Below are 48,225 nucleotides of genomic sequence, written 5' to 3' on the forward strand. Positions count from 1 at the left end.
GACAAGCCCGACGAGTTCTTCTTCATGGAGATGAATACCCGTCTGCAGGTGGAACATCCGGTGACCGAGCTGGTCACCGGCGTGGATCTGGTGGAGTGCCAGGTCCGCATCGCGGCCGGGCAGAAGCTGGCGGTCGGCCAGGACGACATCAAGCTCACCGGGCACGCCATCGAGGCCCGGGTGTACGCCGAGGACCCGGGTCGCGGCTTCCTGCCGACCGGCGGCACCGTGCTGGCGCTGTCCGAGCCGGAAGGCAAAGGCGTGCGGGTCGATTCGGGCCTGCGCGCCGGAACCGTGGTCGGCGCCGATTACGACCCGATGTTGTCCAAGGTCATCGCGCACGCCGCGGACCGCGATGCCGCCATTGCGAAACTCGATGCGGCGCTGCGGGATACCCAGATACTCGGCGTCCGCGCCAATATCGACTTCCTGCGCTTCCTGCTCGCCGATCCGGAGGTGCGCGCCGGACACCTCGATACCGGTCTGCTGGACCGCCGCGCCGTCGACTTCCTCCCCGCGCCGGTCACCGATGCGCAGTTCGTCGCGGCGGCAACCGATCTCTGGCTGCGCCAGTGGCCGAGCACCCCGAACGATCCGTGGGCGACACCGAGCGGCTGGCGGGTCGGTCAGCACGCGGCCACCGTATTCCGGCTGATCGGCGGCGACCGCACCGTGCACGTCTCCCTGTCCGGCAGCCCTGAACAGGGCTCGGTCTGGCTGGACGACGGTGAAAAGGCTTCGCTCGCAGCCGAATCAGACGACGATGGCATCACCATCACCCTGTCCGGCCTCCGCAGCCGTTACCGCGTCGCCACCGCCGACGGTCACCTGTGGGTCGCCGACGCCACCGGCGTCGCCCAGCTCCGCGAGGTCGCCGACACCGATATTCGCGGCGGCGGCGAACATGTGGGTGATGCCGAAATCACCAGCCCCATGCCGGGTTCCGTCATCGCGGTGCCCGCACTCTCCGGCGCCGAGGTCGCCGCCGGTACCCCGATCGTGATCGTGGAGGCCATGAAAATGGAGCACACGCTCACCGCCCCCATCGCGGGTCGTGTCGAATTACTCGTCGAACCCGGTGCGCAGGTCAAGCTGGAGCAGCTGCTGGCCCGCATCGTTACCGCTGATTCCCAGGAGAGCAACGCGTCATGACCGATTTCCTGTCCACCGGCACCCTGCCGGACGAGTACCGCGAACTGGCGCTCACCGTCCGCGATTTCGCCAATCAGGTGGTGGCGCCCGTCGCCGCCAAGCACGATGCCGAGCACAGCTTCCCGTATGAAGTGGTCGCGGGCATGGCGGATATGGGCCTGTTCGGCCTGCCGTTCCCGGAGGAGTTCGGCGGCATGGGCGGCGATTACTTCGCGCTGTGCCTGGCTCTCGAGGAACTCGGCAAGATCGACCAGAGCGTGGCCATCACCCTGGAGGCCGGAGTCTCGCTGGGCGCCATGCCGATCTACCGCTTCGGCAATGACAAGCAGCAGCAGGAGTGGCTGCCGCTGCTCGCCAGCGGTCGCGCCCTGGGCGCCTTCGGCCTCACCGAATCGGGCGCGGGCAGCGATGCGGGCGGCACCCGCACCACCGCCGTGCAGGACGGCGACAGCTGGATCATCAATGGCAGCAAGCAGTTCATCACCAACTCAGGCACCGATATCACCCGCCTGGTCACCGTCACCGCCGTCACCGGGCAGGCCGACGGCAAGAAGGAGATCTCGACCATCATCGTGCCCGCCGGCACCCCCGGTTTCGTGGCCGAGCCCGCGTACAACAAGGTCGGCTGGAATGCCTCGGACACCCATCCGCTGAGCTTCACCGATGTGCGGGTGCCGACCGAGAATCTGCTCGGCGAGCGTGGCCGCGGCTACGCCAACTTCCTGCGCATTCTCGACGAGGGCCGCATTGCCATTGCCGCCCTCTCGGTCGGCGCGGCGCAGGGCTGCGTGGACGAGAGCGTCCGGTACGCCAAGGACCGCGAGGCCTTCGGCCGTCCCATCGGCAGCAATCAGGCCATTGCCTTCAAGATCGCTCGCATGGAGGCGCGCGCCTATATGGCCCGCACCGCCTACTACGACGCGGCCGCGCTCATGCTGTCCGGCAAGCCGTTCAAGAAGCAGGCCTCGATCGCCAAACTCGTCGCCAGCGAGGCCGCCATGGACAATGCTCGTGATGCCACCCAGATTTTCGGCGGTTATGGCTTCATGAACGAATATGCTGTGGCGCGGCACTATCGTGACAGCAAGATCCTGGAGATCGGCGAGGGCACCACGGAGGTGCAGTTGATGCTTATCGGGCGGGAATTGGGCCTGTGACCACTGAGCCTTTGAATGCCGGGGCCGCTACCGGGGAGGTCCGGCGGGTCGTCCAGCGCGGCCTCTGGTTCGAGGAGTTCGAGACCGGGGTGGTGTACGAGCACCGGCCCGGCCGCACCATTACCGAAGCCGACAATGTGCTGTTCACGACGCTCACCATGAATACCCAGGCCATGCACCTGGATGCGGCGTTCGCGCAGACGCAGGCGCCGTTCCATCAGCGGCTGGTGAATTCCATGTTCACGCTCTCGACGCTGGTCGGCCTGTCGGTCGCACAGTTGACGCAGGGCACCATCGTGGGCAATCTCGGCTTCTCCGAAATCGCCTTTCCCAAACCGGTTTTTCAGGGTGACACGCTGTATGCGGAGACTGTGATCACCGAGCTCCGGGAATCCAAGAGCCGCTCGGGGGAGGGCATCGTGACGTTCGCGCACACCGGCCGCAATCAGCACGGGGAGGTGGTGGCGACCGCTGTCCGCAAGACCCTGGTGCGCAAGCGGCCCATCGACGGTTCGGCGAATGCAATCGACGGTTCGGCGAATGCAATCGACGGTTCGGCGAATGCAATCGACGGTTCGGCGAATCCGATCGACGGTTCGGCGAATCCGATCGACGGTTCGGCGAATCCGATCGACGGCTCGCCGAATCCGATCGACGGCTCGCCGTCGGAGCAAGCATGAGCTGGGATATGCCTGGGCCGGCGTGGCTGTTCTGTCCCGCCGATCGCCCAGAACGCTTCGAAAAGGCAGCTGCCGCCGCCGATGTGGTGATCATCGATCTGGAAGACGGTGTGGCGGAGGCGGATAAGGCCGCCGCCCGCGAAGCGCTCATCGCCAACCCGCAGGACCCGGAACGCACCGTGATCCGGGTGAACGCGGCGGGCACCGTGGAGCACATGCTCGATCTGGACGCCCTGCTGCGCACCGAGTACCGGCGGCTCATGCTGCCGAAATGTGAATCGGCCGAGCAGATTACGCGGCTGGTCGATTACGAGGTGATTGCGCTCATCGAATCACCGCTCGGCGCCATGGCGGTCGGCCGGGCGGTCATGGTGCGCAATGCCATCGGCGTCATGTGGGGCGCGGAGGATCTGGTGGCGGCGCTCGGCGGCAATTCGAGCCGGCACGCCGACGGCGGCTATCGCGATGTGGCGCTGCATGTGCGGTCGCAATCGCTGCTGGCCGCCAAGGCATACGGCAAGTTCGCGCTCGATTCGGTATTCCTGAATATCGCCGATCTCGAAGGCCTGGCGGAAGAATCGCTCGATGCGGTCTCCGTCGGCTTCGATGCCAAGGTGGCGATCCATCCGAGTCAGGTGCCGGTGATCCGGCGGGCCTACGCTCCGGTGGCCAAGGAAGTCGACTGGGCGCAAAGACTTTTGGCGGAGGTGCCGAACCATCGGGGTGTCTTCACCTTCGAGGGCCGAATGGTGGATATGCCGGTCATCCGGCATGCCGAGCGGATCATCGCGCGTGCGCAGGTTGCGGACAGCGCGGGATTCGCGTCGTAGGAGGTAGTGCGGTGGAACCACAGTGGGTGCCGGCCGAGGCGGATATCGCCGAAGCGCGGATCACCGATTTCGCGGAGTTCGTGGCCAAGCGCACGGGGGAGTCCATATCGGACTACCAGTCGCTCTGGCAGTGGTCCGTGGACAATCTGGCGAGCTTCTGGGGAGCGGTCTGGGACTACTTCGAGCTGGGTGAGCGGTCCGGTGAGGTGCTCTACTCGACCGAGATGCCCGGTACGAAATGGTTCCCGGCCGTGCAGCTGAACTATGTGGACCAGATCGCCCGCCAGGCCCGCACCGACCGGCCCGCCATTCTCGGCGTTGACGAGGACGGCAGCATCGACGAGCTCTCCTGGGCCGAACTCATCGGCACCACTGCGGCTTTCGCCGGCGCCCTGCGCGGGCTGGGCGTCGGCCCCGGTGATCGGGTCGCCGGATATCTCCCGAACATTCCGCAGACCGTGATCGCCTTCCTGGCCACCGCCAGTCTCGGCGCCGTCTGGAGTGCCTGCGGTCAGGACTATTCCGCGCAGGCCGCTCTCGATCGCCTCGGTCAGCTGGAGCCGAAGGTGCTGGTCACCGCCGACGGCTACCGTTTCGGCGGCAAGGTGCACGATAAGGCCGCCGATATCGAGTCGCTGCGCGCCGGACTGCCGAGTTTGATTGCCACCGTGCTGGTTTCACGTCTGGGCAACGCGGTTCCGGATGTCATCGCCTGGGACAGCCTGCAAATCGATGAGCACCTCACCAGAATCGACACCGTCCCCGTCGATTTCGACCATCCGCTCTGGGTGCTGTACTCCTCCGGCACCACCGGCAAGCCCAAGGGCATTGTGCACGGGCACGGGGGAGTGCTCCTCGAACACCTGAAATCCGTTGGCCTGCAATCCGATATCGGACCGGACGACACCTTCCTCTGGTACACCAGCCCCAGCTGGATGATGTGGAACTTCCAGGTCGCCGGCCTGCTGACCGGCGCGACCATCGTCACCTACGACGGCAGCCCGTCCGCGCCGACTCCGGATGCGCTGTGGGCCATTGCCGCTCGTGTCGGAGCCACGGTGGTCGGCACCAGCCCCGGCTATGTGCTCGGCTGCGCCAAGGCCGGTGTGGTGCCCCGCCGCGACCATGATCTGTCGGCACTGCGACTGATCGTCATTACCGGCTCGTCGCTGCCGCCGTCCTCCTCACTCTGGTTGCGCGACAATGTAGGTGAGCGCATTCCGGTCGCCTCCATCAGCGGCGGCACGGACGTGGTCTCGGCCTTCATCGGTGGTGTCCGCACGGTCCCCGTCTGGCCCGGCGAGCTCTCCGCCCCCTACCTCGGCGTGGCGCTGGACGCCTGGGACGAGACCGGCCATCCCGTGCGCGGCGAGGTGGGCGAACTGGTCATCACCAAACCCATGCCCTCCATGCCCGTCAGCTTCTGGAACGATCCGGACGGATCTCGTTACCACGACGCCTATTTCGATATGTTCCCCGGCGTTTGGCGGCACGGTGACTGGATCACCATCAACGACCACGGCAGCATCACCGTGCACGGCCGCTCCGATTCCACACTGAACCGGCACGGCATCCGCATGGGCAGCGCCGATATCTACCAGGCGGTGGAAGCCCTCCCCGAAGTCGCCGAGGCCCTGGTACTCGGCATCGAACTTCCGGAGGGCCGCTACTGGATGCCGCTCTTCGTCGTGCCCGCGCCCGGTGTGCAGCTCACCGACGACGTGAAGCAGCGCATCAACAACGCCATCCGCACCGAGGTCTCACCCCGTCACGTCCCCGACGAAATCATCTCCGCCCCAGGTATTCCGCACACCCGAACGGGCAAGAAACTCGAGGTCCCGCTGAAGAAGCTCTTCCAGGGCGCGGACCTGTCCCGAGTAGTGGCACCCACCGCAGTGGACGACCCCTCGCTACTGGACTGGTACGCGCAGCACCGGCCACCGAGCTGACTCAATGGCCACCCGGTAGCCGGCGGCGTCCGGTGCACACCTCGGACGCCAAATCCTCATAGCCGACCGCCAATTCGGCGAGGCTTTCCCATGCGACGGTCAATTCCCGACCGGACGCATGGGCGAGCGCCGCATAAGCATGCGCGGTCAACTGCGCCAGCCGATCGATAACGGCGCCGAGTGTCTCGGTATGCACCCGCGCCGCCCCGTGTGACGGTGGTAGTCGCGAGGTGACCCAACAATCAATAGTGTGCACCAAATCGTTTCGCAGACTATCGAGTTCGGCACAAACCTCCGGCGCCGCAGCCATCCGCCGCCCATGTAGCTCGGTCAACTCATGTGCCGCACTAAGTACCGGATGCCCCGGAAAGCTTGTCCCCCGACAAGCCAGCAAAACCTGCTTCTTACTCGGAAGCGCTTCCCGCATAACATCGCTCCTCACCGCTATTGCGATTTCAGAGCACCCTATTCCCCTCAAATGACGAGAACGTAACCACAACTCCAACATGCGATTTCATCGCCAGTGAACCAGCGACCCCCACTCGCACAAATGTCGCCGCCATTTCGTGGCGATCACTCGTCCAGCGTGGCTCCCTGGGCGTGCAGGGCTGCTCGGACACGGTCGGTGACGAGGTAGGGGCGGCAGTAGAGCAGGGTGGCGCTTACTCGGACCACGCGCCAGCCAAGGGATTCCAGTGCCGCCAGACGGTCGATGTCCTTGGCGCGTTGTGCAGGATCGGTCCAGTGCTGGGCACCGTCGTATTCGACCGCGACTCGCCAGTCGGCCCAACCCGTATCGACGCGTGCTACGAACTGTCCAGTACGGTCGCGCACCACCAACTGTGTAGTGGGGGAGGGCAATCCGTTGTCTATGAGCAGTAGCCGGGTGAGCGACTCGGGCGGTGACTCCGCGCCGCTGTCCACCAGCGGAATGATCTCCGTGAGCCGCCGTACGCCACGCAGTCTCGGATGATGCCGGGCGACGTCGGCAATATCGCGCGGTGGGATGTTTGTTGCCGCACAGAGTGCGTCCAGAATCGGTACCGCTCGGTCTCTCTCGAGTCGCCGGCCGATATCGAATGCCGTGCGCGCTGGAGTTGTCACCCGGAACCCGTCCACCTCACAGCATTCGCTCGGTTCTATGGACGCCTGAATTTGGTGAATCCCAAAGGGTGCTTTGCAATTGCCCTCCCGCGCCAGTTCCGCCGGCGTATCTCCGTCCAGCCAGCGAGTCCCGTGCATTGCCGCGGCGGACAGCCCCACCAGCACGCCGTCGCCCTTCGCCCAATGCGATGCCGCGCGGGCTCTCCCGCCGGCGTCGAGGGCGCATCCCTTTCGCAGATACACATCGGGAAACACCCGCACGAAGTCGTGCCGCAACTCCCACCACGAAACGACCCCCGCCGCCAACGCCCACGACCCAGGAAATGGCCCCTCCTCCAACACCCCCATCCCTCAACTAGTACGCCACGGCGCCCATGGAATCATCCGCCACAGCGCCCCCTGTGGATAACTTCGTCGACCAGGAACTGGTGGCGGGACACACTCGTGTTTTGCCGCCATCAGTTCCTGATGATCTTGGACTAACTGGGTTGGGCGATGACCAGGAGGACGTGGGCGGGTTCGTTGTCGACGAGGTGCCAGCGGTCGCGCATGGTGGAGGGGAAGTTTACGAAGTCTCGGGGGCCCAGGCGGATTTTGCCCGCACCGACTAGTTCGACGTCGAGGTGTCCTGCGACCACGTAGACGCCGGTGACTCCGGTGGACTCGAACCAGCCGCCGATGAATTGGCCTGGCTCCACCAGGTATTCGATGACCTCGAGCGGGCTGTTGGGGCGCATGTGGAGAGCGCGGCCCACCGCCGCGTCGGCGCGGTCGGCCACCGGGAGGCGCAGGCCCTCGTCGGCGCGGACCACGGTGACGCGGTCGGTGGCGGGGGAAGGCAGGAGATCGCCGGGGGTGACGTCGAGGGCGGAGGCCAGGCGATAGGTGGTGATCATCGAGGGTGCGCTGACGCCGCGCTCGATCTGACTGAGGAAGGGCTGGCTGATGCCCGCACGCTTGGCGAGTTCGCGCATCGACAGTCCAGACTTCTCACGCAGGTCGCGGACCACGCCGCCGACCAGCTTCGCCAGGCTCGGCTCGTCCGGTTCGACGGATGCCTCCGGTATCTCGTTCACACAGGCCAGTGTGCCCGATCGCGAGCTGCGGCGGGCGCGCGGGCGTTTACATGTTCGTGACGCGGGTGAACGTTATGGCCACACAAATAGGCCAATCTGACTGCTGTCACTTATCACCCCTGCTTTACTCGGAGCGTGCCCGTTGTCGGTCCTCGAAGGCGATCCGCCTGTCACCACTACCCGTTTGGTCGAACAGCGCGGCATCGACCACATCCCGGAAGTCGAGCGCACCGGTACTGTCCGGCAACTCGGGCTCATGTGGAGTGGAGTCATTCTCAATGTGCAGGTGGTGGTGTACGGCACCCTGCTCGTCGCCATCGGCCTGAATGTGTGGCAGGCGCTGGCGGCGATCGCCATCGGCACCGCCACCTGGGTGCTTGCCGGGTTGGCGAGCCTGCCGGGTCCGGCGGCGGGCACCACCACGTTCGCGATCAGCCGGGCGGCTTTCGGCCGGAACGGCATGCGGCCCATCGCCTTCTGCAATTGGCTACAGCAGATCGGCTACGAGGTACTGGATCTGGTGATCCTGGTGCTCGCGGGATCGGCACTGCTGGACATGGCCGGCGTGCACGTCTCCGACGGTACGAAGGTGGTATTGCTGGTGGCATTCTCGATCGCGCAGAGCCTGCTGCCGAGTCTCGGCCACGCTGCCATCACCCGCGTGCTGAATATGCTGGTGGTGCCGTTCGCGGCCCTGTTCCTGATCATGGCCTGGCTCACCGCCGACAAGCTCGATATCACCGTCGGACACCCTGCCGGGTGGTCGGCCTTCCTCGGCGGAGTCGCCCTGGCGTCCAGCGCGAGCGGACTCGGCTGGACGCCCAATGCCACCGACTTCTCGCGGTATCTGCCGACCGCCACTCCGCGCCGGAAGGTGGTGGCGGCGGTGACCATCGGCGGCGCGGTGCCGCAGGCGCTACTCATGCTGCTGGGCGTCGGGGTGGCGCTGCTCACCGAGCAGGCGTCCGATCCGATCAGCGGGCTGCCGAGCGTGTACCCGGGCTGGTTCCTGGCTCCGTATCTGATTCTGGTTATCGCACAGATGATCTCGCTGAACGCCATCGACCTGTACTCGTCCGGAGTCACCCTGCAAGCCATCGGGCTGCGCATCGGACGCTGGCAGGCGGTGGTGCTGGACGGGGTGATCTGCGCGGCCGTCGGGGCGATCGTGGTGTTCTCCTCGGACTTCAATACCTTCGTCAGCAATTTCCTGCTGTTCATGATCGTGTGGTTCGCGCCGTGGTCGGCCATCTTTGTCGTCGACTATTTCCTGCGCCGCGGCCGCTACGACCTGGAATCGCTCGGGGAATCGGGCGGTCGCTACCTCCGGCGCGGCGGGCTGCATCTGCCGGGCGTACTCGCTCAGGTCGCGGGGATGATCGCGGCGCTGTGCTGCATCAATACCTCCGTATTCGTCGGGCCGATCGCAAACCTGTGCGGCGGTGCGGATTTGAGCATTCCGGCCGGGCTGCTGGTCGGCGGCATCGCGTACTACCTGACTGCTCGCCGCGGTGTCATCGCCGAATCACGGTTCAGTCCAGTCGTTTCCACGCACTGAAGAGGAAGGAAGACCCGTGGAATTCCACGTACCGGTCATCGATATCACGCCCTATGTGAGTGGCGGGGACGCCGCCGCCCGTCGTGCGGTGGCGCGGCAGATCGACGAAGCCGCTCGCACAGTCGGTTTCATGCAGATCACCGGACATGCGGTGCCGCAGCCGGTGATCGACGGATTCGCTGCCGCGCTGGACGATTTCTTCGTGCTCGACCTGGACGCGAAGCAGCAATACCGCACGCCACCGGCCATCAATCGGGGCTATTCGCCGCCCAAGAGCGAGAGCCTGAGCTTGAGCCTCGGCGTGGAATCGGCGACCCGGATGAACGACTTCTTCGAGGCCTTCAATATCGGAGCATCGACCGCCGACTATCCCGAACTGGAGTTGCCGGAAACCGAATACGCGGAAAACCTCTGGCCGCAACAGGTTCCACAGTTTCAGGCACCTGTGCAGGCTTATTTCGCGGAGGCCGCCCGGGTTGCTCGAACCCTCACCATCGCCTTCGCGGACGCGCTCGAACTGCCGGCGGGCTACTTCGGTGACTACACCGACCATTCCCTGGATGTGCTGCGCATGAACAACTACGCGCTGCCGCCGGGCACGATCGACCTCGATGGCGACCTCACCGGGATGGGCGAGCACACCGACTACGGCATCGTCACCGTGCTGTGGGCCGATCAAGCGCCCGGTCTCCAGGTGCTGGGCGCGGACGGCAGCTGGCACGATGTCCAGCCCGCCGATGGTGCGCTACTGGTGAATCTCGGCGATCTGATGGCCCGCTGGACCAATGAGCGCTGGCTCTCCACCCTGCACCGGGTGAAGCCGCCCATTGTGGACGGCGCCATCCAGCGCCGCCGCAGCGCCGCCTACTTCCACGACGGCAATATCGACGCTCTCATCGAAACGCTGCCCTCGTGCATCGGCGACGGCAGCAAGTACGAGCCGGTCACGGTCGCCGATCATATTCGGGCCAAGCTCGCGGGTTCCCGTGCCGGACAACCGAATACCAATGCCACACGCGAGGCCGCCCGTGTCCTCGCGGCGGCCCAGCAGTCCGGAGACCGCGCATGACGATTCCCTTCCGCGAGCTGCCGAAGGTCAGCCTGCACTGCCATCTCACCGGTTCGGTGCTGCCCGAAACCGTGGCCGAGCTGGCTCGCAAGCATGGTGTGCCCATGCCGGGCGGGCGAACGGCGCAGGACCTGTACGACATCGACAGCCATGTCGATCTCGACGAATTCCTCCGGGTCTACGACATGGTCGGCCAGGTTGTCCGCGATGCCGACGACTTCCGGCGCATCACCTACGAGTCTCTGACCGAGCTGGGCTCGAAACACGGTGTGCTGTATCGCGAAATCTTCGTCAGCCCGCCGGCTCACCCCCGCACCGACTATCGAGTTCTGCTCGACGGGGTCCGCGCCGGAATGCGAGAAGCCGAGCAGGACACCGGAATCGGCAGTCGCATCATTGTGGCCATCAATCGTGAGGACACCCCGGCGGCGGCTGTCGAACTGGTGCGCCAGGTCATCGAGCACCGCTGTGATGAGGTGGTCGGCATCGGTCTGGATTACGCCGAAGTCCACGGCCCGCCAGAGCTTTTCCATGAGGCATACCGACTGGCCGGTAAAGCGGGCCTGAATCGCACCGCCCACTCGGAATCCGGGCCGCCCCCGAATATCGAAATCCTGCTCGACGTCCTCGGTAGTACCCGGGTCGACCACGGCTATCACGTGGTCGACAGCCCTCGCATCACCGACCGCTGCCGAGCAGAAGGCATCGTGTTCACCTGCACCCCGGTGAGTTCCGATATCGGCCGTTACTCCGGCAGCGGCAATGGCAAACACGAAAAGATCGCGGCCATGGTCGATGCCGGCCTCCGAGTCACCATCGATTCCGACGACCCGCCGATGTTCGGCACCAACCCCACCAGCGACTTCGAGGTCCTGCACCGCACGCTGGGATACGACGCCAACCAACTGCTCGCCTTCACCCTGAACGCCATCGAGGGTTCGTGGCTCGACGAATCCGCCAAATCCGCCCTCCGCACCCGAGTCCAACCCCATCTGGCTCCCGCCTAGGAATCCGGTCGGGCGATCACCAGGAACTGGTGGCGGCAAAACGCGAGTGTGTTCCGACGTCAGTTCCTGGTCGATGCTGCGCTACGCGCTCGCGAGGGTGCGGAGGGTGGTGCGGAAGGCTGGGTCGTCGGCGGGGGTTGGGGGGAGGTCTAGGGAGATGCCGTGGCAGGTGTTGGGGTACCAGGAGTGGAGGACTGTGGGGAGGTCTTTGTAGGTGGCTTGGGGGACGAGGGTTTTCAGGATGTCGTCGGTGAGGAGGGTGGGGAGGGCTGTCCAGTTGCCGGCTTGTGCGGATTGGGCTAGGCGGTCGGCTATGTCGGGGCGGCCTAGGCGGTCGAGGGTGCCTCGGTAGGCGGGGGTGGAGTAGAGGAAGGCCAGTTCTGTGCGCAGGTTTTCGCGGGCGGTGGCTACGGCGGAGTCGTCTCGGCCGGTGATCGGCTTGGGGACCACGATGATTCGGGGGCCGTCGTCCGTGCGGGCGGACTTGGCGGCACCGGTTCGGAGGGCGGGGAGGACGTGGTTTTTCAGGGAGAGGGGGTGGCAACGCCCAGTTGGAAGCGGCCGCCGGAGAAGCGGGCGAGGTCCTAGGCGGCGTACGCGGTCAGCATCGGGCTGCGAGGGAAGGCCACGACCATGCTGGTTCGGATGGTCAGCGTGGTGGTGTGTTCCGCGGCGAGGGTGCACACGCTGAACGGGTCGCGCACGGTTTCGGAAATGTGCACGGTGTCGAAGCCGAGGTCCTCGATCCGCCGGACCCGGGCCGCCACCTCGGACAGCGGGGTGTCGGCGGGCAGCGATGTCACGAGTTCCATGCGGGCATCCTCGCGGACGGTGTGGTGCGGGCGATCGGCGGCGGCCGGTTCAGGCGGCGGCGGTCGCGGGGTCCAGGCGCAGGACGCCGTCGACCATGCGGTAGACGGTATCCATCTGATGCAGGTGGGAAAGATCGTGGGTGACCAGCAGGGTGGCGGCATGGTGCTCGCGGGCGATCCTGATGATCAGGTCGATGATGGCCGCGCCGCGCTCCTGATCCAGCGAGCTGGTGGGCTCGTCGATGACGAGCAGCGACGGGTTGTTCATCAGGGCGCGAGCGATATTCACCCGCTGGCGCTGACCGCCGGAGAGCTGCGCGGGACGCTTGTTCTCCTGGTCGCCCAGACCGACCGCCGCGAGCAATTCGCGTGCGTGCGAACGGGCTTCGCGCCGCCGGGCGGGGGAGACGAAGAAGGTCTGGCCCAGGTGGATCATGGCTTCCAGCTGCTCGAGCGCCGTCAGCGCGGGAATCAGATTGGACTGCTGGAAGACGATGCCGATGGAATCGCGGCGCACCGTTGTCGCTTCACGCCGGCTCAGGGCCGCCAGATCGACAGTCCCGGAGGCTGTTTCGAGCTCGACGCGACCGGAGTCGGGACGGACCAGGGTGGAGGCGGCGGCCAGCAGCGTGGACTTGCCGGACCCGGAGGGGCCGGTAATGGCGGCGATCTCGCCGCCGCGCACCGACAGGTTCACGTGGTCGAGCGCCGTAATACGCTCGGCGCCATCGGGGAAGGTGAGGGTGAGGTCGGCGACCGTCAAGGAATTGGTCATCGCAAAACTCCTGGGAGACATGGTGATCAGCGCGCCTGGTTGAGGGCATCGAGCGGGTCGGTGGTGGCGAGGAAGCGCAGGGCGAAGGCCGCGCCGAGCACGCCGAGCAGGACCAGGGCGGCGGCCGGGAACAAGGTGGTGCTCACACTGAGGATGAAAGGCACCGCATCGCCGATGAATACGCCCGCAAGCACCGTCGCGCCGACACCGATGCCCACGCCGATCAGCAGCACCACCAGTGCTTGGCTCAATGCATCACGCACCAGCGAACCGGTAGTGGCGCCAAGGGCTTTCAGCGTCGCGATATCCGGTGCGCGCTGCACGGTCCAGACCGTGAAGAACGCGCCGATCACCAATGCCGAAATGGCGAACAGCATGACCGTCATGAGTGTCAGCGAACCGTTCTCGGCCTTGTAGGAACTCATGGCCGACAGCGAATTCTTCGACGAGGTGGTGAGGGTGTGCGCCGCGGCGTTCACGGCGGCCGAATCGCTCACACCGGAAACCGCGAGAATGGTCGCCGCACCCGCACGCGGATTCTGGGCCTGCCAATCCGACAGCGTCATCCACACCACGGGGGTGTGCGCGTACCAGTCGTCATCGGTGACACTCCGCACCGTGAAGTTGCCGGACCCCAGCGCGACGGTATCGCCGGCACCGGCATGCAGGCTCTTGGCGGCGGCTTTGGAGAGCACCACCTGCCCCGGATCGGTTGCCACACGATTGCCGAATGGTGTGCCATCAACGCCGAACATGGCGACCTGAGTGGGGGAGGCCCCGTCCCGGGTGGCCCGGACCCGGCTGATGCCGATCGGGTCGACGGTGCCGCCGGCCTGCTGCCAGGCGGACACCTGCTCCTGGCTCAGGGCCGAGGAGTCGAACGAGGGCGACGAGCCGGTGTCCGCGAAAACCACGGTGCCGGGTTGCAGCGTCTGCAGGGCGGAGATGTTCTGGTGCGCCAGCCCGGCCGTCAGTCCGCTCAGAAAACTGACGAGCAGGGCGACCAGCATGACCACCAGCGTGATGAGGAGGAAGCGGCCGCGGGCGGCCCGCAGATCCCGGAGTGCGACGAACATGCCTCAACTCTGTCGTGGAAAGCCCAGGAAACCATCGCGCTGCGGAACGAATCCCGACCCAGCCAACGGAGGTGCGGCGTTTCCTACTTTCGATGGATGCCGCTCGAGTTGCCGGGCATAAGCTGGTCGGCGTGCATCGATCGCCCCTGACCCCCGTCTTCTCCTCCATGCAGCTGGGTCTGCATGTGATGGTGGTCGCGCTGATGGCGGTGGTCACGGTGCGGGCGATCATGGCGGACGTGCATCCGTGCATCGTGGTGGTGCTGGCGGGTGTCTTCCTCGGCGTCTACTTCGCCGGGGGCCTGTTCCGCCGCCGGCTGTACGCGGCGCGGGTGTGGTTGGTGGTGCTGACCCTGCTGTGGCTGGGGCTGGTGGCCTTCGTCCCCGACGCGGTCTATCTGGTGTTCGGCCTGTTCTTCCTCTATTTGCATCTGCTGCCGCGCAATTGGGGACTGCTGGCCGTCACCGTCACGACCATTGTGTCGGTGGTCGGCTATGCCTCGCACAAGGGCTGGACCATGGGCGCGGTCATCGGGCCGGTGCTGGGCGCACTGGTCGCGGTGGCCATCGGACTCGGGTACGGCGCGCTCTTCCGGGAGGCCGCCGAAAGGCAGCGGCTCATCGACGAATTGCTTGCCACCAGAAACACTCTCGCCGAACAGGAGCGCACCGCCGGCAAGATGGCCGAGCGCGAACGCCTGGCACATGAAATCCACGACACGGTCGCCCAGGGCCTCAGCAGCATTCAGTTGCTACTGCACGCCGTGGAACGCGCCGCCCCGGATCATCCTGCGCTGGAAAAGATTCGGCTGGCCCGCGAGACCGCCGCCGACAGCCTCGTCGAAACCCGCCATCTCATAGCCGAACTCACGCCCGCTGCCCTGGAAGGCCAGTCGCTGGTCGGCGCACTCACCCGAATAACCCAGCGCGCCACCGCCCCCGGCCTCGATGCCCAGGTGCTGGTGGAAGGTGACCCACACCGCCTGCCCATGCCGATGGAGGCCGCCCTGGTGCGCATCGCCCAGGGCGCGGTCTCGAATGTGGTGCGGCACGCCCAGGCTCAGCGCATGCGCGTCACCCTCACCTACGCCGGTGATGCGGTGCACCTGGATGTGGTCGACGACGGTGTGGGCATCGACCCGGCCGTGCTCCAGCAATCCCCTTCCGGCACTTTCGGTCTCAATGCCATGCGCAGCCGTGTGGAGCAGCAGGGCGGCACCATGAGCGTGGAGTCCGAGCCCGGCCATACGGCGGTCACCGTCGCATTCCCGCTGGAGGACCAATGACATTCCCGGGGGAGAAGCGAATGATCCGCATTCTGCTCGCCGACGATCACGCCATCGTCCGCGCGGGCCTGCACGCCCTGCTGGATTCCGGTGTGACCGAAAGTGATTCCGGCCCGGACATCGAGGTGGTCGGCGAGGTCGCCACCGCCGAGGAGGCCGTCGCCTTCTGCTCCACCACCCAGGTCGATCTGGTGCTCATGGACCTGCGCTTCGGCCCGGGCAAGTCCGGTGCGGACGCCACCGCCGCCGTCCGCGAGCTGCCCGATCCGCCGAATGTGCTGGTGGTCACCAACTATGACACCGACGCCGATATTCTCGGCGCCATCGAAGCGGGCGCCTGCGGCTACATCCTCAAGGACACTCCGCCCGCCGAGCTGCTGGCTGCCGTCCGCTCCGCCGCGGACGGCGAAAGTGTGCTGTCCCCGTCGGTGGCCTCGCGCCTCATGACCCGGGTCCGCAAGCCGGACACCACACTCAGTCCCCGCGAGATCGAGGTGCTGCGCCTGGTCGCCGACGGTCACTCCAATCGTGAGATCGGCCGCCGCCTGTTCCTCAGTGAGACCACCGTCAAATCCCACCTCGTGCACATCTACGCCAAGCTCAGCGTGAAGTCCCGCACCTCCGCGGTGGCCCGGGCTCGCGAACGCGGAGCCATCTGACCCGGTTTCGTTGATCTTGTTTCCGGAGTTCAGGTCCTACGGTGGGCTCTATGACCTCACTCTCGGATCCCAGCGTGCGGGAATTCCTGTCCGAAGGCACCCGCACCGGCAAAGTCGCGTTCATCGCCGCCGACGGGAGGCCGCTGGTCACGCCGGTCTGGTTCATCGTCGAGGACGACGCCATCATCTTCAATACCGGTAAGGCCAGCGCCAAAGGCAAGGCAATCGCCCGTGACAGCCGCTTGGCTCTGTGCGTCGATCTGGAAGAGCCGCCCTACACCCACATACAGATACAGGGTGTGGCCACCGTCTCCGAGGACCTGGACGAGCTCGTCCGCACCGCCACGCTCATCGCAGCCCGCTATATGGGCGAAGACCGCGCCGACGAATTCGGCAAGCGCAATGGAGTTCCGGGCGAACTGGTTGTCCGCCTCCATCCCGCCAAGATCCTCGCTGACTTCGACGCCACCGCCTGATACGGCAACGGAATTCGGTCGCCGGCCGATCCGGCCCGCGTGCTCCGGCCGCCGTTCACCTCCCCTGCGGGGGTTCGCGAGCCTGTAAGTGTCAGACTCGCGGCATGACTGTGCACTTCATCGGGGCCGGACCGGGGGCGGCGGATCTGCTGACCGTGCGCGCGGTGGAGCTGCTGAAGCGGTCGCCGGTGTGCCTCTACGCGGGCACCTATCTCGACCCCGAGGTGCTCGCCTACTGCGCCCCCGACACCGAGCTCATCGACACCCAGGGCCTGGATCTGGATGAGATCATCGAGCACTGCGCCCGCGCGCAGGCCGCCGGCAAGGACGTCGCCCGGTTGTGTTCGGGCGATCCGTCCATATATTCAGCCCTGTCCGAGCAGACGCGCAGGCTGGACGCCGCCGGCATCCCCTGGGATGTCACACCCGGTGTTCCGGCCTACGCCGCCGCAGCGGCCCTGCTGGGCACCGAGCTGACGGTTCCGGAACTGGTCCAGTCGGTGGTACTGACGCGCACACAGGCTCGATCGACCGTTATGCCCGAATCCGAGTCGCTGCGGAATTTCGCGCGGACCCGCGCCACGCTGGTCCTGCATTTGGCCGTCACTCGCATTCGAACCCTCGCCGAGGAGCTGGTCGCCGACTACGGCTCGAGCTGTCCGGTGGCGGTCGTCTACCGGGCCAGTCAGCCCGAACAACTGGTCCTGCGAGGCACTCTCGCCGATATCGCGGATCGTGTGGAGGCGGCGGAATTGCGCCAGGCGGCGGTGATTCTGGTGGGACAGGCGCTGGCGGAATCGGTCAATTGCGCCCAGTCGCACCTCTACGATCCGGCTCGGGACAGGACTCATCTCACTAGCTGAAACTCCGAAATGCGGTGATGCCTAAAGGCTATGACCCTTCGTGGTTGTAGAGGCTCAGCTGCCGGTAGATTGGTTCGGTGTTCAGCAGCAGAATCGTCACAGTGGCCAGGCGGTGGCCAGCGGGTGCGGACGCGCCCGTGTAACAAGATCGGCCGCCTGGACGGATAGCCCAGAGAACATCTTTGTCTGATTGTTACGTGAAGTGAGCCCCGAGCATCGGACGCCACGCTGGTCAGTGTGGCGTCCTGTTGGGGTTTTCGGTGGGGAGCGCTGCGTGGTGTTCCGGAAGCGAGGTTTGGGTTGGACCGGCTAGATTTCGGCGGCAACGGCGAAGCTGGCAGCGAAATCGCGCCGGGATCGGGCGAGGCGTTTCCGCTGTCGCCCGCTCAGCTGGGCATTTGGTACGCCCAGCACCTGGACCCGCAAGTGCCGATCAATATCGCGCAGTACGTCGAGCTGCGCGGTGAGATCGACGTGCCGCTGCTAGAACAGGCCATGGTCGACGGTTCCCTCGAGGTGGGTTCCGGCTTCCTGCGCATTATCGAGCGCAATGGCGAACCGCTGCAGATCGTCGATCCGAATCTGGATCGCACCATCTACCAGGTCGATCTGCGCACTGCCGAGGATCCGCACACCGCCGCGCTGCAGTGGATGCGCGATGACTACAGCCGCCCGCTGGACATCCTCGCCGACCGCCTGATTCGTTCCGCCATGCTGCGGGTGGGCGAGGACCACTACTACTGGTACGCCCGCGTCCACCACATCGTGCTCGACGGCCTCGGCGCCATGACCTACATGACTCGCGTCGCGGAGATCTACACCGCGCGGTTCCGTGGCGAAGAGCCCGCCGCGTCGAAGGTGACCGATCTGCGCACGCTGGTGGAGCAGGAGTTCGCCTACCGCGACAGCACCCGCTTCCAGTCCGATAAGGAGTACTGGACCGAGCGAGTCGCGGGCCTGGAAGAGGGGACAAGTCTGTCCGGCCGCAGCGCCCCGCCGGCCGCGATCAACGGTATTGCCAGCGCGTCACTCACCAGCGATCAGAACTCGCTGCTGGAGACCGCGGTAGCGGTGCACGAATCGTCGCCTGCCGCTTTGCTGATCGCCGGTTTCGCCGGTTATCTGGCGCAGTGGACCGGTAGCGAGGACGTCATCCTCTCGCTGCCGGTGACCGCGCGCACCACCGCCGTCATGCGCCGTTCCGGTGGCGCGGTATCGAATATCGTTCCGTTGCGGCTGCGCGTGGGCCACGACACCAGCATCGACGCACTGCTCAAGCAGGTGACCGTCGCGGTGTCCGGTGCCCTGCGGCATCAGCGCTACCGGCACGAGGACATTCGCCGCGACAGCGCGGGTGACGGTGTGGTGACCCGGGAGTTCTTCGGGCCCTGGGTCAATATCATGCTGTTCCACAATGAGGTCACCCTCGGCCCGGTGACGGGTGAGTTCAGTGTGCTGTCCACCGGTTCCATCGAGGACCTGGGCATCAACTTCTATCAGTCGGTGGCCGGCACCCGGAACCACATCGACTTCGAGACCAACCCCAACCTGTACTCCGAAAATGAGACGCAGCGCCATCATTCGCGTTTCCTGGAGTTCTTCGACCGCTTCCTGTCGGCCTCGGCCGAGCAGCCGGTGTGGGGTCTGCCCGTCATCACCGCGGCAGAGCGCACCCGCACGCTGGTCGAGTGGAATTCGGCGGATCACGAGGTCCCCGAGACCACGCTGCCTGCACTGCTGGATGCCCAGATCCCGCTGACGCCGGACAATATCGCCCTCGAATTCGAGGGTGCGACCCTCACCTACGCCGAATTCGGCGCCCGGGTGAACCGCCTCGCACGCTTCCTTATCGCTGATGGTGTCGGCCCGGAATCGCTTGTCGCTCTGGGTATGCGGCGTTCGCTGGACCTGGTTGTCGGTATGCATGCGGTGCTGCGCGCCGGTGGCGCGTACGTGCCGATCGACCCGGATCACCCGGCCGATCGCACCGCCTACATCCTCGAGTCAGCGGCACCGGTCTGTGTTCTGACGACCGAACGCGACGGGCTCGAGCTGCCGCAGTCGGTGCGGCGCTTGCAGATCGACACCTTGGATGTGTCGGGTTACTCCGATCTTCCGGTGACGGATGCGGATCGGATCGCGCCGCTGCGGCCGTTCAATACCGCCTACGTCATCTACACCTCGGGCTCGACCGGCCGCCCCAAGGGCGTCGCGGTCACCCATCACGCCATTGTCAACCAAGAACTCTGGATGCTCGACGAGTACCAGCTCACGGCTGACGATGTCTACCTGCAGAAGACCGCGACCACCTTCGACGTCTCGCTGTGGGGTTACTTCCTGCCGCTGATGGTGGGCGCGAAGATGATCATCGCGACCCCGGACGGGCACCGCGACCCGGTGTACGTCGCGGAAACCATCCAGCGTCACGGCGTCACGGTCACCGACTTCGTGCCGTCCATGCTGACGGTTTTTGTCGCGCATGCCAGTGCCGCTCAGTGTGTTTCGCTCAAGAGCGTGTTCGTCATCGGTGAGGCGCTGCCGCCGGAGACCGGTGCGAGCTTCCGGGCGCTGAGTTCGGCGGGCCTGCACAACCTGTACGGTCCCACCGAAGCCGCGGTCTCGGTGACCTACTGGGAGAACACCGATGCCGACACCATCACGGTGCCGATCGGTGTGCCCGAGTGGAATGTCGATGTCTACGTGCTGGATTCGCGGTTGCGACCGGCCGCCATCGGTGCCGCGGGTGAGCTCTACCTCGGCGGGCGTCAGCTCGCCCGCGGGTACAAGGGCCGCCCGGATCTGACCTCGGATCGCTTTGTCGCGAACCCGCTGTCGGCCGATGGCGAACGCATGTACCGCACCGGTGACCTGGTGCGCTGGAACACGGTATCCGATTCGCCGCACGCGGCGGCCGGCGCCATCGAGTACATCGGCCGCACCGACTTCCAGGTGAAGTTCCGTGGTCAGCGCATCGAGCTCGGCGAGATCGAGACCGACCTGCTCGCGCACCCGGCCGTCAGTCAGGCTGCCGTGCTGGTCATGGACACCGCCACCGGCCAGCAGTTGGTCGCCTACGTGGTGCCCATGCCCGGCCAGAGCATCGACCCGCCCGAGCTCACCCGCTTCGCCGCCGAGAAGCTGCCGACCTACATGGTCCCGGCTTCGATCATGGTGCTGGATGCGTTCCCGCTCAATACTTCCGGCAAGCTGGACCGCAAGGCCCTGCCCGATCCGGTGTTCAGTGTGGACGCCGCCGGCTACCGGGCCCCACGCACCGCCGCCGAGGAAATCGTGGCGGGCATCTTCGCCGATGTACTCGGCCACGAGCGCGTCGGCATCGACGACAACTTCTTCGATCTGGGCGGTAACTCGTTGGTCGCCACCCAGGTGGTGGCCCGCATCTCGGCCGCGTTCAGCACCCGCCTGGGTGTGCGCGCACTGTTCGAGACGCCCACCGTCGCGGGCATTGCCGCCCGCATGGAAACCATTGCGCCGTCGGATATTTCGCGTCCGCCGCTGGTCGCTCAGCAGCGCCCCGAGCGGGTGCCGCTGTCGCTGGCACAGCAGCGCATGTGGTTCCTCAATCAGTTCGATCCCGATGTGCCGACCTACAACCTGCCGTTCGTAGTGCGGTTGCGCGGCCGGGTCGATATCGAGGCGCTGCAGCTGGCGCTGACCGATGTGGTGGCGCGCCAGGAATCGCTGCGCACCATCTTCCCCGAATCCGGGGACGGTGGCCTGCAGCAGGTACTGCCCATCGATCAGGTCGATCTCGGCATCGAGGTCGTCTCCATCGATGAGGCCGAATTGTTCCCGGCCCTGGCCGAATTCGCCTCGCGTGGTTTCGACGTCTCGCGTGAGCTGCCCATTCGGGTGCGGGTGTTCCAGGTCGGCGAGACGATCGAGGACGAGGCCGACGGCGTCGCGCTCAACGATTACGCCGTGGCTTTTGTGGTGCATCACATTGCGGCGGACGGTTTCTCGTTCGGCCCGCTCTCGCGCGATATGACCGCCGCCTATCTGGCGCGGGTATCCGGTCAGGAGCCCGCATGGGCTCCGCTGCCGGTGCAGTACCAGGACTTCAGCATCTGGCAGCGGGAGGTGCTGGGTTCGGAAGCCGATCCCGATTCCATGGCCGCGCGCCAGATCGCTTACTGGCGTGGGGCTCTGGCCGGGCTGCCCGATCAGCTCGACCTGCCCGCCGATCGCCCGCGCCCGCCGGTGCAGAGCTTCCGCGGTAACCGCGTCACCTTCGATATTCCGGTGCAGCTGCATACCCGGCTTTCGGGATTGGCTCGCGCGCAGGGTGTTTCGCTGTTCATGGTGATGCATTCGGCGCTGGCGGTGTTGCTGGCGCGTCTGTCGGGGACCAGCGATATCTCCATCGGCACCCCGGTCGCCGGTCGTGGCGAACAGGCTCTCGATGATCTGATCGGCATGTTCGTCAACACCTTGGTGTTGCGCAGCGAGGTCGAGGGTTCCGAGCGTTTCACCGACTTCCTCTCCCGTATCCGGGAAACCGATCTGGCGGCCTTCGCCAGCACCGATGTGCCGTTCGAGCGGCTTGTCGAGGTCATCAACCCGACCCGTTCCCAAGCGCGCCATCCGCTGTTCCAGGTGATGCTCTCGTTCCAGGAGATGTCGCACGGCTCCATGGAGCTGCCGGGTCTGACCGTCTCCGCCGATGAGCTCGAAGTCGACATCGCCAAGTTCGACCTGCAGTGGACGCTGACCGAACAGCGCGGCATGGCCGGTGAGCCGGCCGGGCTCTCGGTGGTGCTGTCCTATGCCACCGATCTGTTCGACGAGCGCACCGTCGCCGAATTCGGTCACCGCTACCTGCGCATCCTGCAAACCGCAGTCGCCGCACCGGAAACCGTGGTGCGCGATATCGACATTCTCAACGAGGACGAACGCGCCCTCGTCCTGGGTGACTGGAGCCGCAACGAGCATTCGCTGTCCTCCGCGCAAACTGTGCTGGACTTGTTCGAGGAGCAGGTCCGCCTGCGTCCGCACGGCACCGCTCTGATCTTCGATCCGGGCGAGCGCAGCAGCGGCATGTTCGGCGCTCCCTCCGACCTCAGCTACGCCGAGTTCTCCAGCCGGGTGAATCGCCTGGCGCGCAAGCTCATAACCGAAGGCGTCGGTCCGGAGACCCTGGTCGCCGTCGGCATTCGCCGCTCGATCGACATGCTGGTCGCCATCTACGCCACCCTCACCGCGGGTGGTGGCTATGTGCCGGTCGATCCCGATCATCCGGCCGAGCGCACCGACTACGTGCTGGCCAGTTCGCAGCCGGTCGTCCTGCTCACCACCACCGATGATGCGGTGGAGAGCGCGGATTGCCTGGTCCTGCACGTGGACTCGCTGGATCTCACCGAATTCGACGATGCCCCGGTCACTTCCGTGGATCGGGTGGCGCCTTTGCGTCCGTCGAACACCGCGTACGTGCTCTACACCTCCGGCTCCACCGGCCGCCCCAAGGGCGTCGCCGTTCCGCACAGCGCGGTCCTGAACCAGATCGCCTGGATCACCAACGAATACGGCATCGACGACACCGATGTGATCCTGCAGAAGACCCCGGTCACCTTCGACGTCTCGGTCTGGGAACTCTTCGGTTCCCTCGCCGTCGGTGCGCAGCAGGTCATCGCCGCGCCCGACGGGCACCGCGACCCCATGTACCTGTCCGAGGTCATCGGCAACCACCGCGTCACCCTGACCTCGTTCGTACCGTCCATGCTCAGCGTGTTCGCCAGCAGCGCCTCCGCCGCCGAATGCCTGTCGCTGCGTGCGGTTCTCGTCGCCGGTGAAGCTCTGCCGCCCGCGACCGTGACCGCGTTCCGGCGTTTCTCGACCGCCGCCGTGCACAACCTGTACGGCCCGACCGAGTTCACCGTCCACGCCACCTACGCGCCGATCGCCACCCCGACACCGGCTGCGGTGCCGATCGGCCGACCGGTGTGGAACGCCCGCACCTACGTCCTGGATGAGGGCCTGCGCCCGGTCCCGGGTGGAGTACCCGGCGAGCTCTACCTCGGTGGCGCACAGGTCGCACGCGGCTACTACGGCCGTCCCGACCTGAGCGCCGAACGGTTTGTCGCCGACCCCTTCGGCGCACCCGGTGACCGCCTCTACCGCACCGGTGACCTGGTGCGCTGGAACGCTGCCGGCGCGCTGGAATACATCGGCCGCACCGACTTCCAGGTGAAGTTCCGTGGTCAGCGCATCGAGCTCGGCGAGATCGAAACCGCGCTGCTCGGGCATCCGTCGGTCAACCAGGCCGTGGTCCTGGTCATCGACACCGTCGCCGGCGATCAACTCGTCGCGTACGTGGTGACTCGCGGCCCGGTCGATCTCGACAGCGTCAAATCGCTGCTGCACCGCACCCTGCCCGCGTACATGGTGCCGGGCGCGTTCGTGGTCCTGGAAGCCTTCCCGCTCAACGCCTCCGGCAAGCTGGACCGCCGCGCCCTGCCCAGCCCGGTGTTCGAGGTCCGCGAATTCCGGGCCCCGACAACACCCATCGAAGAGATCGTCGCCCAGATCTTCGGCGAAGTCCTCGGCATCGCCCGCGTCGGCGTCGACGACGACTTCTTCGAACTCGGCGGCAACTCGCTCATCGCCACCCAGGTGGCAACCCGCCTGGGCACCGCGCTGGATACCCGCGTCCCCGTGCGCATGCTGTTCGAGGCCGCCACGGTGGCGGCGCTGGCAGCCCGCGTGGAATCGCACGCCGGTGACGGTGCGCGCAAGGCGCTGGTGGCTCGGGAGCGCCCGGCGGAGATTCCGCTTTCCCTTGCGCAGCAGCGCATGTGGTTCCTGAATCGCTTCGATACCGCCTCGGCGGTCAATAACATTCCGGTCGCCATCCGGCTGTCCGGCGAACTGGATGTGGCGGCGCTGCAGGTCGCCGTCATCGACGTCATCGACCGGCACGAGTCGCTGCGCACCGTCTTCCCGGAGACCGCGCACGGCCCCATGCAGCTGGTGCTGGACGCCGCGCAGATCGTGCCCGACCTGACCCCGGTGCCGGTCACCCAGGCCAATCTCATCGACCATCTGGTCGAGCTGGCGTCGATGGCCTTCGACGTCACCGACGAGGTGCCGATGCACGCGGCGCTGTTCGAACTCAGCGAGGCCGAGTACGTGCTCGGCATGGTGGTGCACCACATCTCCGCGGACGGCTGGTCCATGGGCCCGCTGGCCCGCGATGTCATGGTCGCGTATGCGGCGCGCACCTCGTGGGAGGCTCCCACCTGGGCCGAACTGCCGGTGCAGTATGCCGATTACGCGCTGTGGCAGCGCGAGGTGCTCGGTGCGGAGGACGATCCGAGCTCGCTCATCTCCAAGCAGATCAGCTACTGGGCCCAGACCCTGGCCGATCTGCCGGACGAGCTGGTGCTGCCCTCGGACCGCCCGCGCCCGCCCGCCGCCTCCTACAAGGGCGGCACCTACCCGTTCGCCATTTCCGCCGAGACGCAGCAGCGCCTGGTGGATCTGGGCCGCCGGCACAATGCGTCGCTGTTCATGGTGCTGCACAGTGCACTCGCGGTGCTGCTGGCGCGGCTCTCGGGCACCAGCGATATCGCCATCGGCACCCCGGTGCACGGTCGTGGCGAGCAGGCGCTCGACGACCTCATCGGCATGTTCGTCAATACGCTGGTGCTGCGCAGCGAGGTGGACAGCGAGAAGACCTTCGCGGACCTGCTGGCGCAGGCCCGGGAAAGCGATCTGCACGCCTTCGCGCACGCCGATGTGCCGTTCGAGCGGCTCGTCGAGGTGCTCAATCCGGCGCGTTCGCAGGCCCGCCACCCGCTGTTCCAGGTCATGCTGACCTTCCAGAACACCCGGCAGGCCAGCCTGGAACTGCCCGGACTCTCGGTCAACGGCATCGATTACGATGCCCAGCTGGCCAAGTTCGATCTGCAGCTGACGCTGCAGGAGGCGCAGGACGCGAACGGTGAGAACGCGGGCATGTCAGCCGAGTTCTCCTATGCGCGTGACCTTTTCGACGAGTCGACCATTGCGGCGTTCGCGCACCGGCTGGATCTGATCCTGGATGCCGTGGTCGCCGATCCGGAACAGCCGCTCGGCGATATCGACCTGCTGGTCGAGGGCGAGCGCGACAAGGTGCTCACCGGCTGGAACAACACCGGGTTCGAGCTCGCCCAGGTGCTGCCCGCACTGCCGGAAGGCGATGCGGCGACACTGGTTTCGCTCTTCGAGGCGCAGGCTCTGGCCAGCCCTGATGCGATTGCCGTTGTGTTCGAGGGGACACCCGAGCGCAGCGAGGCACGGGTGGAGCTGTCCTACGCCGAGCTTTCGGGGCGTGTGCATCGCCTGGCCCGGAAGCTCATGGCGCAGGGTGTCGGCGCGGAATCGCTTGTCGCACTGGCCATCCGCCGGTCCGTCGACCTTGTGGTCGCCATGTACGCGGTGCTGGAGGCCGGTGGTGCGTACGTGCCGCTGGATCCGGATCAGCCGGGTGAGCGCATCGACTACGTGCTCGATATCGCCCGCCCGGTCGCCATTCTGACCACCGGCCGCGACGACTTCGTCATCGGCCGGAATGTTCCGGTGCTCGAGGTCGAGACCCTCAACCTCGAGGCATATTCGGCCGCGCCGATCACCGATGCCGAACGCGGACAGGCCATCCGGCCCGAACACGCGGCCTACGTGATCTTCACGTCCGGTTCGACGGGCCGCCCCAAGGGTGTGGCCGTGGAGCACGCCGCGATCGTGAACCGTCTGCTGTGGATGCAGAGCGAGTACCCGATCGGCGCGGATGATGCTGTGCTGCAGAAGACTCCGGCCACGTTCGACGTGTCCGTGTGGGAGTTCTTCTGGCCCTTGCAGACCGGTGCGCGTCTTGTTGTCGCGAAGCCGGACGGCCACCGCGATCCGGTGTACCTCGCGCAGATTATTGCTGAAGAGGGCATCACCACCGCGCACTTCGTGCCGTCCATGCTCTCGGTCTTTGTTGCCACGCTGGGCAATGAGGGCGCCGACTCCACGGTCGCCGCACCGCGCCTGCGTCAGGTGTTCGCCTCCGGTGAGGCGCTGCCCGCGCCGACCGCACAGAAGCTGCGCGAGCTGACCGGTGCGCGACTGCACAACCTGTACGGCCCCACCGAGGCCGCGGTCGACGTCACCTACCACGAGGTGGTCGACGCCGACACCGCCTTCGTGCCCATCGGCCGTCCGGTATGGAACACCCAGACCTATGTGCTGGATGCCCGGCTGCACCCGGTCGCCCCGGGTGTCGCGGGTGAGCTCTATCTCGCGGGCGATCAGCTGGCTCGCGGTTACCTCAGCCGCCCCGATCTGTCCGCGGATCGCTTCGTAGCCAACCCCTTCGGGGCCACCGGTGCGCGCATGTACCGGACCGGCGACCTGGTGACGTGGACCGGCGCGGGTGAGCTGGAGTACCTGGGCCGCACCGACTTCCAGGTGAAGCTGCGCGGTCTGCGCATCGAGCTCGGCGAGATCGAGGCCGCGCTGCTGGCGCAGCACGGTGTCGCCCAGTCGGTCGTAGTGGTGCGGGCCGATGCCCATGCCGGTGATCAGCTTGTCGGCTATGTGGTCCGTGAACCCGCTGCGGCGGGCCGCGAATCAGATGCTGCCGTTGTCGATATCGACGCGGTCAAGGGTGCGCTGGGTCGCTCGCTGCCGGGCTATATGGTCCCGTCCGCGATCGTGGTGCTGGACGGTTTCCCGGTCAATGCCTCCGGCAAGCTGGACCGCAAGGCCCTGCCCGCACCGGTTTTCGAGGCCAAGCGCTTCCGGGCGCCCTCCACCCCGATCGAAGAGATCATCGCCGCGATCTTCGGCGAACTGCTCGGCGCCGAGCGTGTTGGCGTGGACGACGACTTCTTCGAACTGGGCGGCAACTCGCTCGTCGCCACCCAGGTGGTCGCACGACTGTCCGCCGCGCTGAGCGCCGAGATCGGTGTGCGCGCACTCTTCGAGGCGCCGACCGTGGGCGCGCTGGCCGCGCGCGTCGAATCGCATGCCGGAACCGGTGTGCGCCAGGCGCTTACGGTGCGTACCCGGCCGGAGTACCCGCCGCTGTCGCTCGCGCAGCAGCGCATGTGGTTCCTGAACCGGTTCGACACCGATTCGGCCGCGAACAATATCCCGGCGGCCGTAAGGCTGACCGGCGCACTGGATCTCGCCGCGCTGCGCGGTGCGATCGCCGATGTGATGGCGCGGCACGAATCGCTGCGCACCATCTACCCGTCCTACGAGGGCGTCGCCTACCAGAAGGTACTGCCCACCGCTCGCGCCATTCCGCAGCTCGAGGTGCGGGATGTGGCCGAGGGCGAACTCTTCGCCGCGGTCTACGATTTCGCCGGGCGTGGTTTCGATGTGACCACCGAACCTCCGGTGCGCTTGCGTGCCTTCCGGCTCGCGGACGACGACCACGTGCTGGTGCTGGTGGCGCATCACATTGCCGCCGACGGCTTCTCGATGAACCCGCTTGTCCGCGACCTCATGACCGGGTACGTGGCGCGCAGCAATGGCGAGGCCCCGGGCTGGCCGGAACTGCCGGTGCAGTACGCGGATTACGCGCTGTGGCAGCGGGAAACCCTCGGTTCCGAGGAAGATCCGCGCTCGCTCATCACCGAGCAGTTGGACTACTGGCGCGAGACGCTCGGCGGTTTGCCGGACGAGCTGCGCCTGTCCACCAAGCCGCGTCCCGCCGTCGCCTCCTACGAGGCGGGCACGCACCGCTTCGAGGTATCGGGTGAGCTCATCACCGGGCTGCAGCGGGTGGCGAAGCAGCAGGGCACCACGCTGTTCATGGTCGTGCACAGTGCCTTTGCCGCGCTGCTGGCGCGATTGAGCGGCACCGATGACATTGCCGTCGGTATTCCGGTGGCCGGTCGTGGCGAGCAGGCGCTCGATGATCTGGTCGGCATGTTCGTCAATACCCTGGTGCTGCGTTCGCCGGTGGATACCAGCGCGAGCTTCGCCGACCTGCTGAAGAAGGTGCGCGAGCGCGATCTGCAGGCCTTCGCGCACGCCGATGTGCCGTTCGAGCGTCTTGTCGACGTCCTGAACCCGGCCCGGTCGCAGGCGCGGCATCCGCTGTTCCAGGTCATGCTGTCGTTCCAGAATCTGGGCCGCACCGCGCTGGAGCTGCCGGGTCTGAGCGTTTCCGAGCTGGGCGTCGACCAGCAGTCGGCCAAATTCGATCTGCAGCTGACGCTGAGTGAAGTCACCGATGGTGCGGTGGCAGGCCAAGGCTCCGATGCCGCGGCGATGGCTGCCGAACTCGTCTTCGCCACCGACCTTTTCGACGATCGCTTCGCGGAGGTCTTCGCGCGCCGGTTCGTTCGTATGCTGACCGCGGTGGTCGCCGATCCGTCAGTGCGTGTCGGCGATATGGAGCTGCTCGGCGACAGCGAGCGCTGGCGTGTGCTGACAGGCTGGAACGACACCGCCTTCGAGCTGGACGCGGCGCTGCCGGAGGTCTCGGAAGGCGCTGCGGCAACGCTGGTTTCACTCTTCGATGCCCAGGTCGCACTGACTCCCGACGCGACAGCTGTCACGTTCGAGGGCACCAGCCTCTCCTATTCCGAGTTCGCCGCTCGGGTGCGGCAGCTCGCCCGCTGGCTCATCGCAGAGGGTGTCGGGCCGGAATCCTTTGTGGCGCTGGGTATGCGCCGCTCCATCGATCTGGTCGCGGGCATGTACGCCGTCACCGTCGCCGGTGGCGCGTATGTGCCGCTGGACCCGGATCACCCGGCCGAGCGCACCCGGTACATCCTGGAGACGGCGCAACCGGTCTGCGTGCTGACCTCCGGCGACGACTTGGCAGGCGTCGCAGACCTGGAAGGCATAACGACCCGCCAGGTTCGCATCGACCAGCTGGACCTTTCGGCCTTCGCCGGCACCCCGATCACCGATGCCGACCGCCGCACCCCGCTGCATCCGGCGAACACCGCGTACGTGATCTTCACGTCCGGTTCCACCGGTCGCCCCAAGGGCGTCGCGGTCTCGCACGCCGCCATAGTCAACCGCCTGGTGTGGATGCACGCCCAGTACGGGCTGGCCGCCTACGACGTGGTGCTGCAGAAGACGCCCGCCACCTTCGACGTCTCGGTGTGGGAGTTCTTCTGGCCCTTGCAGGTCGGCGCCCGCCTGGTGATCGCCAAGCCGGACGGCCATCGCGATCCCGCCTACCTGGTGCGGCTCATCACCACCGAGCAGGTCACGACGGTGCACTTCGTGCCGTCCATGCTTGCTGTGTTCGTAGCCGAGGACGGTGTTGCCGACGCAACGAGCCTGCGCAATGTCTTCGCCTCCGGTGAGGGCCTGCCCGGGCCGACGGCGCAGAAGTTGCGCGAGCTGACCGGTGCGCGCCTGCACAACCTGTACGGTCCCACCGAAGCCGCCGTCGATGTCACCTATCACGAGGTCACCGACGCGGACATCACCACGGTGCCGATCGGTGCTCCGGTCTTCAATACCCAGGTGTACGTGCTGGATTCGCGGCTCCGCCCTGTTCCGGTGGGTGTCGCGGGTGAGCTCTATCTCGCGGGCGATCAGCTCGCCACCGCCTATGTGGCGCGCCCCGACCTGACCGCGGATCGCTTCGTGGCCAATCCCTTCGGCTCCGGTGCACGCATGTACCGCACCGGTGACCTCGTGGTCTGGACCGGCGCGGGTGAGCTGGAATACCTGGGCCGCACCGACTTCCAGGTGAAGCTGCGCGGTCTGCGCATCGAGCTCGGCGAGATCGAAGCCGCGCTCACCGCGCTGCCCGACGTCGCGCAGTCCGTTGTTGTCGTCCGCCATGACGAGCGCACCGAAGCGCGGGGAGGCGGAGCGGATCACCTGGTCGCGTATGTTGTTGCCGCAGATGGCCGGATCGACCTGGAGGCTGTGAAGGACACGCTGTCGCAGCAGCTTCCGGCCTATATGGTTCCGGCCGCCTTCGTGGTGCTGGATGCCTTCCCGCTCAATGCCTCCGGCAAGCTGGATCGCCGGGCGCTGCCTTCGCCGTCCTTCGCGGCCAAGGTGTACCGCGCCCCGGTCACCCCGGTGCAGCAGACGGTCGCCGGTGTCTTCGCCGGTGTGCTCGGCGGCGATCAAGCGCCGGGAGGCGGAGCGATCGGTCTGGACGACGATTTCTTCGAGCTCGGTGGCAACTCGCTCATTGCCACCCAGGTGATATCCCGACTGTCCGCCGCGCTCGATGCCGATATCCCGCTGCGCACGATCTTCGAGGCCACCACCGTGGCCGCCCTTGCGGCGCAACTGGAATCGCGTGTCGGCACCGGCAGCCGCGCGCCGCTGGTGGCGCAGGAGCGTCCCGCGCCGGTAACCCTGCCGACCGGTGAGACCGCCCAGCTGGTGCCGCTGTCCCCGGCGCAGCAGCGCATGTGGTTCCTCAACCGCTTCGACAGTCGTACCGCGGTCAACAACATCCCGGTGGCGCTGAAGCTCAGCGGCGTCGTGGATATCGAGGCCTTCACCGCCGCTCTCGGCGATGTGCTGGCGCGGCACGAGGCGCTGCGCACCATCTACCCGGAGATCGCCGGCGACGGCTTCCAGCGGGTGCTGTCGCCCTCGGAGATCGAGTTCGAGGTGCGCGCCGAAACGGTGACCGCTGACGAACTGCCCACGCGCATTACGCAACTCGTGAGCGTGTTTTTCGATGTCACCAGGGAGCTGCCGTTCCGCGCCACGGTGCTGAGCCTGAGCTCCACCGAGCACGTACTGGTGCTGGTGCTGCACCACATCAGCTCGGACGGCTTCTCGCTGCGTCCGCTGCTGCGCGATGTGGTCGGCGCCTACCTGGCCCGCAGTGGCGGCGAAGCGCCCACCTGGACGCCGCTTTCCGTGCAGTACGCCGACTACGCGCTGTGGCAGCGCGAGGTGCTCGGCGACGAGCGCGATCCGGAATCGATTGCGGCGCAGCAGGTGTCCTACTGGACCGAACAGCTGCGCGATCTGCCCGAGCAGATCGAACTGCCCGCCGATCGGCCGCGACCGGAGATCGCCACCAATGCCGGTGGCACCTACGACTTCTCGATCGACGCCGACCTGTACCGGGCGCTCAACGCGCTCGCTCGTGAGCATGATGTCACGCTGTTCATGGTGCTGCACGCCGCGCTGGCCACCTGGTCGGCACGCCTGTCCCGCTCCATCGACATCGCCATCGGCACCCCGATCGCCGGTCGTGGCGATCGCGCCCTCGACGACCTGGTCGGCATGTTCGTCAACACCCTGGTGCTGCGCACCCCGGTCCTGCCGGACGCCGCCTTCCGCGATCTGCTCTCGCAGGTCCGGCGCACCGACCTGGCCGCCTTCGCGCACGCCGAGGTGCCGTTCGAGCGGCTCGTCGACGTGCTCAGCCCGGTCCGCTCGCAGGCGCACCACCCGCTGTTCCAGGTGGCGCTGACCTTCGAGGCCGCCGGCGCCAAGGACGCGGGCGCGGTATCGCTGCCCGGCCTGGAGCTGGAAGCCGCCGAATTCGATGCGGGCACCGCCAAATTCGATGTGCAGCTGACCGTGGGCGAGCGCGCCGACGGTTCGCTGGGCCTGTCCTGGAATTACGCCACCGATCTGTTCGACCCCGAAACCGTGGCCTCCTTCGCCGAGCGCCTGGTTCGCATTCTGCGCACCGTCGCCGACGATCCGGCCGTGCTGCTCGGCGATATCGACCTGCTCGGTGGGGTCGAGCGGCACGAGGTATCCGAGCGCTGGGTTTCCGCGGGCGACGACATCGTCGAGCTCGCGGCGGCGGCACGCACTGCTGCGCAGGCGAACGGCGCCGGGCTCGCGGAGGTGCTGTCCCCGGGTGGTGCGCTCGGCGCCCTCGCCGAGCTGTTCATCGATCCGGTGGCCACGCTGTCGAGTCCGTTCGTGGACGAGCACGCCACCGTGTCCGGTCTGTTCGACCTCGCGGTGGCCGCCGATCCGAATCGGGTCGCGGTCCGCTTCGGCGATGAGGAGCTGACCTACAACGATCTGGATCGGCGCGCGAATGTGGTGGCGCGCCGGTTGATCGAGGACGGCGCCGGTCCGGAGTCGCTCGTGGCCGTGCTGCTGCCGCGTTCGCTGGATCTGGTTGTCGCACTGCTCGCGGTGGTCAAGACCGGTGCGGGCTACGTGCCCGTCGATCCGACCTACCCGGCCGATCGCATTGCCTTCGTGCTGTCGGATGCCCGGCCGACCAGCGTGGTCATCGACTCGACCGTGCAGGTGGAGCTGCCCGCCGGACTGCCGACCGTCCTGCTCGACGGATTCACCGTCGAGGCGGGCGATATCGAGGACGCCGACGATTCCCCGATCACCGATGCCGACCGCACCGCTCCGCTGCACCCCGACCATGTCGCGTACGTCATCTACACCTCCGGCTCCACCGGCCGCCCCAAGGGCGTGGCCGTGGCGCACCGGAATGTGGTGCGGCTCATGGCGAATACCGATCGCGAGTTCGGGTTCACTGCCGACGATGTGTGGACGCTGTTCCACTCCTACGCCTTCGACTTCTCGGTGTGGGAGCTGTGGGGACCGCTGCTCTACGGCGGCACCCTGGTGGTCGTCGACTACTACGTGTCCCGCTCGCCGGAGCAGTTCCTGGAACTGCTGCGCCGCGAACGGGTTACGGTGCTCAACCAGACGCCGTCGGCCTTCTACCAGCTGTCCGAGGCCGAGCGAATTGCCGCCGAAGCGAGTCCCGAATCGGGTGCCGCCGATGACGAGCTGGCACTGCGCTACGTGATCTTCGGCGGTGAGGCGCTCGAGCTGCGCCGCCTGTCGGATTGGGTTGCCCGCCACGGTGATTCCGGGCCGTATCTGGTGAATATGTACGGCATTACCGAGACCACGGTGCACGTCTCGCATCGTGTTCTCGATGCCGGCACCATTGCCGCCGCCACCGGCAGCGTGGTCGGCCGCGCCATCGCGGGCCTGCGCGTGTACGTGCTGGACGAGCGCCTGCACCCGGTGCCGGTCGGTGTCGCGGGTGAAATGTATGTGGCCGGTGCGCAATTGGCGCGTGGCTACCTCGGACGCCCCGACCTCACCGCGGCCCGTTTCGTGGCCAGCCCGTTCGGTGCGGACGGCAGTCGCCTCTACCGCTCCGGTGACGTGGCGCGCTGGAACCGCTTCGGTGAGCTCGAATACCTCGGTCGCGCCGATGATCAGGTGAAGGTGCGCGGTTTCCGCATCGAGCTCGGTGAGATCGAGGCCGCCGTACTGGCGCAACCGGGTGTCGCCCAGGCCGCCGTCATCGTGCGCGAGGACCTGCCGGGCGATCAGCGCATCGTGGCGTACGTGGTGCCGGACAACACCGCTCCCGGTGGGAGCGTGGACACCTCCGGACCGGCGACCGGCTCCGACGCGTGGCTGCTGGAGATCCGTGACGGCGCGGGCGAGCGCCTGCCGTCGTACATGGTGCCCGCCGCCATGGTCGTGCTGGACCGAATCCCCTTGACCGTCAACGGCAAGCTGGATCGCCGGGCGCTGCCCGCGCCTGCGGTGCAGGCGCGGGCCTTCCGCGCGCCGGAGACGCCTACCCAGGAGACTGTTGCCGCTGTCTTGGCGGAGGTCTTGGATCTGCCGCGGGTCGGACTCGACGACGACTTCTTCGATCTGGGCGGTAACTCGCTCATCGCGACCCGGGTGGTATCGCGCATCGGCGCGGCCCTGGACACCACGGTCGCGGTGCGGACGCTGTTCGAGGCCAGCACGGTGGAGGCTCTCGCGGCCCGCATCGAATCGCATGCCGACGGTGCGTCCCGCGCCAAGCTGGTCGCTCGGCCGCGCCCGGTCGGGGAACTGGTGCCGCTGTCCTTCGCACAGCAGCGCATGTGGTTCCTCAACCAGTACGACACCTCGTCCGCGGCCTACAACCTGCCGCTGGCCATTCGCCTCACCGGCGAACTCGACACTGCAGCACTGGAACTCGCTGTCGCCGATGTCGTGCGACGGCACGAGTCCCTGCGCACCCGCTACCCCGAGCACGGTGGCACGCCGATGCAGGTGGTGGTCCCGGCCGAGGCGATCGCTCTCGACCTGCGGCCGGTCACGGTCGCACCTGCCGATCTCACCAGCACTGTTGCGGCGTTTGCCACGCTGGGATTCAATGTGGCGGACCAGGTTCCGCTGCGCGCCCGGCTGTTCCGGGTCGGTGGCGACGAGGCTGTGGATCCCGGCCAAAAGCATGCCGGGATGGCGAGTGGTACTGCTGCCGAGGTGGCGAGTGGTACTGCTGCCGAGGTAATGAGTGGTGCTCATGTTGAGATGGTGAGCGGTACTTCCGCTGCGGTGCACAGTGAGCATGTGCTTGTTGTCGTGGTGCATCACATTGCGGGCGACGGCTTCTCGATGGCGCCGCTGACTCGGGATGTGATGGTCGCCTATTCGGCGCGCACCCAGGGTGCGGTGCCGGGCTGGGCTCCGATGGCTGTGCAGTACGCCGACTTCGCCATCTGGCAGCGGGAAGTGCTCGGGTCCGAGGAGGATTCGGGCTCGCTCATGGCCCGCCAGGTCGGGTACTGGCAGCGCGCACTCGACGGCGTGTCGGATGAATTGGCGCTGCCTACCGATCGCGCGCGTCCGGCCGTGGCCTCGCATCGCGGCGCGACCCTGCAGCGCACGCTGCGGCCCGAGCTCATCGGTGCGCTGGAAGATGTTGCGCGGCAGCGCGGCTCATCGCTGTTCATGGTTATGCACAGCGCGCTCGCGGTGCTGCTGGCCCGTCTGTCCGGCAGCGATGACATTGCCGTCGGCACACCGGTCGCCGGTCGTGGCGAAGCGGCGCTCGACGATCTCGTCGGCATGTTCGTCAACACCCTGGTGCTCCGCACCGGCATCGACCCGGCGGAGTCCTTCTCGGACCTGCTGGATCGCGCCCGGCACACCGATCTCGACGCCTTCGGCAATGCCGATGTGCCGTTCGAGCGCCTGGTGGAGCTGCTCGCACCGGAGCGTTCGCAGGCCCGCAATCCGCTGTTCCAGGTCATGCTGGCCTTCCAGAACCTGGATCGCACCACGCTCGAACTGCCGGGCCTGACGGTCGCGGCGCTGGACCTCGACGAGAACATCTCCCGCTTCGACCTGCAGTTCACACTGTCGGAGCAGGCCGGAACGGACGCCGGCGAGACCCGGCCGGGATCCGATACCGGTATGGCGCTTGCGCTGACCTACGCCGTGGATCTCTTCGACGAGGCCACCGCGGAGGGATTCGCGGAGCGCTGGATGCGGGTCCTGGAGGCCATTGCCGCCGACCCGGAGATTCGCGTCGGTGCCATCGATATCCTCGATCAGTCCGAAAGGGCCGATCTGGTCGCCCGTTTCGGCGCCCCGGTCATTCCGGGCCGCACGCTGCCGGAGCTGCTGGCCGAGGCGGTGGCCCGCGATCCGCAGGCCACTGCGGTTCGCTTCCAGGGCACCGGTCTGTCCTACGCCGATCTCGACGAGCGCTCGAACCGCTTGGCGCGCTTGCTCATCGAGCGCGGTATCGGCACCGAGAACCTGGTCGCCATCGCCGTCCCGCGTTCGGCGGATTCCTACTTCGCCGAATGGGCCGTCTCCAAGACCGGTGCGGCGTTCGTTCCGGTCGACCCGAACTACCCGGCCGACCGTATTGCCCATATGGTCACCGACTCCGGTTCCCCGGTCGGCCTGACCGTGGCCGCGGTCCGCGCCGACCTGCCGGAATCGGTGGAGTGGCTGGTCCTGGACGAGCTGGACCTGAACACCTTCGCGGACACCGCGATTGTCGACGCCGACCGGGTACGCCCGCTGCGCCCCGAGCATCCGGCGTACGTCATCTACACCTCCGGCTCCACCGGCGTCCCCAAGGGCGTTGTGGTCACGCACGCCGGCCTGGCCAACTTCAGTGCCGAGCAGATCGAGCGTTATCGCCTCGATTCCTTCTCGCGCGCACTGCATTTCGCCTCGCCGTCCTTCGACGCGTCTATCCTGGAGTTCCTGCTGGCCATCGGCGCGGGCGGCACCCTCGTGGTGGTCCCACCGGGGGTGTACGGCGGTGACGAGCTCTCCGAGCTGATCCGCTCCGAGGGCGTCACGCACGCCTTCATCACTCCGGCCGCGCTGGCCACCTTCGATCCGAGCGGCCTGGACTCCCTGCGGGTCCTCGTCGCCGGTGGTGAGGCGGTCCCGGCCGATCTGGTCGCCAAGTGGGCGATTCCCATTGGAGAGGGGACAGGGCCGGACGGCACGATTCGCGCCTTCCACAATGGTTACGGTCCGACCGAGACCACCATCATGACCAATATCAGTGACCCGCTGGTCCCGGGTGATCTGGTCACCATCGGTGGCCCGATCCGTGGCATGCAGTCGCTGATTCTCGACAATCGCCTGCGCCCTGTTCCGGTGGGTGTCGCGGGTGAGCTCTACCTGTCGGGCATCCAGCTGGCCCGCGGCTACCACGCGCGTCCGGGTCTGACCACGGACCGCTTCGTCGCCAACCCTTACGTATCGGGTCAGCGCATGTACCGCACCGGTGACGTGGTCCGCTGGACCCGCACGGGTGAGGTCGAATACGTGGGCCGCTCCGACTTCCAGGTCAAGGTGCGCGGCTTCCGCATCGAGCTCGGTGAGATCGACGCGGCCCTCGCCTCGCACGAGAGTGTCGACTTCGCCGTCACCGTCGGCCACAAGAATGCCGCCGGCGCTGTCTCGCTGGTGTCGTATGTGGTTGCCACGCCCGGCCATTCGGTGGATATCTCCGCCGTCACCGCGCATGTCGAGCAGCAATTGCCCGCGTACATGGTGCCGTCCTCGGTCATGATCATCGACCGCGTCCCGCTGACCCCGGTCGGCAAGCTGGACCGCCGGGCGCTGCCCGAACCGGTCTTCGCCACCGAGGTGGTGTTCCGTGCCGCGCGTAATACGGTGGAGCACACCATTGCCGAGGTCTTCGCCGAGGTGCTCGGCCTGGAGCGGGTCGGCATCGACGATTCGTTCTTCGCGCTGGGCGGCGACTCCATCGTCTCCATCCAGCTGGTTTCGCGGGCCAAGGCGCGCGGCGTCATCTTCAGCCCGCGTGACGTCTTCGAGCAGCGCACGGTCTCGGGGCTGGCAGCTGTCGCGCAAACCGCTGACGGACAGGGTGATTCGACACCGCAGCTGACCGAGCTGCCCGGTGGGGGAGTCGGCGTCATGCCGCTCACCCCCGTGGTGCGGTTCATGGTCGAACGGCCGGGCGGCATCGGGCGGTTCAACCAGACCATGGCGCTGGAGCTGCCGATCGGCATCGACCGTGCGGGTATCGCCGCCACGGTCGCCGCGGTCATCGACCGCCACGACATGTTGCGGGCGCGCCTGCGGCGGGTGCCGGGTGCGGACCCGGTCGTGGAGACGGCCGCCGCCGGCGCCATCGATGTGGACGCGCTTATCGACCGCACCGAGTTCGATCCGGCTGTCGGCACCGAGGAATTCCTCGAAATCGCCTCGGCCGCACTGGATGCCACGCTCGACAAGCTCGATCCCATAGCGGGCGTAGTGATTCGGTTCGCCTGGCTGGAGCCTGCCACGGCGAGCCGTGAATCGGACACCGCATCCCGCGCCGGTCGCCTCATCGTGGCCGCACATCACCTCGTGGTCGATGGTGTCACCTGGCGAATCCTGGTGCCGGACTTCGTCACCGCCTGGGGTCAGCTCTCCGCCGGCCAGACTCCTGAACTGGTCGCCCCCGCCACCAGCATGCGCACCTGGGCGCACGCCCTCGAGCGTGCGGCAGCAACCCCGGAGCGGGTCGCCGAACTCGACTTCTGGCGAGGTGTTGTCGACGGTCCGGATCCGCTGCTCACCGAGCGGCCCTTGGATCCGGCCGTGGATGTCACCGCCGTGATCGAGGTGCACCGGGTCGAGGTCTCGGCTGAGGTCACCAAATCACTGCTCACCACCGTGCCCGCGCTCTTCCACGGCGGCGTCAATGACGGTCTCTTGACCGCGCTGGCACTCGCTGTCGCAAAGTGGCGCTCGGACAGGGGGATTGCCGGGGAGAAGTCCGCCCTGGTCCGACTCGAAGGCCACGGGCGTGAGGAAGAGGTCGTGCCCGGCGCGGATCTCTCGCGCACGGTCGGCTGGTTCACCGCCATCTTCCCGGTCCGCTTCGATCTCTCGCAGCTCGAGGTGAATGCCGCGCTCACCGGCGGACCCGCCATGGGTCACGCCATCAAGGCGGTCAAGGAGCAGTTGCTCGCGGTGCCGGACAAGGGCCTCGGCTACGGCCTGCTGCGCTATGTGAACCAGGCCACCGCCGATCAGCTGCCCAAGCAGCAGCCCGGCCAGGTCAGCTTCAACTATCTGGGCCGCGTGAATGAGGGCGATGTGCCCGAGGCGCTGCGCGGTTTCGGCTGGATTCCCGCTGCGGAGCTGGGCGATCTGGGCGGTGCGTACGACGGCGATATGCCCGCCATGGCGCCGATCGATATCAATGCCATCGTGACCGGCGACAGGCTGACCGCCAATATCGGCTACCCGAGCACGTTGCTCGAGGCCGGCGCGGTCGCCGAATTCGGCGCGCTGTGGGTATCCGCGCTGGAAGCCGTTGCGCACCATGCCGAATCCGCCGAGGCCGGCGGGCACACCCCGTCCGACTTCGGGCTCGTGCAGATCACCCAGCGCGATATCGACGGCTGGGAACAGCGTTTCGGCGGTGTGGACCAGGTGTGGCCGCTGTCGGCGCTGCAGTCCGGTCTGCTCTTCCATGCACAGCTGGCCGCCACCTCGGTGGATGTGTACACCGCGCAGGCGGTGCTCACCCTCACCGGTCGGGTGGACGCCGATCGCCTGCGCGCCGCCGCTCAGGCACTGCTGGAGCGTCACGAAATCCTGCGCACCGCATACGTTTCCGATGCCAATGGCGTTCCGGTGCAGCTGGTGCTCGACGGTATTCACGTGGCCTGGTCGCAGTACGACCGCTCGGAGACCGGCGATGCGAGCGACATTCTCGAGGCCGATCGTGTACAGCGCTTCGACCTGACCGAGCCGCCGCTCATTCGCTACACCCTGGTGCAGGTCGCCGCCGATCGCTGGCAGCTGGCCGTGGCCAACCATCACATCCTGCTCGACGGCTGGTCCATGCCGCTGCTCATGCAGGACCTGCTGGTGCTGTACGCCACGCACTCCGATACCAGCGTGCTGCCGCCGGTGCGCTCCTACCGCTACTTCCTGGAATGGGTTGCGCAGCAGGACCGTACGGCGTCGCTGGAGGCCTGGAAGACCTCGCTGCTCGGGGTCTCCGAGCCGACGCTGCTCACCCGCCCGGACCCGAGCCACGAGATCACCGCACTGTCCGGCGAGTACTTCTTCGAGCTGGACGAGGCGGCGACCGCCCGTCTGACCAGCGTTGCCGCCGACCTCGGCGTCACGCCGAACACCGTGCTGCAGGTGGCGTGGGGCATTCTGCTCGGCCGCCTCACCGGTCGCGAGGATGTGCTGTTCGGCACCACGGTCTCCGGGCGTCCGGCCCAGCTGTCCGGTGTCGAGTCCATGGTCGGCCTGTTCATCAATACGGTGCCGGTGCGGGTCGCCTTCGATCCGGCCGAATCGGCGCAGTCACTGCTCACTCGCACCCAGGGCGAGCAGGCGGATCTGCTGGATCACCACTACATCGGTCTCGCCGATATCCAGTCGGCGGCGCGCATCGGCGGACTCTTCGACACCCTCGTGGTGTTCGAGTCCTACCCGGTCGACGCCGACGGCATTCGCGCCCAGGCCGCCGATATCGACGGCATGGGTGTCACCGACCTCGAAGCCGCCGACGCTACCCACTACCCGCTCACCCTGATCGCCCAGCTCGACAGCCGCCTGCGCATTCGCGCCGGCTACCTGCGCGACCTGTTCGACGAGCACTCCGTGCGGCACATCGCCGACCGCCTGGTGCGCGTGCTCACGGCCATCACGACGGAACCCACTGCCGCAGTGGGCGATATCGAGCTTCTCGAAGACGCCGAGCGCGAGCTTGTGGTCACCGAGTGGAACGACACCGCCTACGACGTCGACACCGTGCTCGCCGTGCTCACCGACGGGACGTTGACGGATGACGAGGTCGGCACCGCCGACACCGCTGTAGCGGTCGGCAGTGGATCGACCATCGTCGCACCGCACAGCATTGTGCGGACCGCGTCGGGCGATGCGGCTGCCACGCTCGTTGCGCTGTTCGAAGCGCAGGCGGAGCGGACTCCCGATGCCGTTGCTCTCAGCTTCGAGGGCACCAGTCTCACCTACGGCGAGTTCGCCGAGCGGGTGCACCGCCTGGCGCGCTGGCTCATCGAACGCGGTGTGGGAGCCGAATCCTTTGTGGCGCTGGGTATGCGCCGCTCCATCGACCTGGTGGTCGGCATGTACGCCGTCACCGCGGCCGGTGGCGCGTACGTGCCGCTGGATCCGGAGCACCCGGCCGAGCGCACCGAATACATCCTGGCCACCGCCGATCCGGTGACCGTGCTGACCTCGGGCGAGGATCTAGCGCAGGGAGGTGGAGCGGACGTCGACACCGCGCAGGTCCGGATCGATCTGCTGGAGCTTTCCAGCTACTCGGCCGCGCCGATCACCGACGCGGAACGCATTGTGCCGCTGCGAGAATCGAATACCGCGTACGTCATCTTCACGTCGGGTTCGACCGGTCGCCCCAAGGGTGTGGCCGTACCGCATTCCGCGATCGTCAACCGTCTTGTCTGGATGCAGTCCGAGTACGGGCTGACCGCCGAAGACATTGTGCTGCAGAAGACTCCGGCCACCTTCGACGTGTCCGTGTGGGAGTTCTTCTGGCCGTTGCAGATCGGTGCGACGCTGGTTGTCGCCAAGCCGGACGGCCATCGCGACCCGGCCTACCTGGCGGAGCTCATTGCCCGCGAGGACGTGACGGTCACCCACTTCGTACCGTCCATGCTCGCGGTCTTCGTCGCCGAAGCAGCCGCGGTGCAGTGCACCAGCCTGCGCATGGTCTTCGCCTCCGGTGAAGCGCTCTCGCCCAAGCCCTCCCATCGTCTGCGCGAGATCACCGGCGCCGAGCTGCACAACCTGTACGGCCCGACCGAAGCCGCCGTCGACGTCACGTATCACCATGTGACCGCCATCGATGTCGATACGGTGCCGATCGGCCGCCCGGTCTTCAATACCCAGGTCTACGTACTGGATTCGCGCCTGCGCCCCGTTCCGGTGGGTGTCGCGGGTGAGCTCTACCTTGCGGGCGATCAGCTGGCGACCGGCTATGTGTCGCGAGTGGATCTGACCTCGGATCGCTTCGTGGCCAATCCGTTCGGCGCATCCGAGCGCATGTACCGCACCGGCGACCTCGTCGTCTGGAATGCCGGCGGCGAGATCGAATACCTCGGCCGCACCGACTTCCAGGTGAAGCTGCGCGGTCTGCGCATCGAGCTCGGTGAGATCGAAGCCGAGCTCACCGCACTGGGTTCCGTCGCACAGTCGGTGGTCGTGGTGCGCGGTGATCAGCACACCGGCGATCAGCTCGTCGCGTATGTCGTCGCCGCCCCCGGTCGCATTGTGGAGATCGAGTCGGCCCGCGCCGAGCTCGCCGAGCGGCTGCCCGCGTACATGGTCCCGTCGGTGGTCATGGTGCTCGACGAGTTCCCGCTCAATGCCTCCGGCAAGCTGGACCGCCGCGCCCTGCCCGCACCGGTCTTCGAGGCCGCCGTCTTCCGCGCCCCGACCACCCCGATCGAGCAGATCGTGGCGGGCATCTTCGCCGAGGTCCTCGGCCTGGATCGGGTCGGCCTGGACGACGACTTCTTCGCCCTCGGCGGCAACTCGCTCATTGCCACCCAGGTTGCGGCGCGCTTGTCCGCCGCGCTGGACAAAGCGCGGGGAGGCGGAGCGCAGCTGGGCGTGCGCGAGATTTTCGAGGCCTCCAGCGTGGCCGCACTGGCGGCGCGCGCCGAATCGCATTCCGGTGCGGGTGCCCGCCTGGCCCTGACAGCGCAGGACCGCCCCGAGCGGCTCCCGCTGTCGCTGGCGCAGCAGCGTATGTGGTTCCTCAACCGCTTCGATCCCGAATCGGCTGTGGATAACATTCCCGCGGCCGTGCGGCTCTCGGGTCTGGTGGATCGCCAGGCCCTGCAGATCGCCGTCGCCGATGTGCTGGCGCGCCACGAATCACTGCGCACCCGCTACCCGGAGGTCGACGGGACCGCGTACCAGGAGATCGTCCCCACCGGTCAGGTCATTCCCGATCTGACCCCGGTGGACGTCACCGAAGCCGAACTGCCCCGGGCACTTTCGGAGCTGGTGCTGACCGGTTTCGACGTCACCGTCGATGTGCCGTTCCGGGCCCGCCTGTTCGAGGTCAGCCCCACCGAGCACGTGCTCGCACTGGTGGTGCACCACATCTCCGCGGACGGGTTCTCCATGGGCCCGCTCACCCGGGATGTCATGACCGCCTACGGCGCTCGTGTCGAAGGCGGCGAACCCGCCTGGCGGCCACTGGAAGTCCAGTACGCCGACTACGCACTCTGGCAGCGCGCGGTCCTCGGCGACGAGACCGATGCGGAATCGGTGATCGCACAGCAGATCTCGTACTGGGGTCAGGCGCTGCGCGGACTGCCGGATCAGCTGGAGCTGCCGTCCGACCGGCCGCGTCCGGCGGTCGCCTCCGGCCGCGGCGGCACACACGTCTTCACCATCGACGCCGAGGTCCACGGCAAGCTGCTGGAGCTGGCCCGCCGTCGCGGCGCCACGCTGTTCATGGTGGCGCACGCCGCGCTCGCCACACTGCTGTCGCGCCTGTCCGGTGAATCGGATATCGCCATCGGCACCCCGGTCGCCGGTCGTGGCGAGCGCGCGCTCGACGACCTCATCGGAATGTTCGTCAATACGCTCGTACTGCGCACACCGATCGACGGTGGCGCGGGCTTCAATGCACTGCTGGAATCGGTGCGCGCCACCGATATCGCCGCCTTCGGTCACTCCGACCTGCCGTTCGAGCGTCTGGTGGAGATCCTCAACCCGGCCCGCTCGCAGGCCCGGCATCCGCTGTTCCAGGTCATGCTGTCGTTCCAGAACACCGGCCCGGCCGAACTGGAACTGCCGGGCCTGACCGTCAGCGGCGTCGATCTGCCGCTCGACACCGCCAAGTTCGACCTGCAGTTGGTGCTCACCGAGCAGAACACCGCACACAATGTGTCCGGCAATGGTTTCGGCGGCGCCCCGTCCGGCATCACCGCCGAACTCATCTACGCCACCGACCTTTTCGATGACGCCACCATGGCGCGCTTCGCCCAGCGCTTCGGCCTCCTGCTGGAAGCCATTACGGCACAGCCGGATCGCGCCGTCGGCGATATCGACCTGCTCGACAATGCCGAGCGGTCCCTGGTCACCTCCGGCTGGAACCGCACCGGTTTCCGGGTGAGCGATGTGCTCGCCGAACGGACCGACGCTGTCCAGTCCGAGGATGCGGATACGACCCGTGGCGACGTCATGCGGGTTGCCTGGACCGGCGATGCCGCGAATACGCTGGTCGCGCTGTTCGAGGCGCAGGCCGTGCGTACTCCGGACGCCACCGCTCTCTCGTTCGAGGGGACGCCCGAGCGCAGCGAGGCACGGGCAGAGCTCTCTTACGGTGAGTTCGCCGGGCGTGTGCATCAGTTGGCGCGCAAGCTGATCGAGGCCGGTGTCGGCCCGGACAGCCTGGTCGCACTGGGCATTCGCCGGTCGCTGGACCTGGTGGTCGCGATGTATGCGGTGCTGGAAGCCGGTGGCGCGTACGTGCCGCTGGATCCGGATCAGCCTGCTGATCGCATTGCGTACGTGCTCGATACCGCTGCGCCGGTGTGCGTGCTGACAACCGAGCGCGACGGGTTCACCCACGAGGGTGTCTCGGTGCTCGCGGTCGATGCGCTCGAGCTGTCGGGGTACTCGGATGCTCCGGTGACGGATGCGGATCGTCGTGCGCCGCTGCGGTCGTCGAATACGGCGTATGTGATCTTCACGTCGGGTTCGACCGGTCGCCCGAAGGGTGTGGCGGTCAGTCATGCCGCCATTGTCAACCGCCTGGTGTGGATGCAGTCGGAGTACGGGCTCACCGCCGACGATGTTGTGCTGCAGAAGACCCCCGCGACCTTCGATGTGTCTGTGTGGGAGTTCTTCTGGCCCTTGCAGATCGGTGCGCGCCTGGTCGTAGCCAAGCCCGACGGCCACGGCGATCCGGCGTACCTGGCGGAAGTCATTGCCGGAGAAGGTGTCACGACGACGCACTTCGTGCCGTCGATGCTTGCGGTGTTCGTGGCCGAGCCCGCCGCCACCGAATGCGCGAGTCTGCGAATGGTTTTCGCTTCCGGTGAGGCGTTGCCCGCGACCACCGCTCAGCAGCTGCGCGCGGTGACCGGTGCGGCGCTGCACAACCTCTACGGCCCCACCGAAGCCGCGGTCGATGTGACCTATCACGAGGTTGTCGATGCGGATGTCGACACGGTGCCGATCGGTCGTCCGGTCTTCAATACCCAGGTTTACGTGCTGGATTCGCGTCTGCACCCGGTCGCGCCGGGTATGGCGGGTGAGCTCTATCTCGCGGGTGTGCAGTTGGCGCGCGGTTATGTGGCGCGAGCGGATCTGAGCTCGGATCGCTTCGTAGCGAACCCGTTCACTCCGGGTGAGCGCATGTACCGCACCGGTGACCTGGTGCTCTGGACCACCGCAGGTGAGCTGCAGTACCTGGGCCGCACCGACTTCCAGGTGAAGTTGCGCGGTCTGCGTATCGAGCTCGGCGAGATCGAATCGGCGCTCACCGCACACGAGTCGGTCGCGCAGGCCGTCGTCGTGCTGCGTTCCGATGCGCGCACAGGTGATCAGCTGGTCGGCTACGTGGTTCCCGCCGATGGTTCCGTGGATGTGGATGCCCTGCGCACGCACCTGTCGGAGCAGCTGCCGTCCTACATGGTCCCGGCGGCATTCGTGTCCGTGGATGTGTTCCCGCTCAATGCGAATGGCAAGCTCGATCGCCGTGCCCTGCCCGAGCCGGAGTTCGCCGCTCGCGAATTCCGCGCCCCGGCGACCCCTGCGGAGGAGATCGTCGCCGCCGTCTTCACCGAGGTACTCGGGCTCGAGCAGCCCGTAGGCGCAGAGGACGACTTCTTCGCACTCGGCGGCAACTCGCTCATCGCGACCCAGATTGTCGCCCGGCTCGGCGCGGCGCTCGATACCCGTGTGCCGGTGCGCACGCTGTTCGACGCCCCGACCGTCGCCGCGCTGGCCGCCCGCGCGCAAGCGCAGGCGGGTACCGGTAGCCGCAGTGAGCTGGTGGCGCAGGAGCGTCCGGAAGAGATTCCGTTGTCGCTTGCGCAGCAGCGCATGTGGTTCCTCAACCGTTTCGATACCGCTTCTGCGGTGAACAATATTCCGCTCGCGGTTCGCCTCACCGGCGACCTCGACGTGGATGCGCTGCTGCACGCCGTCGGCGATGTGCTCGAGCGGCACGAGGTGCTGCGCACCGTCTACCCGGAGAACATCGAAGGCCGTGGCGTGCAGGTCATCCTGCCCGCGGACCAGGTCCGCCTGGATACCCTGCTGCGCAGCGATGCGAGCGCCTCGGACGAGACCGTCGGCGACGATTCGGCCGACGCCGACGAGGCCGAGGCCCTCCCGATCGAAGCCGGCAATGGCCTCGTATCGATCGCGGTCACCGAATCCGAACTGCACGAGCGCATTGCCGAACTGGTGCTCACCGGCTTCGATGTCACCGTCGCGCCGCCGGTACGCGCCGGACTGTTCCAGGTCGAAGATGCCGAACAGCCCACGCACGTGCTGGTTTTCGTGGTGCACCACATTTCCGGCGACGGCTGGTCGGTGCGTCCGCTGGCCCGCGATGTCATGCTCGCCTACGCCTCCCGTGCGAACGGCGCTGCGCCGCAGTGGACTCCGCTGCCGGTGCAGTACGCCGACTTCGCGCTGTGGCAGCGCGAGACCCTCGGCTCCGAAGAGGACTCCGGCTCGCTGATCTCCCAGCAGGTCGGCTACTGGTCGGACGCACTGGCCGGCCTGCCGGACCAGATCGACCTGCCGTCGGATCGCCCGCGCCCCGCCGTGGCCTCCAACCGCGGTGGCGTGCACGAGTTCTCAGTGGACACCGACCTGCTGAACGGCCTGAACACGCTCGCCCGTGAGCACGGCGCGAGCCTGTTCATGGTGGTGCACGCGGCGTTCGCGGCGCTGCTGGCCCGCCTGTCCGGCGGCGATGACATTGCCATCGGCACCGCGGTCGCGGGCCGTGGTGAAGCCGCGCTCGACGATGCCATCGGCATGTTCGTCAATACCCTGGTGCTGCGCACGCCGATCGATTCGGGGGAGAAGTTCACCGAACTGCTGGCCCGCACCAAGGACACCGACCTGGCCGCCTTCGGCCATGCCGACCTGCCGTTCGAGCGCCTGGTGGAGATCCTCAACCCGGCCCGCTCGCAGGCCCGGCATCCGCTGTTCCAGGTCATGCTGTCATTCCAGAACACCGGTGAAGCCAGCTTCACGCTGCCGGGCCTGGAAGTGGCCGGCGTGCCCCTGGATGTGGTGACCGCCAAGTTCGACCTGCACCTCAACCTGCGCTCCGCCTCCCCGCGCTTCGAGCGGCTCGGCGGGGACGGCGTCATCGACGGTATGACCGCCGAATTCGCCTACGCCACCGATATTTTCGATGCGTCCACCATTACCGCCTTCGCTGATCGCCTAGTGCGCACGCTGACCGCCGTGGTCACCGAGCCGAGCACCCTGGTCGGCGATATCGAAGTACTCGACGACATCGAGCGCCGCAAGGTGCTGCGGTCGTGGAACGCCACCGAATACGACGTGACCCGGGTGGCGCTGGCCGGTCGCAAATCCGATGCCGACGTGACTCTCGCGTCCATGTTCGGGACCCAGGCCGCGCAGACTCCGAAGGCCGCCGCCGTGGTGTTCGAGGGCACGGCTCTCTCCTACGGCGAGTTCGCCGCGCGCGTCAACCGGCTGGCGCGGCACCTGATCGCCGAGGGCGTCGGACCGGATTCGTTTGTCGCCCTGGGCATGCGCCGTTCGCTCGACCTGGTGGTCGGCATGTACGCCGTCATCGCCGCCGGTGGCGCGTACGTGCCGCTGGATCCGGATCATCCGGAGGAGCGCAATGCCTACGTGCTCGATACCGCCCAGCCGGTGTGCGTGCTCACCACCACGCGGGACGGTTTCGAATCCGGTACGCGCACACTGCGTATCGACGAGATCGAGCTCGGCGAATACTCGGATGCACCGGTCACCGATGCCGAACGCATTGCGCCGCTGCGGGAGTCGCATACCGCGTACGTGATCTTCACGTCCGGCTCGACCGGACGTCCGAAGGGTGTGGCGGTAACCCACGCCGCCATCGTCAACCGCCTGGTCTGGATGCAGACCGAGTACGGCCTGTTCGACGACGATGTGATTCTGCAGAAGACTCCGGCGACCTTCGACGTCTCCGTCTGGGAGTTCTTCTGGCCCTTGCAGGTCGGCGCGCAGCTGGTCGTCGCCAAGCCGGACGGCCACCGCGATCCGGCCTACCTGGCCGATCTCATTGCCGAATACGACGTCACCACCGCGCACTTCGTGCCGTCCATGATGTCGGTGTTCGTGGCCGAGCCCAAGGCCGCCGAATGTGTTTCGCTGCGACAGGTTTTCGCCTCCGGTGAGGCACTGCCCGCACCGACCGCGCACAAGCTGCTCGAACTGACCGGTGCGCAACTGCACAACCTGTAC

The 48,225-nt window shown here is 67.0% G+C and carries 19 protein-coding genes and 1 pseudogene; 13 read left to right on the forward strand and 7 right to left on the reverse strand.

The window, feature by feature from the left end:
* From JWN03_RS08940 to JWN03_RS08960, 5 genes and pseudogenes are all read left to right on the forward strand, one after another.
* Positions 1-1,152: ATP-binding protein (locus JWN03_RS08940; RefSeq protein WP_297612476.1), on the forward strand; the 1,152-nt coding region annotated here is incomplete at its 5' end.
* Entirely contained in the window at positions 1,149-2,309 is a 1,161-nt protein-coding gene (locus tag JWN03_RS08945; protein WP_297612479.1) for an acyl-CoA dehydrogenase family protein, read from the forward strand. The genes JWN03_RS08940 and JWN03_RS08945, both read left to right, overlap by 4 nt.
* An 11-nt stretch (positions 2,310-2,320) precedes the next feature.
* Positions 2,321-2,827, forward strand: a pseudogene (locus JWN03_RS08950) (MaoC family dehydratase); the annotation flags it as partial.
* Positions 2,828-2,985: 158 nt separating this feature from the next.
* Positions 2,986-3,819, forward strand: a complete 834-nt coding sequence (locus JWN03_RS08955; RefSeq protein WP_297612482.1) for an HpcH/HpaI aldolase/citrate lyase family protein — start codon at positions 2,986-2,988, stop codon at positions 3,817-3,819.
* An 11-nt stretch (positions 3,820-3,830) separates the two neighbouring features.
* Positions 3,831-5,768, forward strand: a complete 1,938-nt coding sequence (locus JWN03_RS08960; protein ID WP_297612485.1) for an acetoacetate--CoA ligase — start codon at positions 3,831-3,833, stop codon at positions 5,766-5,768.
* A gap of 1 nt (position 5,769) precedes the next feature.
* Here the strand turns inward: JWN03_RS08960 and JWN03_RS45450 are convergent, their stop codons facing one another.
* The 3 genes from JWN03_RS45450 to JWN03_RS08975 form a co-directional block, all read right to left on the reverse strand.
* Positions 5,770-6,276, reverse strand: coding sequence for a DUF4254 domain-containing protein (locus tag JWN03_RS45450; protein ID WP_366914378.1), 507 nt, complete (start codon positions 6,274-6,276; stop codon positions 5,770-5,772).
* A gap of 65 nt (positions 6,277-6,341) precedes the next feature.
* Positions 6,342-6,872, reverse strand: a complete 531-nt coding sequence (locus JWN03_RS08970; RefSeq protein ID WP_297612487.1) for an endonuclease domain-containing protein — start codon at positions 6,870-6,872, stop codon at positions 6,342-6,344.
* 479 nt (positions 6,873-7,351) lie between these two features.
* On the reverse strand, positions 7,352-7,948 hold the full coding sequence (locus JWN03_RS08975; RefSeq protein ID WP_297612490.1) for a helix-turn-helix domain-containing protein: 597 nt from the start codon (positions 7,946-7,948) through the stop codon (positions 7,352-7,354).
* Between the two features lie 142 nt (positions 7,949-8,090).
* Between JWN03_RS08975 and JWN03_RS08980 the strand changes: the two genes are divergently transcribed.
* From JWN03_RS08980 to add, 3 genes are read left to right on the forward strand one after another with little or no spacing between them, the layout of a single operon-like run.
* Positions 8,091-9,506 carry a purine-cytosine permease family protein gene (locus JWN03_RS08980; RefSeq protein WP_297612492.1) on the forward strand — a complete coding sequence of 472 codons (1,416 nt, stop codon included), beginning with the start codon at positions 8,091-8,093 and terminating at the stop codon, positions 9,504-9,506.
* A 16-nt stretch (positions 9,507-9,522) separates the two neighbouring features.
* Positions 9,523-10,575: an isopenicillin N synthase family dioxygenase gene (locus JWN03_RS08985; RefSeq protein ID WP_297612495.1), complete on the forward strand. Its 1,053-nt coding sequence runs from the start codon at positions 9,523-9,525 to the stop codon at positions 10,573-10,575.
* Complete coding sequence (add, locus tag JWN03_RS08990) at positions 10,572-11,582, forward strand: adenosine deaminase (protein WP_297612498.1); 1,011 nt, start codon at positions 10,572-10,574, stop codon at positions 11,580-11,582. Before JWN03_RS08985 ends, add begins: the two co-directional genes overlap by 4 nt.
* A gap of 81 nt (positions 11,583-11,663) precedes the next feature.
* Here add and JWN03_RS08995 read toward each other — a convergent pair whose 3' ends face one another.
* The 4 genes from JWN03_RS08995 to JWN03_RS09010 all read right to left on the reverse strand — a co-directional run bounded on the left by JWN03_RS08995 (position 11,664) and on the right by JWN03_RS09010 (position 14,245).
* Positions 11,664-12,032 carry a hypothetical protein gene (locus tag JWN03_RS08995; RefSeq protein ID WP_297612500.1) on the reverse strand — a complete coding sequence of 123 codons (369 nt, stop codon included), beginning with the start codon at positions 12,030-12,032 and terminating at the stop codon, positions 11,664-11,666.
* Between the two features lie 134 nt (positions 12,033-12,166).
* On the reverse strand, positions 12,167-12,394 hold the full coding sequence (locus JWN03_RS09000; protein ID WP_297612502.1) for an LLM class flavin-dependent oxidoreductase: 228 nt from the start codon (positions 12,392-12,394) through the stop codon (positions 12,167-12,169).
* Between the two features lie 49 nt (positions 12,395-12,443).
* Positions 12,444-13,169, reverse strand: a complete 726-nt coding sequence (locus JWN03_RS09005) for an ABC transporter ATP-binding protein (protein ID WP_297612504.1) — start codon at positions 13,167-13,169, stop codon at positions 12,444-12,446.
* A gap of 26 nt (positions 13,170-13,195) precedes the next feature.
* Complete coding sequence (locus JWN03_RS09010) at positions 13,196-14,245, reverse strand: ABC transporter permease (protein WP_297612507.1); 1,050 nt, start codon at positions 14,243-14,245, stop codon at positions 13,196-13,198.
* A 131-nt stretch (positions 14,246-14,376) separates the two neighbouring features.
* On the opposite strand from JWN03_RS09010, the gene JWN03_RS09015 reads away from it, so the two are divergent.
* The 5 genes from JWN03_RS09015 to JWN03_RS09035 all read left to right on the forward strand — a co-directional run.
* Positions 14,377-15,531 carry a sensor histidine kinase gene (locus JWN03_RS09015; protein ID WP_297612509.1) on the forward strand — a complete coding sequence of 385 codons (1,155 nt, stop codon included), beginning with the start codon at positions 14,377-14,379 and terminating at the stop codon, positions 15,529-15,531.
* Positions 15,532-15,551: 20 nt separating this feature from the next.
* The gene (locus JWN03_RS09020) at positions 15,552-16,190 is read left to right on the forward strand and encodes a LuxR C-terminal-related transcriptional regulator (protein ID WP_297612525.1); all 639 of its coding nucleotides are present in this window, start codon (positions 15,552-15,554) and stop codon (positions 16,188-16,190) included.
* Positions 16,191-16,240: 50 nt separating this feature from the next.
* Entirely contained in the window at positions 16,241-16,666 is a 426-nt protein-coding gene (locus tag JWN03_RS09025; RefSeq protein ID WP_297612513.1) for a PPOX class F420-dependent oxidoreductase, read from the forward strand.
* A 104-nt stretch (positions 16,667-16,770) separates the two neighbouring features.
* Positions 16,771-17,529 (forward strand): precorrin-4 C(11)-methyltransferase, encoded by a 759-nt coding sequence (gene cobM / locus JWN03_RS09030; RefSeq protein WP_297612516.1) that lies wholly within the window; start codon positions 16,771-16,773, stop codon positions 17,527-17,529.
* Positions 17,530-17,829: 300 nt separating this feature from the next.
* Positions 17,830-48,225 (forward strand): non-ribosomal peptide synthase/polyketide synthase (locus JWN03_RS09035; protein ID WP_297612519.1); only part of this gene is annotated, 30,396 nt, incomplete at its 3' end.

The sequence above is a fragment of the Nocardia sp. genome (assembly GCF_025465275.1).
Taxonomy (GTDB): Bacteria; Actinomycetota; Actinomycetes; order Mycobacteriales; family Mycobacteriaceae; genus Nocardia.

Coding starts and splice junctions, on each gene's coding strand:
- JWN03_RS09000 (WP_297612502.1), bottom strand. CDS start 12,394: ATGGAACTCGTGACATCGCTGCCCGCCGACACCCCGCTGTCCGAGGTG.
- JWN03_RS08945 (WP_297612479.1), top strand. CDS start 1,149: ATGACCGATTTCCTGTCCACCGGCACCCTGCCGGACGAGTACCGCGAA.
- JWN03_RS09020 (WP_297612525.1), top strand. CDS start 15,552: ATGATCCGCATTCTGCTCGCCGACGATCACGCCATCGTCCGCGCGGGC.
- JWN03_RS45450 (WP_366914378.1), bottom strand. CDS start 6,276: ATGTTGGAGTTGTGGTTACGTTCTCGTCATTTGAGGGGAATAGGGTGC.
- JWN03_RS09005 (WP_297612504.1), bottom strand. CDS start 13,169: ATGACCAATTCCTTGACGGTCGCCGACCTCACCCTCACCTTCCCCGAT.
- JWN03_RS08955 (WP_297612482.1), top strand. CDS start 2,986: ATGAGCTGGGATATGCCTGGGCCGGCGTGGCTGTTCTGTCCCGCCGAT.
- cobM (WP_297612516.1), top strand. CDS start 16,771: ATGACTGTGCACTTCATCGGGGCCGGACCGGGGGCGGCGGATCTGCTG.
- JWN03_RS09010 (WP_297612507.1), bottom strand. CDS start 14,245: ATGTTCGTCGCACTCCGGGATCTGCGGGCCGCCCGCGGCCGCTTCCTC.
- add (WP_297612498.1), top strand. CDS start 10,572: ATGACGATTCCCTTCCGCGAGCTGCCGAAGGTCAGCCTGCACTGCCAT.
- JWN03_RS09025 (WP_297612513.1), top strand. CDS start 16,241: ATGACCTCACTCTCGGATCCCAGCGTGCGGGAATTCCTGTCCGAAGGC.